The organism is Tardiphaga sp., assembly GCF_044340795.1.
GTDB lineage: Bacteria > Pseudomonadota > Alphaproteobacteria > Rhizobiales > Xanthobacteraceae > Tardiphaga.
This window is the reverse complement of record NZ_JBIISY010000017.1, coordinates 1-46,083: the sequence shown is the minus strand read 5'-3', so window position 1 is coordinate 46,083 and position 46,083 is coordinate 1. Positions and strand designations below refer to the sequence as shown.

The 46,083-nt window shown below is 63.8% G+C and carries 41 protein-coding genes, 1 tRNA gene and 2 pseudogenes; 19 read left to right on the top strand and 25 right to left on the bottom strand.

Going from position 1 to position 46,083, the window contains the following annotated elements; all coding sequences use genetic code 11:
• From ACIQ17_RS04915 to ACIQ17_RS04900, 4 genes and pseudogenes are all read right to left on the bottom strand, one after another.
• Positions 1–727 (bottom strand): ABC transporter permease subunit (locus tag ACIQ17_RS04915; protein ID WP_398465990.1); only part of this gene is annotated, 727 nt, incomplete at its 3' end.
• A gap of 144 nt (positions 728–871) precedes the next feature.
• Positions 872–2,185: a sn-glycerol-3-phosphate ABC transporter substrate-binding protein UgpB gene (gene ugpB / locus ACIQ17_RS04910; protein WP_398465988.1), complete on the bottom strand. Its 1,314-nt coding sequence runs from the start codon at positions 2,183–2,185 to the stop codon at positions 872–874.
• Positions 2,186–2,357: 172 nt separating this feature from the next.
• Positions 2,358–3,566 carry a CaiB/BaiF CoA transferase family protein gene (locus tag ACIQ17_RS04905; RefSeq protein ID WP_398465986.1) on the bottom strand — a complete coding sequence of 403 codons (1,209 nt, stop codon included), beginning with the start codon at positions 3,564–3,566 and terminating at the stop codon, positions 2,358–2,360.
• A 184-nt stretch (positions 3,567–3,750) separates the two neighbouring features.
• Positions 3,751–4,164, bottom strand: a pseudogene (locus ACIQ17_RS04900) (organic hydroperoxide resistance protein); the annotation flags it as partial.
• 82 nt (positions 4,165–4,246) lie between these two features.
• Between ACIQ17_RS04900 and ACIQ17_RS04895 the strand changes: the two are divergent.
• Positions 4,247–4,705, top strand: coding sequence for a MarR family winged helix-turn-helix transcriptional regulator (locus ACIQ17_RS04895; RefSeq protein ID WP_398465984.1), 459 nt, complete (start codon positions 4,247–4,249; stop codon positions 4,703–4,705).
• A 7-nt stretch (positions 4,706–4,712) separates the two neighbouring features.
• On the opposite strand, the gene ACIQ17_RS04890 is transcribed toward ACIQ17_RS04895, so the two are convergent.
• From ACIQ17_RS04890 to ACIQ17_RS04880, 3 genes are all read right to left on the bottom strand, one after another.
• A complete protein-coding gene (locus ACIQ17_RS04890; protein WP_398465982.1) occupies positions 4,713–4,952 on the bottom strand; it encodes a GIY-YIG nuclease family protein in 240 nt (79 codons plus the stop codon).
• Between the two features lie 165 nt (positions 4,953–5,117).
• Positions 5,118–5,193 (bottom strand) — tRNA-Ala (locus ACIQ17_RS04885).
• A gap of 91 nt (positions 5,194–5,284) precedes the next feature.
• Positions 5,285–5,686 carry a TIGR02300 family protein gene (locus tag ACIQ17_RS04880; protein WP_398465980.1) on the bottom strand — a complete coding sequence of 134 codons (402 nt, stop codon included), beginning with the start codon at positions 5,684–5,686 and terminating at the stop codon, positions 5,285–5,287.
• A gap of 149 nt (positions 5,687–5,835) precedes the next feature.
• Between ACIQ17_RS04880 and aroA the strand changes: the two genes are divergently transcribed.
• The 14 genes from aroA (at position 5,836) to ACIQ17_RS04810 (ending at position 18,951) form a co-directional block, all read left to right on the top strand.
• On the top strand, positions 5,836–7,185 hold the full coding sequence (aroA, locus tag ACIQ17_RS04875; protein ID WP_398465978.1) for a 3-phosphoshikimate 1-carboxyvinyltransferase: 1,350 nt from the start codon (positions 5,836–5,838) through the stop codon (positions 7,183–7,185).
• Between the two features lie 119 nt (positions 7,186–7,304).
• Positions 7,305–7,796, top strand: a complete 492-nt coding sequence (locus tag ACIQ17_RS04870) for a hypothetical protein (RefSeq protein WP_398465976.1) — start codon at positions 7,305–7,307, stop codon at positions 7,794–7,796.
• A 37-nt stretch (positions 7,797–7,833) separates the two neighbouring features.
• Positions 7,834–8,193 (top strand): hypothetical protein, encoded by a 360-nt coding sequence (locus tag ACIQ17_RS04865; protein WP_398465974.1) that lies wholly within the window; start codon positions 7,834–7,836, stop codon positions 8,191–8,193.
• The gene (gene cmk / locus ACIQ17_RS04860; RefSeq protein WP_398465972.1) at positions 8,190–8,828 is read left to right on the top strand and encodes a (d)CMP kinase; all 639 of its coding nucleotides are present in this window, start codon (positions 8,190–8,192) and stop codon (positions 8,826–8,828) included. Before ACIQ17_RS04865 ends, cmk begins: the two co-directional genes overlap by 4 nt.
• 265 nt (positions 8,829–9,093) lie before the next feature.
• Positions 9,094–10,794 (top strand): 30S ribosomal protein S1, encoded by a 1,701-nt coding sequence (gene rpsA, locus ACIQ17_RS04855; RefSeq protein WP_398465970.1) that lies wholly within the window; start codon positions 9,094–9,096, stop codon positions 10,792–10,794.
• A 270-nt stretch (positions 10,795–11,064) separates the two neighbouring features.
• Positions 11,065–12,039: a signal peptide peptidase SppA gene (gene sppA / locus ACIQ17_RS04850; RefSeq protein WP_398465968.1), complete on the top strand. Its 975-nt coding sequence runs from the start codon at positions 11,065–11,067 to the stop codon at positions 12,037–12,039.
• A gap of 185 nt (positions 12,040–12,224) precedes the next feature.
• Positions 12,225–12,551, top strand: a complete 327-nt coding sequence (locus ACIQ17_RS04845) for an integration host factor subunit beta (protein WP_398465966.1) — start codon at positions 12,225–12,227, stop codon at positions 12,549–12,551.
• An 80-nt stretch (positions 12,552–12,631) separates the two neighbouring features.
• Entirely contained in the window at positions 12,632–13,039 is a 408-nt protein-coding gene (locus ACIQ17_RS04840) for a lipopolysaccharide assembly LapA domain-containing protein (RefSeq protein ID WP_398465964.1), read from the top strand.
• 77 nt (positions 13,040–13,116) lie between these two features.
• On the top strand, positions 13,117–13,773 hold the full coding sequence (locus ACIQ17_RS04835; RefSeq protein WP_398465962.1) for a phosphoribosylanthranilate isomerase: 657 nt from the start codon (positions 13,117–13,119) through the stop codon (positions 13,771–13,773).
• Positions 13,770–14,987 (top strand): tryptophan synthase subunit beta, encoded by a 1,218-nt coding sequence (trpB, locus tag ACIQ17_RS04830; RefSeq protein WP_398465960.1) that lies wholly within the window; start codon positions 13,770–13,772, stop codon positions 14,985–14,987. The genes ACIQ17_RS04835 and trpB overlap by 4 nt, the downstream gene beginning before the upstream one ends.
• Positions 14,984–15,820 carry a tryptophan synthase subunit alpha gene (gene trpA / locus ACIQ17_RS04825; RefSeq protein WP_398465958.1) on the top strand — a complete coding sequence of 279 codons (837 nt, stop codon included), beginning with the start codon at positions 14,984–14,986 and terminating at the stop codon, positions 15,818–15,820. Before trpB ends, trpA begins: the two co-directional genes overlap by 4 nt.
• A 105-nt stretch (positions 15,821–15,925) precedes the next feature.
• Positions 15,926–16,849, top strand: a complete 924-nt coding sequence (gene accD / locus ACIQ17_RS04820) for an acetyl-CoA carboxylase, carboxyltransferase subunit beta (protein ID WP_398465956.1) — start codon at positions 15,926–15,928, stop codon at positions 16,847–16,849.
• Positions 16,846–18,174 (top strand): bifunctional folylpolyglutamate synthase/dihydrofolate synthase, encoded by a 1,329-nt coding sequence (locus ACIQ17_RS04815; RefSeq protein WP_398465954.1) that lies wholly within the window; start codon positions 16,846–16,848, stop codon positions 18,172–18,174. Before accD ends, ACIQ17_RS04815 begins: the two co-directional genes overlap by 4 nt.
• A 36-nt stretch (positions 18,175–18,210) precedes the next feature.
• On the top strand, positions 18,211–18,951 hold the full coding sequence (locus ACIQ17_RS04810) for a metallophosphoesterase family protein (protein ID WP_398465952.1): 741 nt from the start codon (positions 18,211–18,213) through the stop codon (positions 18,949–18,951).
• Positions 18,952–19,135: 184 nt separating this feature from the next.
• Here the strand turns inward: ACIQ17_RS04810 and trxA are convergent, their stop codons facing one another.
• From trxA to ubiE, 11 genes are all read right to left on the bottom strand, one after another.
• Complete coding sequence (trxA, locus tag ACIQ17_RS04805; RefSeq protein ID WP_233024076.1) at positions 19,136–19,456, bottom strand: thioredoxin; 321 nt, start codon at positions 19,454–19,456, stop codon at positions 19,136–19,138.
• 100 nt (positions 19,457–19,556) lie between these two features.
• Entirely contained in the window at positions 19,557–23,045 is a 3,489-nt protein-coding gene (gene addA, locus ACIQ17_RS04800) for a double-strand break repair helicase AddA (protein WP_398465949.1), read from the bottom strand.
• Complete coding sequence (gene addB, locus ACIQ17_RS04795; RefSeq protein WP_398465947.1) at positions 23,042–26,203, bottom strand: double-strand break repair protein AddB; 3,162 nt, start codon at positions 26,201–26,203, stop codon at positions 23,042–23,044. The genes addA and addB overlap by 4 nt, the downstream gene beginning before the upstream one ends.
• A gap of 62 nt (positions 26,204–26,265) precedes the next feature.
• Positions 26,266–26,988: a nucleotidyltransferase family protein gene (locus ACIQ17_RS04790; protein WP_398465945.1), complete on the bottom strand. Its 723-nt coding sequence runs from the start codon at positions 26,986–26,988 to the stop codon at positions 26,266–26,268.
• 123 nt (positions 26,989–27,111) lie between these two features.
• A complete protein-coding gene (locus ACIQ17_RS04785; RefSeq protein ID WP_398465943.1) occupies positions 27,112–27,438 on the bottom strand; it encodes a PilZ domain-containing protein in 327 nt (108 codons plus the stop codon).
• A gap of 251 nt (positions 27,439–27,689) precedes the next feature.
• Positions 27,690–29,210, bottom strand: a complete 1,521-nt coding sequence (gene tsaE, locus ACIQ17_RS04780; protein WP_398465940.1) for a tRNA (adenosine(37)-N6)-threonylcarbamoyltransferase complex ATPase subunit type 1 TsaE — start codon at positions 29,208–29,210, stop codon at positions 27,690–27,692.
• 103 nt (positions 29,211–29,313) lie between these two features.
• Positions 29,314–31,827 carry an ATP-binding protein gene (locus ACIQ17_RS04775; protein ID WP_398465938.1) on the bottom strand — a complete coding sequence of 838 codons (2,514 nt, stop codon included), beginning with the start codon at positions 31,825–31,827 and terminating at the stop codon, positions 29,314–29,316.
• Positions 31,828–32,126: 299 nt separating this feature from the next.
• Positions 32,127–32,585, bottom strand: coding sequence for a dUTP diphosphatase (gene dut, locus ACIQ17_RS04770; RefSeq protein WP_398465936.1), 459 nt, complete (start codon positions 32,583–32,585; stop codon positions 32,127–32,129).
• Positions 32,582–34,024, bottom strand: coding sequence for a bifunctional phosphopantothenoylcysteine decarboxylase/phosphopantothenate--cysteine ligase CoaBC (coaBC, locus tag ACIQ17_RS04765; protein WP_398465934.1), 1,443 nt, complete (start codon positions 34,022–34,024; stop codon positions 32,582–32,584). Before coaBC ends, dut begins: the two co-directional genes overlap by 4 nt.
• A 54-nt stretch (positions 34,025–34,078) precedes the next feature.
• Positions 34,079–35,647, bottom strand: coding sequence for a 2-polyprenylphenol 6-hydroxylase (gene ubiB, locus ACIQ17_RS04760; protein WP_398465932.1), 1,569 nt, complete (start codon positions 35,645–35,647; stop codon positions 34,079–34,081).
• Positions 35,644–36,405 (bottom strand): bifunctional demethylmenaquinone methyltransferase/2-methoxy-6-polyprenyl-1,4-benzoquinol methylase UbiE, encoded by a 762-nt coding sequence (gene ubiE, locus ACIQ17_RS04755; protein WP_398465992.1) that lies wholly within the window; start codon positions 36,403–36,405, stop codon positions 35,644–35,646. The genes ubiB and ubiE overlap by 4 nt, the downstream gene beginning before the upstream one ends.
• A gap of 96 nt (positions 36,406–36,501) precedes the next feature.
• On the opposite strand from ubiE, the gene mutM reads away from it, so the two are divergent.
• Positions 36,502–37,398 (top strand): bifunctional DNA-formamidopyrimidine glycosylase/DNA-(apurinic or apyrimidinic site) lyase, encoded by an 897-nt coding sequence (gene mutM, locus ACIQ17_RS04750; protein ID WP_398465930.1) that lies wholly within the window; start codon positions 36,502–36,504, stop codon positions 37,396–37,398.
• A gap of 276 nt (positions 37,399–37,674) precedes the next feature.
• Here mutM and ACIQ17_RS04745 read toward each other — a convergent pair whose 3' ends face one another.
• Positions 37,675–38,241, bottom strand: a complete 567-nt coding sequence (locus ACIQ17_RS04745) for an ADP-ribosyltransferase domain-containing protein (protein WP_398465927.1) — start codon at positions 38,239–38,241, stop codon at positions 37,675–37,677.
• 173 nt (positions 38,242–38,414) lie between these two features.
• Between ACIQ17_RS04745 and ACIQ17_RS04740 the strand changes: the two genes are divergently transcribed.
• Complete coding sequence (locus ACIQ17_RS04740) at positions 38,415–39,212, top strand: class I SAM-dependent methyltransferase (protein WP_398465925.1); 798 nt, start codon at positions 38,415–38,417, stop codon at positions 39,210–39,212.
• A gap of 140 nt (positions 39,213–39,352) precedes the next feature.
• Complete coding sequence (locus tag ACIQ17_RS04735) at positions 39,353–40,027, top strand: PilZ domain-containing protein (RefSeq protein WP_398465923.1); 675 nt, start codon at positions 39,353–39,355, stop codon at positions 40,025–40,027.
• A gap of 12 nt (positions 40,028–40,039) precedes the next feature.
• Here ACIQ17_RS04735 and ACIQ17_RS04730 read toward each other — a convergent pair whose 3' ends face one another.
• Positions 40,040–41,392 carry a serine protease gene (locus ACIQ17_RS04730; protein WP_398465921.1) on the bottom strand — a complete coding sequence of 451 codons (1,353 nt, stop codon included), beginning with the start codon at positions 41,390–41,392 and terminating at the stop codon, positions 40,040–40,042.
• Between the two features lie 195 nt (positions 41,393–41,587).
• Here ACIQ17_RS04730 and ACIQ17_RS04725 point away from each other — a divergent pair, with 195 nt between their 5' ends.
• Positions 41,588–42,388 (top strand): HesA/MoeB/ThiF family protein, encoded by an 801-nt coding sequence (locus ACIQ17_RS04725; protein WP_398465918.1) that lies wholly within the window; start codon positions 41,588–41,590, stop codon positions 42,386–42,388.
• Positions 42,389–42,393: 5 nt separating this feature from the next.
• Here ACIQ17_RS04725 and ACIQ17_RS04720 read toward each other — a convergent pair whose 3' ends face one another.
• The 5 genes and pseudogenes from ACIQ17_RS04720 to ACIQ17_RS04700 form a co-directional block, all read right to left on the bottom strand.
• On the bottom strand, positions 42,394–43,350 hold the full coding sequence (locus ACIQ17_RS04720) for a Bug family tripartite tricarboxylate transporter substrate binding protein (protein ID WP_398465916.1): 957 nt from the start codon (positions 43,348–43,350) through the stop codon (positions 42,394–42,396).
• A 34-nt stretch (positions 43,351–43,384) separates the two neighbouring features.
• Entirely contained in the window at positions 43,385–43,735 is a 351-nt protein-coding gene (locus ACIQ17_RS04715) for a cupin domain-containing protein (RefSeq protein ID WP_398465914.1), read from the bottom strand.
• Between the two features lie 4 nt (positions 43,736–43,739).
• Complete coding sequence (locus tag ACIQ17_RS04710) at positions 43,740–44,732, bottom strand: zinc-binding alcohol dehydrogenase family protein (protein ID WP_398465912.1); 993 nt, start codon at positions 44,730–44,732, stop codon at positions 43,740–43,742.
• A 7-nt stretch (positions 44,733–44,739) separates the two neighbouring features.
• Positions 44,740–45,486, bottom strand: coding sequence for an SDR family NAD(P)-dependent oxidoreductase (locus tag ACIQ17_RS04705; RefSeq protein ID WP_398465910.1), 747 nt, complete (start codon positions 45,484–45,486; stop codon positions 44,740–44,742).
• Positions 45,487–45,493: 7 nt separating this feature from the next.
• A pseudogene (locus ACIQ17_RS04700) lies at positions 45,494–46,083 on the bottom strand (catechol 1,2-dioxygenase); the annotation flags it as partial.

Here is a 46,083-nt window from a genome sequence, read left to right as displayed (position 1 = left end):
CCGCCGGGCCGCCACCGGTGACCGCATCGATGATGCCGAATGTGTCGAAGAACACATAGACGACATTGACGACCAGCAGGAAGAAGGTGGTCGGCGACAGCAGCGGGAAGGTGATGGTCCAGAACCGCCGCAGCGGCCCGGCGCCGTCGATGGCGCCGGCTTCCAGCACGCTGCGCGGAATCGATTGCAGGCCGGCGAGGAAGAACAGGAAATTATAGGCGATCTGTTTCCACACCGCAGCCATCACGATCAGCGCCATGGCGTGGTTGCCGTCGAGCAGCGGATTCCAGTTGAAGCCGAGCACGCGCATCGGCCGCGCCAAGGTCCCGAGGGTCGGGTGAAACATGAAGAGCCACAGCACGCCCGCCACGGCAGGCGCGACGGCATAGGGCCAGATCATCATCACCTTGAAGACGGGGGCGGCTTTGAGGTTCTTGTCGGCCTGGGTCGCGAACAGCAATGCGATGGCAAGGGACAGCGCCGCCACCAGCGACGAGAACACCAGCGTGGTGACCATCGACTTGTAATATTCCGGCTGCGCGAACAGCGCCTGATAGTTTTCGAGCCCGACAAAATCGGAATTCAGGCCGAACGCATCCTCGCGCAGAAACGATTGCCAGACGGCCTGGCTGGCCGGCCAATAAAAGAATACGAGCGTGATGACGAGTTGCGGCAGCAACAGCGCATAAGGCAGCGCCTTGTTGCCGAAGATCGCGGTTTTTTCCATGTGCTGTGCCGTGCCCCCAGCCGCCTCGATCACTCATGTCATCACCCGCGAATGCGGGTGATCCCGTAAACACGGACGCATGTGAAACACACCAGCGTCGCCGTTTACTGGGTCGCCCGGTCAAGCCGGGCGACGACAGATGTGTCACCTCACCGTCTTCTCGAACGTCCGCAGCATCGCATTGCCGCGCGTCACGGCAGCATCCAGTGCCTGTTGCGCCGTCTTTTGGCCACCCAGCGCCGCCTCGATCTCCTCGGACCAGATATCGCGCAGCTGCACCATGTTGCCGAAGCGCAGCCCGCGGGAATTCTCGGTCGGCTCCTTGTTGGTCAGCTCCTTCAGCGGCGTCTCCAGCGTCGGGTTCTTTTCGTAGAAGCCCGATGCCTTCGTCTTCTCGTAAGCGGCCTTGGTGATCGGCAGATAGCCGGATTCCTGATGCAGCTTGGCCTGCCGGTCGGTGTCCGAGAGGAAGGCAAAGAATTTTGCCACGCCCTTGTATTCGTCGGGCTTCTTGCCGCCCATCACCCACAGTGACGCGCCGCCGATGATCGAATTCTGCGGGGCGCCCTTGGCGTCCGGGTAGTACGGCATCGGCGCAGAGGTGAAGGCGAATTTCGCCGTGCTCTTGGCGGTGGCGTAGTAGCCCGACGATGTCAGGAACAGCGGGCACTCGCCGGAGCCGAAGCGCGCTTCGCTGGCATTGGCGCGGCCGGAATAGTCGTAGGTCTTGTCCTTCACCAGCTCCGTCAGCGTCTGCAAGTGTTTTACATGCAGCGGCGTGTTGAATTGGAGGACGGTGTCGAAACCGTCCAGCCCGTTCGCCTTGCTGCCGATCGGCACGTTATGCCAGGCGGAGAACTGCTCGATATTGGCCCATGTCGCCCAGGCATTGGAGAAGCCGCAGGTCGCGTAACCCGCACCTTTCAGCTTCTTCGCAGCATCGAACACCTCGGGCCATGTCTTCGGGATCTCCGCGATGTTTGCCTTCTTCAGCGCGTCGAGATTGACCCACATCACCATCGACGACGAGTTGAAGGGGAAGGACAGCATCTCGCCCTTCGATGTCGAATAGTAGCCGGTGATCGCCGGCAGATAGGCGTTCGGATCGAACGGCTCGCCCGCATCCTTCATCAGTTGGTAGACCGGCTTGATGGCGCCCTTGGCGCTCATCATGGTCGCGGTGCCGACTTCGAACACCTGCAGGATATGCGGCGCGGTGCCGGCGCGGAATGCGGCAATGCCGGCATTCATCGTATCGGGATAGGCGCCCTTGAAGGTCGGCACCACCTTGTAGTCGCTCTGCGAGGCGTTGAAGTCGGCGGCAAGCTTGTTGACGATGTCATTGTTGCCGCCGGACATCGCGTGCCACCACTGGATCTCGGTTACTGCCTGTGCAGGCGCAGCAAAGGCCAGCGTAGAGGCAAGCAGGGCAGCAAGTGCGAGATGTGGACGATTCATTCAGTGTCTCCCGTTAGCCGTCATCATCGAGAGGCAACCAGGGCGGCTGCAGATGACGTGCGCGCGATTTTGTCGCAGATGCTAGGCGGGAATGGGCAGGCTTGGGAAGCCGCAAAAAGTCTGAGACGGTATGGCGCGGGGCCGTGGATCTTTTGGCCCCGCACCAATGTTGTTACCGCTTGCGCTCGGCGCCGCTCACCGTGCCCTTGGCAACGAGGTCCTTGATCTCATCGGCCGAGTAGCCGAATTCGGTCAGGATCTCGTCGAAGTGCTCGTTGAATTTCGGCGGGACGCGACGCAGGCTTGCTTTGGTGCGGTCGAAACGGACCGGCGACGCAACGCCCTTGTACCAGTCCTTCTCGATGACATCGCCGCGATGCTTGGTGTGCGCATTGGCGAGCGCCTTATCGATCGACTGCACGGGACCGGCGGGAAGGCCGGCGCCAAGCAGGCGTTCGCACAGCGGTGCGGAGTCGTGCTGCGACAGGATCGCTTCCAGTTCGGCCCGCAACGCATCGCGATTCAACACACGGTCGCGATTGCGCGCGAAACGTTCATCCGTGCCGAGATCGGGCTTGCCGAGTTCGCGGCACAATTTTCGGAAGGTGCCGTCATTGCCGACGCCCATGAAAATGTTGCCGTCGCGCGCCTTGAACACAGCATAGGGCACCAGATTCGGGTGCTCGTTGCCGGTCAGGGCAGGCGGCTTGCCGCCATTGTAGAAATAGTTCGACGTATGCGGATGCATGATCGCGAGACCGGTCTCATACAGCGTCGCTTCCACGAACTGGCCGAGGCCGGATTTCGCACGCTCCTGCAGCGCCATCAGGATGCCGACGGCGGCATAGAGGCCGGTGCACATATCCACCAGCGCCACGCCGATACGCGTCGGGCCGCTTTCCGGCGAACCGGTGGAGGCCATCAGGCCGACCATCGACTGGATGATGGCGTCATAGCCGGGATGGCCGCCATGCGGACCATCGGCACCGAAGCCGGAGATGCGGCAATGGATCAGCTGCGGGAATTTTTCGCGCAGGAAGTCATTGCCGATGCCCCATTTGTCGAGCGTGCCCGGCTTGAAGTTCTCGATCATCACATCGGCATCTGCGAGCATGCGCATCAGCACGGTACGGCCGCCCTCGGACGCAAGGTCGAGACCGATGGAGCGCTTGTTGCGGTTGGCACCGACGAAATAGGCCGCATCCTCGTCGTGGAACGGGGGGCCCCAGTCGCGGGTCTCATCGCCGGCGGGCGGTTCGACCTTGACGATGTCAGCGCCGTGGTCGCCCAGGATCTGCGTGCAGTAGGGGCCGCCGAGCACACGCGACAGATCGATCACGCGCAGGCCGGCAATGGCGCCGGGGGCTACGGGTAAGCTCATTCAATCAGCCTTCTCTCTAGTGTCGTTGTTATTATGCCGGAGAGCATCGTGAAGGCTGTCAGAGCTAGCGGGCTTCGGCGCATGCGGCAATGGGCGTCTGCGCGCAGCCGTTATGACCGCAGGGCAAATGCAAAAGGCCCGGCGGGTGCCGGGCCTCGATGCATTCTACCAGAGTGGTTGCAGCTCACAGAATGACCGAGCGCACGTCGATATTCCCGCGCGTGGCATTTGAATACGGGCAGATCTGGTGCGTCTTCTCCACCAGAGCTTCCGCCTCGGCGCGATCGACACCGGGCAGCGAAATCGCCAGTTCGACATCGAGACCAAAGCCGCCTTCGGAGCGTGGGCCGATACCGACGGTAGCCGTGACGGATGTGTCGGCAGGCACCTTCGGGCCGCCCTGCGAACTGACGAACTTCATGGCGCCGATGAAGCAGGCGGCATAGCCGGCTGCGAACAGCTGCTCGGGATTATTGCCTTCACCGCCGGCGCCGCCGAGTTCCTTCGGGGTGACGAGCTTGACGTCGAGCGCGCCGTCGGTGGTGGTGGAGCGGCCGTCGCGGCCGCCGGTTGCCTTGGCGCTGGTCTTGTAGAGAACGCGCTATTAAATTGTGCTCAATAGATCGTGATGCGGCTTGGCGGGGCTGGCGACCCGTGGCCAGATGGGTCAGGAGATGATCATGGCGAAGAAACCGGCCCTCGCGAGCCTTCTGCAGCTCGATAACCAGATCTGCTTTGCGGTCTATTCCGCAGGCCATGCCTTCAATCGCGTCTACAAGCAGCTGCTGCAGAAGCTCGGGCTCACCTATCCGCAATATCTGGTGATGCTGGTCCTGTGGGAGCGCGACCACCTGCCGGTCAAGGAGATCGGCGAAAAGCTGTTCCTCGATTCGGGCACGTTGACGCCGCTGCTGAAGCGGCTGGAGACGGCGGGGCTGGTGAAGCGCACGCGCGGCGAAAAGGACGAGCGCACGGTGATCGTGACGCTCACTGCTCAGGGAGAGGCGATGCGGGACCAGGCGAAGTCCGTGCCGCAGGGCATTCTCGGCGCGTCGGATTGCACGGCGGAAGAACTGGTAGCGATGAAGGACGACATCATCGCGCTGAGGGACCGGCTGAACAAGGCGCTGGGGGAGTAGGCGGCGGCTACAGGCGCTTCTTTGCGAAGGCGCGGCCGGAATGCGATTTCAGATATTTCTCGAACGCCAGCGCGCGATGCTTGTCCGGGAAAGCGCAGTACCAGATGAGCTGCCACGGCATGAACTTCGCCGTGTGCGTGGATCGGCCGGCATTGTGCTCGGCGATTCGCTGTCTCAGATCAGAGGTCGCGCCGACATATTCCTGATCGGGAAAGGGAATGCTCCGGAGGATGTAGACGTACCACATGACGGCATTCGCCTGGGATCGTCGAAAGGAGTGGAAAGGGAAGTTCAGAAAAGAAAGAAGCAGAGCTCGACTTCAGTCCGTCTTCGCCCTGCGGGCTTCGCCGGACACCACGCTTCGCCAACTGGCTCTGCGCGGCTGCGCCACGCGTAGCCAGTTGGCGAAGCGTGGTGGAGCCAGGCGGGATCGAACCGCCGACCTCTTGCATGCCATGCAAGCGCTCTCCCAGCTGAGCTATGGCCCCGAAACCTGCGACGCACTGGGTGCGGCGTCGCGGGCAAACCCAAACCACATGTTCGGGCAGATCACAAGTCCTGTTGTCAGGTTCTTGTCACTTAACCTTCTTCATCGTTCGAATGATCGCCGATGATGTCGGTCACGTCGTCGTCGCCTTCGTCTTCGTCGGCGATGAAGGTCGAATCGTCGTCGTCATCATCGACCGAATCGTCGGCTTCGATGTCGTCCTCGGATTCGAGAACGGCGGCCTTCTTGCCGGTGTTCTCTTCGGCATCGGCCTCCTCGAGGGACACCAATTCCTCGTTCTCGTTGGTCTCGTTCTCATCCGTCGCATTCGCGGCCGAGGCGCGCTCTGCAGCGCGGCCGCGGGTCGGCGCAATCGGAGCGATCGGCACCACCTCACCGGTATAAGGCGAAATCACCGGCGTCTTGTTGAGGTCGTAGAACTTCTTGCCCGTGGTTGGGCAAATGCGTTTGGTTCCGAGGTCGGATTTGGCCACGTGCAGGTGTCCTGGGGATTTCTTGAAAAACGGTGCTTCACTTGGCTAGTTGAGACGCTCATGTCAATAGCGCTTTGCACGTGAATGACGGGCGCGTGACGCGTCGTGGCCTGTATGCTACGAGCCGCCCTGCGCAAGGGAACAGTATTTTGAGCCATCCAGACACATCCGCCGCCCAGCAGACGCCTCTCACAGCCCGCAAAAGCGGCGCTTTGCGCGGCTCGGCGCGCGTGCCCGGTGACAAATCGATCTCGCATCGCGCCCTTATTCTCGGCGCGCTGGCGGTGGGCGAAACCCGGATCACCGGCCTGCTGGAAGGCGAGGATGTCCTGAATACCGCCAAAGCCATGCAGGCGCTCGGCGCCAGGGTTGAGCGGACCGGCGATTTTGCGTGGAAGGTCAATGGCGTAGGCGTGGCAGGTTTCGTCGAGCCGAAGGCGCCGCTCGATTTCGGCAATGCCGGCACCGGCTCGCGGCTGGTGATGGGCGCCGTTGCCGGCTGCCCGATCACCGTGACGTTCGACGGCGATGCCTCGCTGCGCAGCCGCCCGATGCGCCGCATCGTCGATCCACTGGAACTGATGGGCGCCAAGGTCATCGCCAGCCAGGAGGGCGGCCGGCTGCCGCTGACCCTGCAGGGCGCCCGCGATCCGCTGCCGATCGTCTACAGGACGCCGGTGGCCTCCGCGCAGATCAAGTCCGCTGTGCTGCTGGCCGGCCTGTCGGCGCCCGGTACCACCACGGTGATCGAGACCGAGGCAAGCCGCGACCACACCGAGCTGATGCTCAAGCATTTCGGCGCCGAGATCGTCTCCGAGAAGGAAGGCGCCCATGGCCGCAAGATCACCCTCACCGGCCAGCCCGAGCTGAAGGGCGCCGATGTCGTGGTGCCGGCAGATCCATCCTCCGCGGCTTTTCCGATGGTGGCGGCGCTGATCACGCCCGGCTCGGAGATCGAGCTCACCGACGTCATGACCAATCCGCTCCGCACGGGTCTGTTCACGACCCTGCGCGAAATGGGGGCCTCGATCGAGGAAACCGACGTCCGCGGCGATGCCGGCGAGCCGATGGCCAAGTTCCGTATCAGGGCGTCGAAGCTCAAGGGTGTCGAAGTGCCGCCCGAGCGCGCACCGTCGATGATCGACGAATATCTGGTGCTGGCTGTGGCGGCGTCTTTCGCAGAAGGCACCACGATCATGCGCGGCCTGCAAGAGTTGCGCGTGAAGGAATCCGATCGCCTGGAGGCCACCGCCGCGATGATCCGCGTCAATGGCGTGAAGGTGGAGATCATCGGCGACGATCTCATCGTTCACGGCACCGGCCGCGTCCCCGGCGGCGGCACCGTCGCCACCCATATGGATCACCGCATCGCCATGTCGGCCCTCGTGATGGGATGTGCTTCGGATGCACCCGTCACCATCGACGACACGACTTTCATCGCCACCAGCTTTCCCGACTTCATCCCGATGATGCGCCGGCTGGGCGCGGATTTTGCGTAGTCACCATGGCAACAGGCTTCGACCGCGATGCCCTGCTGGACGCCTTCGACGAGATCGGGCGTGCAGCGGTTGCGGCCGGAACGAAGCTTCAGATCGCGGTGTATGGCGGCTCGGCACTGATGCTGGCGAGCAATTTTCGGTTTGCGACCGAAGACGTCGATATCGCGGAGATTGGTGGCGTGTGGCCCGACTGGTTGCGCGCGGTTACCGAGCAAATTGCGTCACGGCGCGGATGGTCCAGCGATTGGTTGAACGAAGGCGTTGCCTTTCATCTGAGCGCGCTGGCGACGCATGCCGCGGACCATCTCGAATTCGGGACTTTTCCACGTGGCGTCACGGCGGCCGGACTTGTTGTCTCGGTCCCGACGGCTGAATATCTGTTGGCACTGAAATTGAAGGCGATGCGGGTGACCGACGTTCTGCGCGGCGATACCGAACGCCTCGATATCCTGAATTTGATGGATGTTGTCGGCATCGAAACTGGCGATCAGGCGATCGCATTGCTGGGGAAGTATTTCCCGATCAGCGCTGCCTCGCCGGAGAAGCAAAAGTTTCTGCTGAAGAACATGAGCCGCGAAGGGAAGAGCGATGCGCCCAAATACCCTCGCTGAAGCGGTTGATCGCATTCGATCCGGAACGGCGCAGGACGTGGCATTGGCCGAATTCGTCGATAGTTTCGATATGGCGGCCACCAATGTAGATCGTTATGCCAGTCTCGCCGAGGAACCCGAGCTCAGCCGCGATCCGAAACTGGATGCGTTGGCCGGGGCGATTGCAGAATATCTTGCCAAGCAGTATCGGCTCGGTCAGGTACCGAGCTGGGCGTCTGGTCCTTCGCGGCGGCTGGATCAACCTTGGTTCACGGCGACATCGCCAACGGACGGCATGCGGGAATACCTGACCTATTCCAGCCCGGCCGAATTCGCCTCCCGCAACATCTTTACCGAGGAGCGGCCGCTGCGACGCGCGCGCTCCGAACTGACATACGAAAGTTCCACGCCAAAATGATCATCGCCATCGACGGACCCGCCGCCTCCGGTAAAGGCACGCTCGGCAAGCGCCTGGCGAAACATTATGGCTACCGTCATCTCGATACCGGCGTGCTTTATCGCGCGGTGGGCTTTGCGCTGCTGTCGCGCGGGATCGACCTGCACAACGAGATCGAGGCGGTGCATGCGGCCGAAAGCCTCGATCCCGAGCATTTCGGTAACCCGCTGCTCAAAACCCAGGAATCCGGCGATGCTGCCTCGATCGTCTCGGCTTTTCCGCGGGTCCGCGAGGTGCTGCTCAATTTCCAGCGCCATTTCGCGGAGGAACCGCCGGGCGCGGTGCTCGACGGCCGCGACATTGGAACCGTGATCTGTCCGAATGCGGACGTGAAGATCTTCGTGGTGGCGGACCCGGCGGTTCGCGCCCGCCGGCGCACGCTGGAGGCCAAGGGGCGCGGCGAGGCGGCCGACGAGGCGCTGGTGCTGGCCGATATCCTCAAGCGCGACGAGCGCGACCAGAACCGCCCGGTGGCGCCTTTAAAGCCTGCAGAAGATGCATACTTGCTGGATAATTCCAATTTGGATATAGAAGGCGGCGTCCGGGCCGCCATCGACATTGTCGAGGCCGTCCGAGCGGGCCGGCAGCGGGTCTGATCGATCCCTTCGCTTCGAAGGGGCATCAAGGCGAAACCGCAGCCGTCATTGGAGGAGCGCCCGCTCCCGGTCTCGAGCTGCGATACGCTCTTTTCTGGTTCCGGACATTCAAGCTGAACATACGCATCATTTGCGAAGGCATCCTGCCGGCCCGTTTATGCACCTCCATGCAGAGCGGTCGTCAGAGGTTGCGGACCTTTGACCCTTTGCAAGCGCTGCACCCCTTAACCCGAACGGCCGGCAAGATACCGCATCTGGAGAACAAATGGCTTCGATTGATTCCTACAATCCCTCGCGCGACGATTTCGCAGCGATGCTCGACGAGTCCTTCTCGGGCGGCAACCTTCAGGAAAGCTCTGTCATCAAGGGCAAAGTGGTTGCGATTGAAAAGGACATGGCCGTCATCGACGTCGGCCTGAAGACCGAAGGCCGCGTGGCGCTGCGTGAATTCGCAGGACCGGGCCGTGATAGCGAATTGAAGGTCGGCGACGAAGTCGAGGTGTTCCTCGACCGGATCGAAAACGCGCTCGGCGAAGCCGTTCTGTCGCGCGACAAGGCCCGCCGTGAAGAAAGCTGGGGCAAGCTCGAGAAGGCGTTCAACGCCAACGAGAAGGTCAACGGCGTTATCTTCAACCAGGTCAAGGGTGGCTTCACCGTCGATCTCGACGGCGCCGTGGCCTTCCTGCCGCGCTCGCAGGTCGACATCCGTCCGATCCGCGACGTTGCTCCGCTGATGAACAACTCGCAGCCGTTCCAGATCCTCAAGATGGACCGTCGCCGCGGCAATATCGTCGTGTCGCGTCGTACCGTTCTCGAAGAGACCCGCGCCGAACAGCGTCAGGAACTCGTCCAGAACCTCGAAGAGGGTCAGGTCATCGACGGCGTCGTCAAGAACATCACCGATTACGGTGCGTTCGTTGACCTCGGTGGCATCGACGGCCTGCTGCATGTCACCGACATCGCATGGCGTCGCGTCAACCACCCGACTGAAGTTCTCACCATCGGTCAGACCGTCAAGGTCAAGATCATCAAGATCAACCACGAGACCCACCGTATCTCGCTCGGCATGAAGCAGCTGCTCGACGATCCGTGGCAGGGCATCGAGGCCAAGTACCCGCTGAACGCTCGCTTCTCGGGTCGCGTCACCAACATCACCGACTACGGCGCATTCGTCGAACTGGAGCCGGGCATCGAAGGCCTGATCCACGTCTCGGAAATGTCGTGGACCAAGAAGAACATGCATCCCGGCAAGATCGTTTCGACCTCGCAGGAAGTCGAAGTGCAGGTGCTCGAGGTCGACAGCGTCAAGCGTCGTATTTCGCTCGGTCTCAAGCAGACCATGCGCAATCCGTGGGAAGTGTTCGTCGAGAAATTCCCGGTCGGTGCGACCGTGGAAGGCGAAGTCAAGAACAAGACCGAATTCGGTCTGTTCCTCGGCCTCGACGGCGACGTGGACGGCATGGTCCATCTCTCGGATCTCGACTGGAAGCAGCCGGGTGAACAGGTCATCGACAACTTCAAGAAGGGTGACATGGTCAAGGCCATCGTCCTCGATGTGGATGTCGAGAAGGAGCGCATCTCGCTCGGCGTCAAGCAGCTCGAAGGCGACCCCTTCGCCGAGCCGGGCGACGTCAAGAAGGGCGCTGTCGTGACCTGCGAAGTGATCGACGTGAAGGACTCGGGTATCGACGTCCAGATCGCCGGCACCGACTTCACGACCTTCATCAAGCGCTCGGAACTCGCGCGTGACCGCAATGACCAGCGCGCCGAGCGTTTCGCCGTCGGCGAGAAGGTCGATGCCCGCGTGATCCAGTTCGACAAGAAGGCCCGCAAGGTCCAGGTGTCGATCAAGGCGCTCGAAGTGGCCGAAGAGAAGGAAGCGATCGCACAGTACGGTTCGTCCGATTCGGGCGCGACCCTGGGCGACATCCTCGGCAAGGCGCTCAAGCAGAGCGGCGACAAGTAAGTTTCGACTTACCTGTGAAACAAATCGGGGCTCCGGCATTGCCGGGGCCCTTTTTGTTTGAAGCTCGGATTGTAGGGCGGATTAGCCGAAGGCGTAATCCGCCGGCCGAATTCATGGCGGGGACTCCGCGGCGGATTACGCTCCGCTCATCCGCCCTACGGTCTCCCACCTTGTTTTCTTCATATTACCTCGCAATTGAGGTAATCCAGAAACCTCAAAGCAAGGCTGCGCAGATCATGGATGCAGCCCCGCCGCCGTTAGGAGCTCCGCATGTCGCTTGATTCCGATGTGATCGTCGATCGCCGCAGGCTGCGTCGCAAGCTGACATTCTGGCGAACCATTGCGGTGCTCGTGGCGGTTGTCGCGATCGTCGGTGGCGGTCTCTACGCCACACGCTCGGGGACGCAGACCTCGTCCGGCGCCATTGCCCGCATCAAGATCGAGGGGCTGATCCAGAGCAACAATGAGCGCATCGAGGCGCTGGAGCGGCTGGAGAAGTCATCCGCTGCCGCGGTCATCGTGCAGATCAATTCACCCGGCGGCACCGTCGCCGGCTCGGAGCAGCTCTACGACGCGCTGGTCCGCCTGAAGGCGAAGAAGCCGATGGTCGTCATGGTCGAGGGCGTCGCCGCCTCCGGCGCCTATATCGCCGCACTCGCCTCTGATCAGATCGTTGCGCGGCAGACCTCGATGGTCGGCTCCATCGGCGTGCTGGTGCAGTTTCCCGTGCTCAGCGGCCTGATGAAGACCGTGGGCGTGAAGCTCGAGGAGGTGAAATCCTCGCCGCTGAAGGCTGCGCCGAACGGCGTCGATGAGCCGTCGCCCGAGGCGCGCGCCGCACTCGAAGTACTGGTGAAGGATAACTACACCTGGTTCCGCGGCCTCGTGCAGGACCGCCGCGCCATGGACGAAGCGCAGATCGAGAAAGTGGCCGACGGCCGCGTTTTCACGGGGCGTCAGGCGGTGGGCCTCAAATTGATCGATCAGATCGGCGACGAGAAAACTGCGGTGGCGTGGCTGGTGTCGGAAAAGAAGATCAAGAGCGATCTGCCCGTGCGGGACTACAAGCTGTCGCCGAAATTCGGCGATCTCACTTTCCTGCGTGCCGCCACGTCGATCACGCTTGACGCAGTCGGTTTGTCCTCCATTGCGCGTCAGGTGGAGCAGGGCGGTTTTGCGCAAGCCATCGATGGTATGGGCCTCGACGGGATGCTGGCGCTGTGGCGCCCGGTGTCGCTGAACTGACACTGAATCCAGAAGATGCCGTGCCGCTTGGTCGCAACCCGCTGTTCCGCCCGGCACATGAGCGGCCAAGCGTCTTTTAGAGCAATTGTCACGCACTTTCCGGGCAACTATCAGTCATTTAGCGTCTTGACAGCGCAAGGCTTTTTCACGGAAATGCACCCTCCACTTCAAAGCCCAACGTCTCGATGATCAAATCCGAACTCGTCCAACGCATCGCTGAACACAACCCGCATCTGTATCAGCGGGATGTGGAGAACATCGTGAATGCGATCCTCGACGAAATCGTCGCAGCCCTCGCGCGCGGTGATCGGGTCGAGCTGCGCGGTTTTGGTGCTTTCTCGGTGAAGCATCGTCCGGCACGTGCGGGCCGCAATCCGCGCACCGGCGAGCATGTCCCGGTCGATCAGAAGAGCGTGCCGTTCTTCAAGACCGGCAAGGAGATGCGTGAGCGTCTGAACCGCGATCCGTCTGCGCCGGAGCCGGCCCAGGCCTCGGAAGCCAACGCCTCGTAAGCGGGTTCCGCTCGCGGCATCGCCCGAGCCTTGTGTCTGCTCCGCCTCGTTGCTGCTTCACTGTTACGTGAGAGATGTCGATGCGCAAATTCCTCACGGCTCTGGTCGTCATTCCCCTCGCGATCCTTTTCATCGTGTTCGCCGTCGCCAACCGCCATCTGGTCACGGTCTCGTTCGATCCTTTCAACAGCGCTGATCCCTCGATCGGGGCGACCTTGCCCTTGTTCGTGGTGCTGATCGTGGTCGCTATTCTCGGCGTGATCGCCGGCGGTACCGCCACCTGGATCAGGCAGCGCCACTGGCGCCGCGCCGCGCGCCAGCATGAGGCCGATGCGCGCCGCGCGCGGGGCGAACTGGCCGATCTGCGGGCAGAGATGGCCACAGCGCGGGCGGCCTCCCAGAGGCCAGTGTCGGGCCTTCCGATGACAAGCCTGCCAGCGCCCGGCCATGCGGCCGGCGAGCGAGACAAGGCCGGCGCGACGTTGTAGAACCCGCCCGGCTGCGCGCCATTGCCGGCGCCTGCTTTACCGTTCACCCATTCTGTCCGCCTGCGGCTTTTGAGAGCATGCCCCTGACCGTCAAGATTTGCGGCCTGTCCACGTCCGAGACGCTCGATGCGGCTCTGGGCGCTGGCGCCGATATGGTCGGCTTCGTGTTCTTCCCGCCGTCGCCGCGCCATGTCTCGCTGGATGTCGCCGAGAAGCTCGGCCGTCAGGCGAAGAAGGCCGTGAAGGTGGCACTGTCGGTGGATGCGGACGATGCGCTGCTCGCCAACAGCATCGAGGCGCTGCGCCCGCAGATCCTGCAGCTGCATGGCAAGGAAACCGTGGCTCGCATCCGCGACATCAAGCAGAAGTTCGGACTGCCTGTCATGAAGGCCATTGCCGTCGAGACCGCCGCCGATCTCGCCGCGTTGCCCGGCTATGCTGCCGTCTGCGATCGCATCCTGTTCGATGCCAAGGCGCCGAAGGATGCGACGCGCCCAGGAGGCCTTGGTGCGGCCTTCGACTGGCATCTGCTCGAAGGGCTCGATCTCAAGCTGCCCTTCATGGTGTCGGGTGGATTGAACGCAGAGAACGTCGCCGAGGCGGTGCGGATCACGCGCGCCGGCGGCGTCGATATTTCGTCCGGCGTGGAAAGCGCGCCGGGCATCAAGGATCCCGACATGATCCGCAATTTCATCCGCGCCGCGCGCGCAACCGAAGAACTGGCGACCCGATGACCACTGCCATTCCCAATTCCTATCGAACCGGGCCCGACGAGACCGGCCATTTCGGCATCTTTGGCGGCCGCTTCGTCGCCGAAACGCTGATGCCGCTGATCCTCGACCTGCAGAAGGCCTATGAGGACGCGAAAGCTGATCCCGCCTTCCGCAAGGAGATGGACGGTTACCTCAAGGCCTATGTCGGTCGCCCGTCGCCGCTCTATCTGGCCGAGCGCCTCACCGAGCATCTCGGTGGCGCGAAGATCTACCTGAAGCGCGAAGAGCTCAACCACACCGGCTCGCACAAGGTGAACAACGTGCTCGGCCAGATCATGGTCGCGCGCCGCATGGGCAAGAAGCGCATCATCGCCGAGACCGGCGCCGGCCAGCATGGCGTGGCCACGGCGACGCTATGCGCGCGCTTCGGTCTCGAATGCATCGTCTATATGGGTGCCGTGGACGTCGAGCGTCAGCAGCCCAATGTGATCCGCATGGAAATGCTCGGCGCCAAGGTGGTGCCGGTGCAGGTCGGTGCGCGCACGCTGAAGGACGCCATGAACGAGGCGATGCGCGATTGGGTCACCAATGTGCACAATACGTTCTACTGCATCGGCACTGTCGCCGGCCCGCATCCCTATCCGATGATGGTGCGCGACTTCCAGTCGATCATCGGCGACGAGACCAAGACGCAGATGCAGGAGCTCGAAGGCCGCCTGCCGGACTCACTGATCGCCTGTATCGGCGGCGGCTCCAATGCGATGGGCCTGTTCCATCCGTTCCTCGATGATACGTCGGTCGATATCTACGGCGTCGAAGCTGCCGGCCATGGCCTCACCGGCCTGCATGCCGCCTCGATCGCGGGCGGTCGTCCGGGCGTGCTGCATGGCAACCGCACCTATCTCCTGATGGACGAGGACGGCCAGATCCAGGAAGGCCATTCGATCTCGGCCGGCCTCGATTATCCCGGCATCGGCCCTGAGCATTCCTGGCTGCATTCGATCGGCCGCGTGAAGTATCTGTCCGCGACGGACGAGGAAGCACTGGCGGCATTCCAGCTGTTGTCGAAACTCGAAGGCATCATCCCGGCGCTGGAGCCGGCGCATGCCTTGGCCAAGGTCTCCGAACTCGCGCCAACACTGCCGAAGGATCACCTGATGGTCGTCAACCTCTCCGGCCGCGGCGACAAGGATGTCCCGCAGGTCGGCGATATTCTGAAGGGCCGCCAGTCGTGACCACCCGTATCGATACCCGTTTCGCCGAACTTGAAACCGAAGGCCGCTCGGCTTTCGTCACCTTCGTGATGGCCGGCGATCCCGATCTCGCAACCTCGCTCGAAATCGTGAAGGCACTGCCGAAAGCAGGCGCTGATATCATCGAGCTCGGCATGCCCTTCACCGATCCGATGGCCGATGGCCCGTCGATCCAGGCGGCGGGCCTGCGCGCCCTGCAGGCAGGCATGACCTTGCGCAAGACGCTGCAGCTGGTGCGCGACTTCCGCGCCACCGACGACAAGACGCCGATCGTGCTGATGGGCTACTACAATCCGATCTATATCTACGGCGTCGATAAATTCCTGCCCGACGCCAAGGCTGCCGGTGTCGATGGCCTGATCATCGTCGATCTGCCGCCGGAGGAAGACAACGAGCTTTGCATCCCCGCGATGAAGGCCGGCATCAATTTCATCCGCCTCGCGACGCCGACGACGGACGACAAGCGCCTGCCGGCCGTGCTCGCGAATACGTCGGGTTTCGTCTATTACGTTTCCGTCACTGGCATCACCGGCGCGGCGGCGGCTGATGCATCAGTGGTCGGTACCGCAGTGGCGCGCATCAAGCGTCACACCAAGCTGCCGGTCTGCGTCGGCTTCGGCATCCGCACCCCGGAAGCGGCCCAGGCCATCGCCAGCCACGCCAATGGCGCGGTGGTCGGCACGGCACTGATCGATGCGCTGAAGGGCTCGCTGGATGCGGACGGCAAGGCGACCGCCAAAACCGTTTCAGCGGTTGCTGACCTCACAGCAGCACTCGCCGCGGGCGTCCGCGGTGCAAAACAGGCCGCAGAATAAGCCCAATTTGCCCCTAACCGGGCGGAACCGCGGTTGCCGGGCTCGGCCCCAGCCGCCATATGAATACGAACAGCGACGCCCGATCCATGCGACGCGGAGACTGAAATGAACTGGCTCACCAATGTCGTCCGTCCCAAGATCCGCAACATCCTGCGGCGCGAGACGCCGGAGAATCTCTGGATCAAATGTCCGGATACCGGCCAGCTGGTGTTCTACAAGGACGTCGAGAGCAACCAGTTCGTCATTCCCGGCTCGAACTATCACATGCGCATGGGCGCCACCGCGCGCCTGAAGTCGGTGTTCGACAACGAGACCTGGTACGACGTTGCATTGCCCGACGTTGTCGCCGATCCGCTGAAATTTCGCGACGAACGCAAATATGTGGATCGCATCAAGGATGCCCGCACCAAGACCGGCATGGTCGACTCGGTGAAGGTCGGCTACGGCAAGATGGAAGGCATGGGCACCGTGGTGGCCGTGCAGGATTTCGATTTCATGGGCGGTTCGCTCGGCATGGCCGCCGGTGAAGCGCTGGTCCGCGGCCTCGAACTCGCCGTTGAGAAGAAGTCGCCCTTCATCGTGTTTGCGGCCTCCGGCGGCGCGCGCATGCAGGAAGGCATCCTGTCGCTGATGCAGCTGCCGCGCACCACGGTCGGCGTGCAGATGCTGCGCGAGGCAAAACTGCCTTACATCGTCGTCCTCACCAATCCGACCACGGGCGGCGTCACTGCCTCCTATGCAATGCTCGGTGACGTGCAGATCGCCGAGCCCGGCGCGCTGATCGGCTTTGCCGGCGCCCGCGTGATCGAACAGACCATCCGCGAAAAGCTTCCCGAAGGTTTCCAGCGCGCCGAATATCTGCGCGATCACGGCATGGTGGACATGGTGGTGCATCGCCATGACCTGAAGCCGACGCTGGCGCGTCTGTGCCGCCTGCTGACGAAGGCGCCGGCGCAGGAAGCAGCACCGCGCGTGCTGCCCGAGCAGATCGCTGTGGCGCCCGACGCGGTCCCGGCCCCGCAAGCGTGAGCGAGACCGCGCCGACATCATCGCCGCTCGGCGAGATTCTGGCGCGACTTTCGTCGCTGCATCCGAACACCATCGATCTGTCGCTGGAGCGCATGCAGCGCCTGATGGCGCAGCTCGGTCATCCCGAGCGCCGCCTGCCGCCGACCATTCATGTGGCCGGCACCAATGGCAAGGGCTCGACGATTGCCTATCTACGCGCGATCCTCGAAGCCGCCGGCCTCGGTGTCCACGTCTACACGTCGCCGCATCTCGTCCGCATGAACGAAAGCATCCGCCTCGGCGGCATGCTGATCAGTGATGACGATCTCCGCGATGCCTTCGCCCATGTGGAGGCCATCAATGCCGGCGCGCCGATCACGCTGTTCGAGGCGGAGACGGCGGTGGCGTTTCATATCTTCGCCAGCCATCCCGCCGATGTGCTGTTGCTCGAAGTCGGCCTCGGCGGCCGGCTCGATGCGACCAATGTGATCGAGGCGCCGATCGCCTCCGTCATCACGCCCATCGCCATCGACCACACGGATTTTCTGGGCGACACCATCGCGAAGATCGCGACGGAGAAGGCCGGCATCATCAAGCGCCGCGCGCCGGTGATCATCGCCGAGCAATTGCCCGATGTCGCCGCCGTGCTCGAAGCCGAAGCGCGCAAACACCATGCGCCTACCCATAGCGCGGGGCAGGAATGGCACATCAGCGTCGAGCGCGGCCGCCTCGTCTATCAGGATGACCGCGGCCTGATGGATCTCGCCGCGCCGCGCCTGTTCGGACGGCATCAGTTCGGCAATGCGGGCCTCGCCATCGCGACGCGCCGTGCAATCCCGCAGTTCAGGTTCGATCCATCCGTCTATGAGCGCGGCGTTGCCGGTGCGGAATGGCCGGCACGGATGCAGCGGCTCACCTCCGGCAAGCTGCTGGCGCTGGCGCCCGACGAGTCCGAGCTGTGGCTCGATGGCGGCCACAATGCCGAAGGCGGTCGCGTGATCGCGGAGGCGCTCGGCGATCTCGAGGAGCGCGTCCCGCGACCCCTCGTCGTGATCGTCGGCATGATGGCCAACAAGGATGCGTCGGGCTTTCTCACGAATTTCGCCGGCCTCACGCGCCACATCATCGCCGTGCCGATTCCGGATCGCGTTGGCGCCATGCCGGTGCAGACCCTCGTCGATGCCGGCCGCGCGCTCGGCATGCGCGTGGAGACGGCCGACAGCGCCGGCGCCGCGCTGCAGTCGCTGCGGCGTCTGGCCTATGAAGTGCCGCCGCGCGTGCTGATCTGCGGCTCGCTCTATCTGGCCGGCCATGTGCTTGCGGAAAACGGCACGTTACCTGCATAATAATACCCTCCAGTTCAAAGAGCTCTCGGAGGATTTATGCGTTTCGCTGCTCTCGGCTGTGTCCACGGCAACTATCTCGCCCTCGAAGCCGTCCTCGCTGACATCAAGACGCAGGGCATCACCGAAATCGTGAATCTCGGCGATATGGTCTCCGGCCCGCTCGATGCGAACCGGACCGCCGGGATCATGATGGGCATCAACGCCACCTGCGTGCGCGGCAATCACGATCGCTACGTCACCGACTGGACACTGGACGAGATGTATCCGTCGGATCGTCTGGCCCACAGCCAGCTCACGGCGGCGCAGATGGAGTGGCTACGCGCGTTGCCGTTCAGCGCGATCTATCGTGACGAGGTCTATTGCGTGCACGCAACACCCGATGACGACAACACTTACTGGATGGAAGCGGTGACGCCTGAGGGCGTCGTGCATATGGCCGATATTGAGAGCATCGAGGCCAAGGCCGCTGGCATAGCGGAATCGCTGATCCTGTGCGCGCACACGCATATCGCGCGGTCCGTGCGGCTTCGCGACGGCCGCATGATCGTCAATCCCGGCAGCGTCGGCGGCCCCGGCTATCGCGATGTCGCGCCTTATCCTCATACGCTCGAAGTCGGCACGCCGAATGCGTGCTACGCGATCATCGAGAAACGCGAGGGCCGCTGGGACGTGACGTTTCGCCAGGTGCCGTATGATCACGAAGCCATGGCGGCGCTGGCGCGGAAGAACGAGAGTCTGGCCTGGGCCAGCGCCTTGGCGACGGGGTGGATCAGGTAAGTTTCGTCTCGCTCTCATTGTCGTTGCCCGGCTTGACCGGGCAATCCAGTACACACCGCCGCGGCTGAGTTTACTGGGTCACCCGGTCAAGCCGGGTGACGACAAGTGGTTGTTCGAATCGCGCAAACAAAAACGGCCGGTGATCCAATCACCGGCCGTTCCGCAAACTCACATCATCCGCGGCTTACACCGCCGACGAAATCCACTGCTGCAGCTTTGCCTTCGGCGCGGCGCCGACTTGGCGGGAGGCCATTTCGCCGCCCTTGAAGATCATCAGCGTCGGAATCGACATCACGCCATACTTCGACGCAGTCTTCGGGTTCTCGTCGACATTCAGCTTCACGATCGTGACCTTCTCGCCCATGGCAGCGGAGATCTCGTCGAGGGCCGGCGCGATCATGCGGCAGGGGCCGCACCATTCGGCCCAGAAATCGACGACCACCGGGCCCGGCGCGCCGAGCACCGCGGTTTCGAAATCGGCGTCTGAAACCTTGCCAACACCCATGGTTCTGTCCTCGTTCTTCCAATGAAAGGCGCGAGCGGGAATCGCGCGCCAAAATGATGCATCCAACCTATGAACGCCCCCTTGCCGGGTCAAGGCGTGGTCACGCAGCGATGATGGCGGCCAGCTCCGCGTCCAGCGCGGCGCTGGAAATTTCCATCATCTCAATGGTTTCCGTCCAGAGCAGGGCAGCCCGCACCGGCCGGTCGGGATACAGTTTGGCCAGCACCCCGCGATACAGCGCCAGCTGCCGGATATAGGCTTTTGGCGCTGCCACCAGCTTGCGCGGCGGGTTGTGGTTGGTCTTGTAGTCGACGATCCGGATCTCGGTGGGCGTTACCACCAGCCGGTCGATCTGGCCGGAGACGAGGAAGGTGGAGCCATCCAGCCGCGTCAGGCGGCCGGCTACGGCGACTTCCGCCCGGCTGCCCGGCGCAAACAGCATCGCCAGCCCCGGTTCGCCCAGCAGAGTCAGCACTTTTTTCGCCAGCGTACCGCGCTCGACTTCGGTCCATGTGCTCGCGTTGCGGTCGAGGAAACCCATCGCCGTATCGCGGCGCTTGTCGGCAGCGATCTCGGGCAGCGATTGCAGCAGCCGGTGCACGAGATTGCCGCGCTGCAGGGCCATCTTCCGCTGCCGCTCGGATTCGGCGGTCAGGCCGGTGAAGCGGTCATCGTCTTCGGCGTCCGATGGTCGCAATAAGCTCTCGCGTCGCGGCTGGTCGCCCACCTTCTTCTGCAGCCAGGACGGCAATTCGATCGGGACAGCCGCCGCGACAGTCGCCGCAGCGCTCAGCGCCGGCGTCGGTTCGCCCGGCTTGGTGTAGCGCTTCACCGTGCCGTCCGGCGGCGGCACCTGCTGCATATGCAGGCCGGAAGCTTCCAGCCCCTTCTGGATCAGGTCGTACCAGGAATGCTCGCGCACCGCGTTGCGATTGCCGGGCATGCAGCCGCCGACGATCAAGCGGTCCGCCGCGCGCGTCATCGCCACATAGAGCAGCCGGCGATATTCGTCCTCGGTGTCCTGGATCATGGCCGCGCGCGCCAATGCCACCGCTTCCGGGTCGTCGCTCTTCCTGCCGGCCCACACCACCACGCCCGACGGCCCCGGCGCCGCATTGCCCTGCGGCACATGGATCAGGTTCATGCGCTGCGAATCCGAGGGCGACGACGTGGTGTCGATCATGAACACCACAGGCGCCTCGAGGCCCTTGGCGCCATGCACGGTCATCACCCGCACCTCGTCGCGGGTGATCTCCATGTCGCGCTTCACCTCCGTATCCGCCGCACGCAGCCAGGCGACAAAGCCCTGCAACGAAGCCGGTGCCTTGCGCTCATAGCCGAGCGCGAGTTCGAGGAATTCGTCGAGCGCATCATTGGCCTCGAAGCCGAGCCGGCGCAGGATACGTGCCCGTCCGCCGTCGCCGCCGAGCAGCCACGCATAGAAGGCAAACGGCGTTTCGCTGGCAAAGCGCTTTTCGCAGGCAATCAGCCGCGCCAGCGCCGTGTTCAGCCTCGCATCGCCTGCGGCCTTCTCGCCGAGCGCTTCGCGCAGCGATCCATTCCGGTCCCACGCGATCCTGTACAGATCATCGTCATCCAGTCCGAACAGCGGGCTCTTCAGCACGGTCGCGAGTGCCAGATCGTCCTGCGGCAACAGCAGCGCGTCCGCGAGATTCATCAGGTCGATGATCGCGATATGCTCGGTCAGCTTCAGCCGGTCGGCGCCGGCCACGGGCACGCCCGCATGTTTCAGCGCCTGGATGATCGCATCGAAAGCCGAGCCGCGCCGCCGCACCAGGATCAGCATGTCGCCGTACGAGAGCCGCCGCCGCTTGCCGAGCGGCCCTGTCTCGGTCTTCGCGGCAATCAGCGTCTTGATCTCGGCCTGCACCCGCCGCGCCAGCTTCACTTCAGGGCTGGTCTCGGAGCGCCTGTCGAATGGCGCGTCCCAGCCTTCGATGCTCGGGCGCTCGTCGGGCTGCTCCAGCTCCCACAGGTCGATCAGGCTCGGGCCGGCATCGTCAAGGGATTCATGCTGCGGGTAGGCGCTCTCATTGTGAATGCTGCGATAGATCGCCTCGTCACGGAATACGTGATCGACCGATTGCAGGATCGCCGCACCGGTGCGGAACGAATAGGTGAAGGCCACCGGATCGAATTGCAGCCCGGCCTTCGTGAAGCGCGTCTGCAGCGCGCGCCGGCGCTCGTCGAATTCGCGCGGCGCAGCGCCCTGGAACGAGAAGATCGATTGTTTCTCGTCGCCCACCGCGAAGATGGTGCGCTTGACGCCGTCGCGTGCGCCTTCGCCTGAGGTGAATTCCGCGATCAGATGCGTGAGGATGTCCCACTGCCGCGGGCTGGTGTCCTGCGCCTCGTCGATCAGCACATGGTCGACGCCGCGGTCGAGCTTGTAGTGCACCCAGCTCGCCGCGCCGGATTCCAGCAGCGCCAGCGTCTGGTCGATCAGGTCGTCATAGTCCAGCAGCCCGCGCTCGATCTTCTCGCGGCGATAATTCTCCGCCACCTGGCTCGCGATCACCAGCAGCGATTCCGTGCGCTCGCGCATGGCGACGCCGCGGCGGCGATCCAGCAGCGGAATGATACGATCACCCTCGCGCTGCAAGGTTGCGACAATGCCGGGATGGCCATCGACGATCTTCTTGGTCGCCAGCGATTTGCGTAAGGACTGCTCCTTGGTCAGGAACAGTTCGAGATATTTTTCCACCTGCTCGGTGCCGGAGAGAACGAGCGCATCACGCAGCCGCGTGGCCTGATCGCCATCGGTCTTGCTGCCTGTCGCCAGAATCTCGGCGGTCGCGATCCATTCCTTGCGCGGCAGATGCGGTCCATCGACGATCTCGCCCTCGATCGCTTCGCGTGTATCGGTCGGTGAGACGCCAAGCGTCGCGCAAAGCTGCGCCATCGCGATATCGGTGGAGCCCGCCCGTGCGATCCAGGCCAAAAACTGGTCGCGGCTGAGGCTCGCCTCGCGCACCACATCGCGGAAGGTGACATCGGCCGCGGAGGTCATCGCAATGGTCAGCGCGCGGCCCTCGGCGCTGTCCGGCGCCGCCGCGGCCTGCAGTAGCACTGCGAGCGACGCGCGCTCCATCATCTCGTTCTGGTCGCGGTCATCCAGCACGCTGAAGCGGGCAGGGACATTGGCTTCGAACGGAAATTGCTGCAACAGCCGTGTGCACAGCGCGTGAATGGTCTGCACCTTCAGCCCGCCCGGCGTTTCCAATGCGCTGGCGAACAGTTCGCGCGCGCGTGCGCGCAGGTGGCGATCCGGATTGGCGACGCCGGCAAGCCTGATTTCGGCGTCGAGGGCATCATCGTCCAGCGTCACCCAGTGGCCGAGCCGGGTAAAGACACGCTCGGCCATATTCGCGGCGGCCGCCTTGGTGAAGGTGACGCAGAGGATCTTCTCCGGCGGCACATCATTGAGCAGCAGGCGGATGACGCGATTGACCAGCACATAGGTCTTGCCCGAGCCCGCATTGGCCGAGACGAACACCGAGGATGTCGGGTCGGATGCCAGCTTCTGCTTCGCCGTGGCGGCGTCGGGAATGTTGCGCGGGCCGCTCATGACTCGCCTCCCGCGCCGCCATTGGCGGACCATTCCTTGATGCGCGCGAGATCGTCATAGGCGCCGTAGCGGTTCGACCACATGGACAGCGCAAGTGACGTATAGCCGGTGGCCTCGTCCTCGAATTTGCGGATCAGTGCTTCCAGCTTGGCACGCGCCTCGATAGCGGCATCGTCGGGATGCTGCGCCTCGTCCTTGCGTTCGATGCGCAATTCCAGCGGTCGCTCCTCGCCGGGCGGATTGTTGCCGCTGAGCCGGACATAAGTGAGATCACTCACCGATGCGCCCGCTGCAATGCCGGGGAAGCCGCCCTCGCGCAGGATCGCGGCCTCCAGCGTCAGCTGCGGCGACAGGCCCATGCGCACCTGCTTGCCCGTTGGCGGGTTGCCGGTCTTGTAGTCGAGCAGGGCGAAAGTGCGGTCGGTGCGATGCTCGATGCGGTCGGCGCGCGCAGACAGGTGGAAGACGCGGCCATGGTCGAGCGGGATGGCGATCTCGCCGCGCACCTCCGCATCGATGCTCGCGACATTGAGGCGCCGATCGATTTCCCAATTGGCGAACCAGGATGCGATGCGCAGGAAGCGCGGCCACCACAGCGCCTGCGCTTCCGGCCGGTTCATCAGCGGCGCGAAGCGTTCCTTGCCGATGGCGCGCAAAGCGGCGGCAGGATCGTCGGGCAGCGTCTTGCTGAATGCCAGCGTGAAATCGCCGATGGCATTATGGATCGCCGAGCCGCGATCGGCTGCCGAGAGCGGCATGTCCACGGGATCGAGCGGCGTGAGCCGGAGGATGTATTTCGCATAGATCGAATAGGGATCGCGCAGCCAGTCCTCGATGGCCGTCACGGAGAGCCGCAGCGGGCGGGATTCGCGCGGGGGCTTCGGCTCCGGCTGCGAGATCGGCGTCACCTTGTCGGGCTGATCCAGCGTCTCGGCATAGGCGACATATTTTTCGCCGGCCCTGATCGCCGCTTTCCAGCGCGCCTCGCCGGCCACGGCTTCCATGCGATGCAGGAAGCGCGAAGCCACCGCCGGCGCGCCGCCGACCTTTGCCGCATGACTGAGGATCACCTCGTCATGGCCAAGCAACTGCACGAAGTCATGGGCGGTGAGGCCGATGCGGCGCTCGGGCAGATCGAGGCCGAGCTGGTTGCGCATCGGTCGGCTGAGCCAGGGATCGGTGCGCGGCGACGGCGGCCAGATGCCTTCGACAAGGCCGCCGAGAATGACGCGATCCGATTGCGTGAGCCGCGCTTCGAGCTGGCCATAGATGCGAAGCTTCGCGTCGGCGACTTCCGGCCGGCGCACGATGCGATCGGCGAATCCGGTCTGGAATACGTCGGGATAGTCGCGGAGCGGCAGCATCAGGCCGGAGAGAACAAGGCGATCCTCGCTGCCATCCTCCGGCGTCTCCATCACGAGCAGATCGTCGAATGCGCCGGTCAGCGCATTGCCGCCATGGCGTCCGGCCAGGGCGATCGCGCCGCCCTTGTCGTCCGTGGACAGCAGCTCGATCGCCTTGCGATGCTGTTGTGCGACGAGTGAAAAATCGATCGGCCGGTGCGGATGAATGCTTTCCAGCGGCGCCAGCGCCTTCTGCAGTTCCGAGATCAGGTCGTCGACACGATCCAGCTTCTCCCCCGAGAGCCTTGCGCGAGCATCGCCCCGATGCAGCTTGCCGAACTCCTCGCGAAAGCGCGCGAAATCCTGCTTGAGCCCCTTGGTCCCCGGCGTCGGCCGCGTGCCGCGCAGCAGCGCCAGCTCCAGCGTCTCGATGGCGTCGGTCCATCCATGCGCCGGAGCGCCGAGGTGGAACAGCGGATGCTTCAGCAATGCGAGCAACGTCGCCGGCTCCAGTTGCTCGGCGGCGGCTTCAGCGACGAGCCGTGCAAAGATGCCGGCGGATGTTTCGGTCAGTGCATCGCCGCCGGAATCGTCGAACAGCAGATTCCAGCGTCCCAGCGCTGCCATCACGCGCCGCGCCAGCGCGCGGTCTGGCGTCACCAGTGCGGCGGACTTCTTCTGCTCATGCGCCTCGCGCATCGCAATCGCGATGGCGAGCGCTTCCATTTCCGGATTGGCCGCAGCGATGACGGAGAGGTTTGTCATGCCGGCAGCGATCTTCGCTTCGACGTCAGGTTCGCTCAGCCGCTTGTGCCACTGCGCGGTCGCATTGGACGGCCGCATCGCTTCCGACGCCAGCAATTCACGGCCATGCGGGGACGGCGTGCCGAGAATGGTCACATCGCTGCGGTTGATCGCAAACCGTTCCAGCAGCGCATGCAGCGCGTATTGCGGATGGTTCGATGCGGAGGCCTCGACGAAGCCGAGCACGTCGCGGCTGCCGCCGATCAGCTTCCACGAGGCTTCATCGAGATCGGTATCGAGCCCCGGCAGCACCACGGCGCCTAGCGCAAGCTGCGCCACCGCATGCAGGAATTTTGCGGTGGTCGGCATCGAACCGGTCGAACCCGCAGCGATGATCGGGCCGCCGGTATGGGCCTTCAACCGCGCGGCTTCCGCATCGATCAGCAGATCGCGCCGGACAGCGGGTTCGATGCGCTGGTGGCTGGCCAGTTCGGCCGGCCAGTATTCGCGCGCGATCTTGAGGAAATCGAGCGTCAGCTGCCAGTATTTGTCATGCGCATCGGGCACCAGCGCGTCGAGATCGGACCACGGCACCTGCCGGGTCGCCATGTCGTCCATCAGCCGCGCGAGATCGTCGCCGAGTGCGAGCATGGAGGCGGGGCCGCCAGCCACCAGCGGCGCCTGGGCGGGGTTGTCAGGCTTGATGCGCTTGGCCCAGAAATCGATCAGCCGTGCCAGCAGCAGCCGACGCTGCAGTCCGTCGAGCGCAGGCGATACGTCGGGGAGATCGAGCGCATCGGGGGCGGCGGCATGGGCGAAAGCGAGTTCTTCCTCATCGACATCGCCGAGCGGCACGATGCGCGGCAGCAACACGGCGTCGCCGCCCAGCACGTCGAGAAACACCTCCTGCGCCATGCGCCCGGCGCGGCGTGTCGGCAGATACAGCGTGACGGTGGCGAGCTTTGCGCGATCCGTGCGCGCCTCGAAGCCGGGCACGAGATCGCCATCCACGAGCGCCGTGATCAGCGTGCGCAGGAATGGCGCCGAGGATGGAATGGTAAAGACGCGCATGACGGGCCCGATTCGGAGAACAGGCGCATCATGGCATGATGAGGGAGGCGACGGGAGTCGCGTTACGCCACGCTCGCCAGGAACGCGTCTTCCGCGGCGCGCACGGCATCCGGCGTGCCGACATGCATCCACACGCCGTCCATGCGCAGGCCGTACAGCCGCTCCGCCTCATTGGCGCGGTCGAACAGTTTGGTCAGCGCAAATTCGCCGTCCGGTGCATCCGCAAAGATCGCCGGCGAGATGATGGCGACGCCGGCATAGACGAAGGGGACCACCTGGTTTTCCTTGCGACGGCGCAGCGTGCCATCGGTGCGCATCTCGTAGTCGCCCTTGCCGCTGTAGCCGATGCTGTTCGCGGTCGGTGCCATCAGCAGCAGGATGTCCATTTTCGCCGGATCGAAATTTTCCGCGAGGCGATCGAGATTCGGGCGCACGCCGTCGATCCACATGGTGTCGGCATTGACATGATAGAACGGTGCATCGCCGAGCAGTGGCAGCGCCTTCACCACGCCGCCGCCGGTGCCGAGCACCAGGTCGCGCTCGTCCGAAATCGTGATCTTCGGCTGACTGCGCGACTTCACATGATTGATGATCTGGTCCGGCAGGTAATGCACATTGACCACCGCCTCATCAACATCCGCGGCAGCGAGTTTGTCCAGCACGTGGTCGAGCAGCGGCTGCCCGGCGACAGGTACCAGCGGTTTCGGCATGGTCTCCGTGAGCGGGCGCATGCGCAGCCCGAGGCCGGCAGCGAGAACCATGGCTTTGGTGGGTTTTACGGACATGACGATGCGTCTCGACGAACGATTCTGATGTGTTGCGAAAGTGTAGCACAGCGGGCGATGCCGCGCATAAATTGATCGAAAAATAAGGGGGCGATATGACGGCGATGCGACATCACATCGCGCTCACGCGTCGGCGTCTTCGGCATCCGGCCGCCGCGAAGCTTTTTTCCGCTTCTCGCCTTGTTTGAGAAAATTGACACCGATCTGGTCGCCATTCACCCAGGCGAGTTCGCAGCGGCGATAGGCGAGACCGGTGGAGGACAGCAGCAAGAAGAATTCCTTCAGGTTGAGACCTTCCACCGTCGTCGCGACGGTCAGCTTTGCACCAGTTTCGGAAACGTCCTCGAGCATGCAGCTGCGGCGCCAGGTCCCGTCGATGCCCATCATGACAGCGGGAAAGCCACGCTCGAAAACGACTCGATAATCTCCACGCCGTTCTGAAGGATGCATGATCGATTCTCGCGCAGGTCCAGGCGCTCGGCATGCGGGGCTGGCCGATCTCGAATTTAGAATCGCTGGGCTAAGAGAGCGTTAAGGATTGCTGCGGCCCAAAGCTCCGTCCCCCATGGTGAGGAGCGCGCCCTTCCGCGCGTCTCGAACCATGAATTGGCTTGGCTCCCGAGCGTGCGGCCATCCCTTGCGAATGGCTGCGCCATTCGCTGGGAGACGCCGCTGTGCGGCTCCTCAGGATGAGGGCGGAGTTACTGCGGCGCCGGTACATATCTCTCATACCAGTCGCGAAACGCCGCCAGCCGCGGATGTGCGAGCGAGCGAGTAAGATAGGTCCAGATCCGCGGCTGGTGCTTGAGATAATGCGGCTTGCCATCGCGGCGATTAAGGCGCGCGAACGTGCCGAGCAGTCGCGTGTTTCGCTGTGCGGACATGATGGCATAGATTTCCGCGAACGCCGCCGGATCGAAATCGGGCTCTGCGGCCAGCCGCGCCTTGATGTAGCGCGTGAGCATCGCAAGCTCGATCTGCTCGGGCACATCGATACGCGCATCCTGCAGCAGCGACACCACGTCATAGGCCGCAGAGCCGAGCACCGTGTCCTGGAAATCGATCACGCCGACCTGGTTGATGCCCTCGCGTGTGGGCAGCCAGATCATGTTCGGCGAATGGAAGTCGCGCAGCACCCAGGTGCGCGGCGCGGCCTCGATGGACTTCAGCAATTCGCGCCACATGGCGAAGAACTCCGCCTGCAGCACCTCGGCGGGCGCAGCATCGCGGTCCGGCAGATACCATTCCGGCATCAGGCCGACTTCGATCATCAAGGCCTCGGTATCGAAAACCGGGATCGCATAATCCTGATGCGGCAGCAGCGGCAGCGTGTCCGGCAGCGCCTTGCCGTGCAGCATGGCCAGCATGTCGGTGGCCGCCTGATAGCGCTCCACCATCGGCGCCGGGGGCGATCCCTCGATCACGCCTTCGGTGCCAAAATCCTCGGTGATCAGGAAGCCGGCATCGAGATCGGCATGATGGATCGCCGGTGCCGAAATGCCCTGCGCGCGAAGACCGTTGGCAATGGCGACGAAGGGTCTTACGTCCTCGGCCAGATGCACCGCGGCGCTGTAGGACTTGCCGCCATAGACAGGCGCGCCATCCGGGCGCTTCGGGGCGTTCATCAGGATGAAGATGCCGTCGTCGCGGATCAGCCGCGCATAGGAGCGGGTCGACGCATCGCCCGCCATGCGTTTCCGGCCGGCATCGAGATAGCCGGCTTCGTCGAGGAATTCGCGCAGGGTCTGCAGCCGCTGCACCACGGCGGCGGCCTTGCCATGCCCGGTGATCTCCGCTGCCCGCGCCAGCGAGCCGAGCGCCGGGCGATGGGTGAGCGTGATGTCGATGCGGTCTGCAGGCAGGTCACCCTCGGCGCGCTCCGGCCATTCGATCAGCGCCACGGTGCCTTCCGGGAGCGGCGAGAGACCAATCTCCTCCATCTCGCCGGGCTCGGTGATCCGGTAGAGATCCGCATGCACCAGCGGGAAGGATGGCAGGTCGTAGCTCTGCGCCAGCGTGAAGGTCGGGCTCGGCACTTCGAGGTCATCGTCGCCGGCGAGATAGCGGATCATCGCGCGGGCGGCGGAGGTCTTTCCGGCACCGAGATCACCGGAGAGCGTAATGACATCGCCGGCGCTGATCAGCAGCGCCAGGTCGGCCATCAGTGCGGCAGTGGCGTCCTCATTGGGCAGTGCAAGGGAGAAGGTTTTTTGCTCCGTCATGCGCGGGTTTGTCCCGCGTATCCACGTCTTTGGCAACAGTCGGCGAAGACGTGGATGGCCGGGTCGAGCTCGGCCATGATCAGAGAAAGGGCTGCTGCGGCGCTCATTCGGCCGCGTTACGATGGGCGGTTTGGTCCAAAGGGAAATCGCAGCTCACTGTGGTGCCCCTCCCGACGGTCGAATCGATGCGCACCTTGCCGCCATGCAGCTCGACGAAGGAGCGCACGAGGGACAGGCCAAGCCCGGCGCCGCGATGGCGCGAGCCATTGGCGTGGCTCTCGAACCAGTCAAAAATCTTGTCCTGCTTGTCGGCAGGAATGCCGGGGCCGCGATCAGTCACCGAGAAGGTGATCATGTGGTCCGTACGCGCCGCCCGCAGGGTCACCGCGGAATCATGCGGCGCGAAGCCGACCGCATTCGCAAGCAGGTTATACAGCACCTGTACCACGCGGCTTTCGTCGCCGATGAAGCTGCCGATATCGCTGGCCACATCGATCTGCAGCGCGATGCGGTCGCGCGCCAGGCGATCCTGTACGCCTTCGGCGGCGGCATCGATGATGGCGCGGATGTCGATCGGCCCGAGATTCAGCGACATGGCGCCGGCATCGATGGTGGCGAGATCCAGGATGTTGTTGATGATCGCCAGCAGCGCCGAGGTCGATGTGGTGATGTAGTCGAGATACTCGGCCTGCTTGGTCAGCAGCGGGCCGGTGGAGGAATCGCTCAGCAGATGCGCGAAGCCGATGATGGTGGTCAGCGGCGAGCGCAGCTCGTAGGAGACGTGGTGGACGAAATCCACCTTCATCTGGTCTGCCGCCTCGAGCGCCTCGTTGCGTTCGCGCAGCGCGCGCTCGACATTCTCGGCGTCCGAAATGTCCTGGAAGGTGAGCATGGTCGCGCCATCGGGCAGCGGCATGCTCATGCAGGCCAGCACGCTGCCGTCCTTGCGTTCCATCTTCAGCGGCACCGGCGCGCGGTTGTCGATGGAGGTGATGGCGCCGCGAATGGTCTGCCAGACGGCCGGCTCGTCGAACAGCGGCCGGCACCAGGTCTCGACCATCTCGATATGCGGCTGCTGCGCCAGCGCCTCGTCGGATAGCCGCCACATGCGCGCGAAGGCCGGATTGAACAGCTGCGCGCGGCCATTGCTGCCGAACACGGCGACGGCTTCGCCGAGCGCATCGAGCGTCTCGCGCTGGACGCGGATCAGGCCGTCGAAGCGGCGTTCGAGATCGAGGCGTTCGGTGACGTCGTCATAGAGATAGGTGACGCCACCCTCGGGGTTCGGCGTGGTGACGATGGAGAGCGCGCGGCCATCCGGCAGATACCAGACGTCCTTATGCGCTTCATTGGCGTGATAGGCCTCGTGCAGCTTGGTCTTCCAGGTGCGGAAGTTCGGCTGTTCCGGCAGTTTTCGCGCAGCACGGAGACGATCGAGCACGCTGGAATCGTCGGGATTGCCGTCGAGGAAATTGCGGTCGAGGTCCCAGAGCCGGCGATAGGCGTCGTTGTAGAAAGCGAGCCGGCGCTGGCCGTCGAACACGGCGACACCGGACGAAAGCTGGTCCAGCGTGCGGCGATGCGCTTCGACCATGCGCTGCAGCGCCGCCTTGAGCGCGGCCGCTTCCGAGGCGTCGATGGCCATGCCGGCGCTGCCTGCGCCGATGCGTGCGGCATGCACGTCGAAGATCCGCCGCTCGCCGGAGATCACGATCGGCACGCGTGCCGCGAAAGGCAGGTTGTCGTTCAGCGATTTCGCGAGATTCGCGCGATGGTCGCTGTCCAGCAGTTCGAGATTGCGGCCGATGGCGTCGGCAGTGTCGGTGGCGTCCGTCGCGTGGACATAAGCGGCATTGGCGAAAGCCAGCTTGCCATCCGCATGGCGCGCCCAGATCGGATAGGGCGCCGCATTGGCGAAGCCGCGTAGCGTGTCGCTCTCTTCGGTGAGTTCGCGATAGCGCAGCGTCATTTCCGCCAGTTCGCGGCGCAGGCCGGAGAGTTCGCGAATCCGCACGATGGCTTGCCCGCCAATGGCGCGCCCCATCGCCTCGATGGCGCGACCCGTGGTCGTCGTGAGATTGAGCACAAAACCTTCGCCGGCATCGAGCAGCGCATCGACGGCGTGATCCATGCGCAGCGCCGGTTCCGGCGGCAGCCAGGTGCCGAAAGCAAGGATGCGCTGCGGCTGATGCGCCTGCGGATCCTGCGACATCATGATGGCGGTGTCGCCGGAGATTTCGGGACGGGTTTCGCCCGCGGCCCAGGAGATCAGTACCTGCGGCTCGGTAAACAGCAGCGCGCGAAAGCGATCGGCTTCGGCCTGCACGGCATGGAGTTCGTTGCGCAGCTTGGTCTCGGTGCGCGCCGCGCGCAGCCGGTTGCGCATCAGCAGGATCGCGCAGAGCACGGAGAATCCGAGCACGGCGCCGCCGGTGGTGAGGGCTGCGATTTCCTGGCGGTCGAGATCGACGAGGCCGGCCAATGTGAGTGGCGAGTCTTCGGCGGCGAGCGCGCGGGAGGCGAGTGCAACAGACGCACCGACGCCGACAAGCCCGTCACGCACCATGGCGGTGCATGAGAGCAAGGTCCGACGCATCATCGCGACCACGCCTGGCATTCTTTGCCCCAAAACCGCACGACTCCCCAGGCGGTCCCCGCACCACCTCAAACGAATCGGTGGAGGATATCTGCTTCGGGAGTCGCCGGGTAAGAGTCCAGACCGTGAACGTGAATCAGGCGGTTAAGAAAATGGCCGGTGTTTGAATCGAATTGCCGTGAGTGTGGCGAAAAGACTCGGTCCCGTAGGATGGGTAGAGCGCAGGCGCGCAGCGCCGGAGCGAAACCCATCGGCGGAGTCTCCCGCATCGTTCGACCGATGGGTTTCGCTTCGCTCTACCCATCCTACAGCTCCGCGCCTTACCGCCCCGTCGATCCAAACCCGCCGCTGCCGCGCTCCGTCTTGCCGAGCGCCGTCACGACAACGAGTTCCGCCTGACTCACAGGCGCAATCACCATCTGCGCGATTCTCTCTCCGCGCTTGATCGTGAAAGCTGCGCTGCCGTGATTGATCAGCAGCACCGCGATCTCGCCGCGATAATCCGCGTCGATCGTGCCAGGCGAATTCAGCACCGTGATGCCATGCTTCGCCGCCAGCCCGGAACGCGGGCGCACCTGCGCCTCGTGGCCTGGCGGCAACGCGATGCTCAGCGCGGTCGGCACCATCGCAATCTTGCCTGGCTCCAGAACAACTGGTGCGGAATCCGCTACCGCCGCGAGCAGGTCCATCCCCGCGGCATGGGCGGTCTGGTAGGCCGGCAGCGGCAGTCTCTCGCCATGGGGCAACTGCTGGACTTCGACTTTCACGGTGCTGCTCATGGTATCTCTTTCGCGGTGGCAGAAGCGATGCGCGCGACAAGCGTCACCGCTACGTCCTCCTTGCTCATCGGCGCCCATGAATCAACGGCGATCTCGCCGGAGTCCCTGTCGCGCGTCAGGAGATTCACGGTGTTGCTGTCGCCGCCCATGATGCCGGTGGCGGGGGAGACGTCATTGGCCACGATCCAGTCGCAGCCCTTGCGCTTGATCTTGGCCGTGGCGTTCTCGATCAGATGCTCGGTCTCGGCGGCGAAACCGATCACCAGCGGCGGACGATTCGATTCGCGTTTCGAAATCGTCGCGAGGATGTCGGGATTTTCGGTGAGCTGCAGCGGCGGCATCGCCTCGCCCGCTTGCTTCTTGATCTTCTGTGCACCTTCGCTGACGACGCGCCAGTCGGCGACAGCCGCCGCGAAGATCGCGATATCGACCGGGAGTGCCGCTTCCACCGCGCTCAGCATGTCGCGCGCCGATTCCACATGCTTGACGTCCACGCCGCGCGGTTCATCGAGTTCGACCGGGCCTGAAACCAGAATCACGTCAGCGCCTGCAGCGCGCGCCGCATCGGCAATCGCATAGCCCTGCTTGCCCGACGAGCGATTGGCGATGTAGCGCACCGGATCGATCGGCTCATGCGTCGGCCCCGCGGTGATGAGGATGCGCTTGCCTTTCAGCGGCTGCGGAATGGTTGGCCGCAGCAACGCATTCGCCGCCTCGGCAATTTCGGTCGGCTCCGCCATGCGGCCGACACCCGCTTCGTTGCGCTCCGCCATCTCGCCGGCATTCGGCCCGATCACGCGGATGCCATCACGCTGCAACTGCGCGACATTGCGCTTCGTCGCGGGGTTGCCCCACATCAGCGGATTCATCGCCGGCGCGATCAGGATCGGCTTGTTCGATGCCAGGAGAATTGCAGACGCCAGATCATCCGCGTGCCCGTTCGCCATCTTGGCCATCAGGTCGGCGGTGGCGGGCGCGACGACGATCAGATCGCATTCGCGCGCGAGGCGGATATGCCCGGCATCGAATTCGCTCTGTGGATCGAACAGGTCGGTATAGGCGCGCTCGTTGGAAAGTGCGCTTGCGGCCAGGGCGGTGACGAATTTCTGCGCGCCCTGGGTCAGGACGACGCGGACATGGATGCCGCGCTCCTTCATCCGGCGGATCAGGTCGAGCGCTTTATAGGCCGCGATGCCGCCGCCGATGATCAGTGTGACTTTTGGCGGATTGCCTCCGTGTTGCCGCAAGATTTCGCGTGAAACGGGCGATCTGGGCGACGGGTCTTGCGGCAAACCAGTGGCCTCACGGTGGCCGCCTTGCGACGCCTCCCGCAGAATGACCCGGACTTCGTCCTCCACGGACCGCCCATTCCGGGCCGCCCGCAGCCGGATTTCGTCCCGGACCGCGTCGTCGAGATTACGAATGGAGAGATTGGCCATGGCCGCCCCGCACTACTTTGACGGCAATGCTAGCACAAAGTGCTAGCGATGCAATCAGCGGACGGTGAGCAGAATTCCGATGAAGGTCAGCGCAATCACCCAAATCCCGATGGTCCGCCAACGGGTCTGCCTGGCGCGGATTCTGCCAATGGCGGCAATGGTTTCGTCGTCGAGCCGGACACCGTTCCGGGTCATGGTCTCGAGCTGTTCCAGCACCGTCATCGCCCGCGTCGCCAGCATCGGCAGGCCGGACGCGGCCTTGCCGAGTTCCCCGGCGCCGGCCAATGCGCCCTGAATCTTGCCCAGCGGCCCCAGATTGCGCTCGATCCATTCGCGCACCACGGGATCGGCGACCTTCCAGATGTCCAGTTTCGGATCGAAAGTGCGCGCGACGCCCTCGACCACGACCATGGTTTTCTGCAGCAAAATCAATTCCGGCCGCGTCTGCATGTCGAACAGGCCGGTGACTTCCAGCAGCAAAGTCAACAACTTGGCCATGGAGATTTCTTCGGCGGTCCGATTATGAATCGGCTCGCCGATCGCCCGGATCGCCTGCGCGAAGTTCTCCACCGAGTGATGGCCGGGCACATAGCCAGCCTCGAAATGCACTTCGGCCACGCGGCGATAATTGCGGGTGATGAAGCCGAGCAGGATTTCCGCGAGGAAGCGACGTTCCTTCAAGCCGAGCCGGCCCATGATGCCGAAATCGACGGCGACGAGTCGCCCGTCACTGCCGAGAAACAGATTTCCCGGATGCATGTCGGCATGGAAGAAGCCGTCACGCAAAGCGTGGCGGAGAAAACTCTGGATCACCTTGCGGCCGAGATCGGGCAGATCGATATCCGCGGCAGCGAGCCGCGCATGATCGTTCAGCGCGATGCCGTCGATCCACTCCATCGTCAGCACATTGTGCGAGGTCCGATCCCAATCGACCTCGGGGACGCGAAAATCAGGATCGTCCTTCGTGTTCTCTGCCATTTCGGAGAGCGCGGCGGCCTCGAGCCGCAGGTCCATCTCCATCGCGACCGAACGCGACATCACGGTGATGATCTCGATCAGCCGGAGGCGACGTGCTTCGGCCGAATGCTCTTCGGCATTGCGCGCGACGAAGAAGAAATCACCGAGGTCGCGGCGGAATTGCGCGGACACGTTTGGACGCAGCACTTTCACGGCGACGGTCTTGCGGATGCCGTCCTTCACGATCTCCGCGCGGTGCACCTGTGCGATGGATGCAGCCGCCACCGGTGGCGAGAAGCTCGCATAGAGCTGCGACATCGGCCGTTCCAGCGACGCGGCGACGACGTGCTCGGCTTCGGTCAGCGAGAACGGTGGCAGGCGGTCCTGCAGATTCTCGAGATCGCGCGCCATCGCGACGCCGACGACGTCGGGGCGTGTCGCGAGAAACTGGCCGAGTTTCAGATAAGCTGGCCCCAAACGCGTCAGTGCGCGTGAGAGTTTTGGCCCGGTCTGCGCATTCTTGCGCTCGATCAGCCGCGCGATCTTCACCGCCAGCAGCGCCGGCGGCGGGATCAGTGCGGGGTCGACCGCGCCGAACACGCCCTCGCGCGCGAAAACGATGCCGGCGCGGGCCAGCCGCGTGATATGCGAAAGAGCAGAGATCACAAACGCCAGCCCGAATGCAGCGCGACGATGCCGCCGGAGAGCACTTCGTATTTTACCCTGTTAAAGCCGGCGTCGCGGATCATGTCGGCGAACGCATTCGGCTTCGGAAACCTGCGGATCGATTCGACGAGATACTGATAGGACTCGGAATCGCCGGTCACCGCCTTGCCCATGGGCGGGATCACCTTGAACGAGAACAGGTCATAGATCTTGTCGAGACCAGGCACGTCGACGGTCGAGAATTCGAGGCAGAGGAAGCGGCTGCCGGGCTTCAGCACGCGATACGCTTCCTTCAGTGCGCGGTCGATGCGCGGCACATTGCGGATGCCGAAGGCGATCGTATAGGCGTCAAAGCTCTTGTCCTCGAAAGGCAGCTCCTCGGCATTGCCTTCGATGAAGGACACCTGATGTTCGAGATGCTGCTTGATGGCGCGCTCGCGGCCGACTTCCAGCATGCCCGTATTGATGTCGCAGACGGTGGCGGCGAAGCCGAGGCCCGAGGCCTTCGCCGCGCGGAACGAGATGTCGCCGGTGCCGCCGGCCACGTCGAGCAACGCAAAGGGCGCGTCCGAGCGCGGCGGGTTCAGCGTGTTGATCATCACGTCCTTCCAGACGCGATGCATGCCGCCGGACATCAGGTCGTTCATCAGGTCGTAGCGCTGGGCCACGCTGTGGAACACCTCGTTCACCAGCGTCTGCTTGTCGCCGACGGGAACGTCCCGATAGCCGAAATGCGTGGTTTCGCCCGGCTGATCCATGCTGCTCATCTCAAAAAACCTCGATTGCGGCGGACCATAGCCTGCCGGCGGCAAAGGGGCTATCACGTCAGCCCCTCAAGGTGAATGACCCATCTCATGCCCGAGCTCCCCGAAGTCGAAACTGTCCGACGCGGCCTGCAGCCGGCCATGGAAGGCGCCCGGATCGATCGTCTGGAGCTCCGCCGTGGCGACCTGCGGTTTCCGTTCCAGCCGGATTTTGCGCAGCGGTTGCAGGGGCGGCTAATCACCAGCCTTGGGCGTCGGGCCAAATATCTGCTCGCGGACCTCGATTCCGGCGACGTCCTGCTGATGCATCTCGGCATGTCCGGCTCGTTCCGCGTCGTGTCCGACGGGACCAATGAGATGCCCGGCGCATTCCATCATCCGCGCAGCGACGAACGCGCGCATGACCATGTGGTGTTCCACATGTCGTCGGGGACGCAAGGTCAAGAGGTTGCGGTGATCTACAACGATCCCCGCCGCTTCGGCTTCATGAAGATCTTTGCGCGCAGCGAGGCGGAGCAGGAGCCGTTCATCAAGGATATCGGTCCGGAGCCGCTCGGCAACGAATTCGATGCCGCGATGCTGGCGGCGGCCTGCCGCAACAAGAAGACGAGTTTGAAAGCGGCGCTGCTCGATCAGACCGTGGTCGCCGGTCTCGGCAATATCTATGTCTGCGAAGCCCTGTTCCGCTCGCATCTGTCGCCGCGTCGCCTCGCCGCGACGCTGTCGACCAAGAAGGGCGAGCCGACCGAGCGCGCCGTGCATCTGGTCGATGCCATTCACGACGTGCTGAATCTAGCCATCAAAGCCGGCGGCTCATCACTGCGCGACCATCGCCAGACCTCGGGCGAACTCGGCTATTTCCAGCATTCGTTTCAGGTCTATGACCGCGAGGGCGAACCCTGCAAAACCGATGGCTGCTCGGGAATCGTGAAGCGCTTCGTGCAGAGCGGGCGATCGACCTTCTGGTGCCCGAAGTGTCAAAAGTGATAGCCGTCATTGCGAGGAGCGTAGCGACGAAGCAATCCAGAGCCTCAAAGAAAACTGGATTGCTTCGCTTCGCTCGCAATGACGGCAGAGGCCGGCGTCTAGCCGCCAGAGCTTTGCATCCGCTTCTGCATCTCGGTTGCCGGCCATTGGACGGCCGGCTTACTGGCGAAGAATGATCTGATCGTTTCGGCTTCGGTCGCAGTAATCCGCCCGGAAGAGATGCTATTCTCCAGGCTCTTGGCTTCCTGAGTGCCGTTCTTTCGCTGATCCGCCATCTCAAGCTCTCTGCGTGATTTCCTGAAGGACGATGACAAGCCGCGATGGGCCGCTGCCAATAGTCTCGGTCTGCTTATCTACGACGCGAAAGTGGCAGTCGGTCGGCAGAAGAGCTTCTTCTTCATGGAAGTTGGGCGACAGCCACCAGATTGCCCTCGCACTAGACGCCCGAATGATAAACAAGACGTTTCCGCCGAAAGCACCAGTCTGAGAGAATGATGCGCTTGTGAAGCCTGGGAAGCTGACGACTCCGTCGATTGCATAGCTGGCGTCAAAGAAGCTCAGATCATCCGTGAGGTAGCCGCGATACACGGTGGCCGCCGCCCGGCCGATGGGAGGTATCTTGTCTAAAGCCGTGTTCAGGACTTCGGCAAAGGCCGCGACATCGCTGCTCGGTCGGCCAGTCCAAAGCTCGGCATTGATGGCGCTGTGCCACCCATTGGCGGTGGCATAGACGTAGAAGGCCACAGCCTCAAAATTGACTATTCGGCCAAGAAATATCTCGTCCAGCTGTTCGACGAGGCAAATCTTTCGCGCGCAGCGGGTTGCTTCTGTCGCTCCGATCAATCTCTCGAGTACCTGGAGAAATTCAACTCCGTGCACTTGGACCACACCAGTTTGAGGTGGCAGGATCGTCGCGTATTCGCACCAATGTTAGATGCGCGATTAAAAGCGTTCAAGGTATCCCTTGCCTCTCCACGTCGAGCGATCCGCACTGCTTGCTGCCCAGGAATGAGCCCATGACCGATGCTTCCAATCCCTCCGTCCGCTTCAATGACGGTGCTGCCTATGAGCGCATGATGGGCGTGTGGAGCAGGCTTGCCGGCGAGGTGTTTCTCGACTGGCTTGCGCCGAAGCAGGATCTCGCCTGGGTCGATGTCGGCTGCGGCAATGGTGCGTTCACGGAGCTGATCGTGCAGCGCTGTGCACCGCGGGCGGTGGATGGCGTCGATCCGTCCGACGGCCAGCTCGCTTATGCGCGCAAGCGGCCGGGCACGCAGATCGCCACCTATCATCAGGGCGATGCGATGGCGCTGCCGTTTGGCGATGACGCCTTCGATGCGGCGGTCATGGCGCTGGTGATCTTCTTCGTGCCGGAGCCGTCACGCGGCGTTCCCGAGATGGCGCGGGTGGTGAAGCCCGGCGGTCTGGTCGCTGCCTATGCGTGGGATATGGACGGCGGCGGCTTTCCACTCGAACCCGTGATGCGCGAGCTGCGGGCCATGGGCTTTGTGCCGCAGCCGCCACCCCATCCCGATGCGTCCCGGACAGAGAACCTGGTCGCGCTGTGGCAGGGCGCCGGGCTCGTGGATATCGAGACGCGCCGGATCGACGTGGCGCGCCGCTTCGAGAGCTTTGAAGACTTCTGGGCGGCTTCCACCTCCGGCTCCACGGTGAAGCCGGCGGTGGCCGCGATGGCGCCGGATGTGCTGGCCGAGTTGCAGGAACGCGTGCGGGCGCATCTGACGGAGCAACCTGGCGGGGCAGTAAGTTACGACGCCTTTGCCAATGCCATCAAAGGGCGGATGCCGGGCTGATACCGGTCCATTCGTCAAATCGCCTGCAAAATTGTCTCAACTTGAACTGGTGTATAAATACCGGAGATAACCACGGCGCGCGCAAATGCTCGCCTGGCGGCCATTTCTATGATGGTTGCGAGGCACCGCAGGAGCCTCCCGTGTCCGTCGAAAAATTCCTCAGGCAACGCGCCGTCAATGTCGTGGTCGGTGGCCATTACACACTCTCGAACTGGCTCGATCCCGAGGGCAAGCCGCGCAGTTTTGCGTGCCGCACCAGCCGGGTGTCGCCCTTCCGGATGATCGTGGACGTGCCGGTGATTGGCCGGGTCGGCGATCGGATCGGCACTTATTTCGGCGATTTCGGCAGGATGGAGGGCGAGATCAGCGACACCGTGGCGGGCAGCTTCCTGCTCGAGCTGATGCTGACGCGCCCGCAGCGGCAAAGGATGTCGGACCAGCTCATCTGGCTGGAGAAGAAGCAGAAGGATCCGACCATCAAGGACGGCCGCAAGCAGGCGCGTATCGTGCCGGCCAGCCCGCATTCCATGCTGACTTTTGCCGATGGAGCGATGAAGAGCTGCTTTGTCATCGACATGTCGCCGTCCGGTGCGGCGGTGTCGGCGGATGTGCGACCGGAGATCGGCACGCCGCTGGCGGTCGGCGCGTGTGTCGGCCGGGTCGTCCGTCATCTCGATGGCGGTTTTGCCGTGAAATTCATCGATGAACAGGGCCGCGACGTGCTGGAACGTCGCGTCATTCGCCCGCTGCAGGCGCCTCGCATGCAGCGCATGGCGACGCTGGAGCAACGGATGGACAGGATGGAAGAGGCGTAAGCGATCGCAGGATCACTTGCGCACGCAGATCAGGCGCAGCATCGAGGCCTTGGCATCGCCGGCCTTGCCCGCCTCCGTTGAAACGCCATTCGCTTTAACGAAGTTGCGGACGACATCCGCGGGCGCCAGCACGGCCTGTGACGTCGCAGTTGCGGGGCCGGCGATCACGACCGGCTTCAATTGCGTGAGGCCTGCAAAAGTGCCCTCGGTGTCGATGGCAGCGGCTCCGGCGAAGCCGATGCCGGGTGAGGGCGACAATGTTGTCTCATTATTCGTTCCCTGCGTGGTGGCAGCCTTGACGCTGCTCACGGCACCGCCGCCACCCTGGTTCTGCGGATCGGCAATGCCGATCAGCGTGAGATCGGACTTGGCTGCGCCCGTGCCGAGCGGCAGTGGCCTGAGATCGCGTGCGCCATAGATGCGCAGCAAGGCGAGGTCGCGCGTCTTGTCCTCGGCGATCTTGTCGGCGTTGCCGTGGCCGGCCACGGTGATGGACAGGCAGCCATCCACGGCGGGGCGATCGGTGACGATGGCGCCATCGGCGCTCACCACGATGCCCGATGCATATTCGACCTTTTTGCGCGGGGGCGGCGCTGCAGCCTGCGCGCTGGCGGGAAAGGCATCGAAGGCCGAGGACATCGCGATCACCACCGGCTCCATCGTGCCTTCGGTGGCCTGATCGTAAAGGATGGTGAGGATGCGGACCTCGTCGCCCTTCAGCTGGCCGCGGACATAGAATTTCTTCTGGCTCTGCAGGCCGGACAGCACGAAGAAATCCGGCTTCACGGCGCTGTAATCGAGCTTGCGGCCGGGCTGCTTGCGTTCGGCTTCGGCGAGTTTCGCCGATGTCAGCGCCTCCTCCCTGCGGCGGGTCAGCAGCACCTGGATCGTGCCGGTGGAGGATTGCCACTTGCTGCCGCCGGAATCGGAGATCTGTTGCGGCACCAGTTTGCCGGGAATGCCGAGCCTCGCGCCCGTCACCAGGTCCGTGACGATCTTCCAGCCGACGGTGTCGCGCGGCTTCTTCGCGGCAGCGGCGAGCAGGCCGCGTTCCTGCGGATTCAGCACGCCGGTCGGCTTGCCGCCGTTGGTCTGCTGAAACGCCTTGATGCTGTTGACCATGCGGTCGGAGACCTCGCCATTGATCGCGCCGTTATAGTTCCCGGTCCAGGCGAGATCGGACTGGATCGACAGGCGCTCGGTCTGGGTCATGCTCTTGGCGGTGTCGGCAGGCGTCTGCACGGCCGGGCGCACCGGCACCGTGGCGACGGGTTTCGGCTTCACGGGCGTGCTCTGGGCGGGGGCCTGCGCATGAGCGGCGGAGGCCAGCATGATCATCGCGGTTGCCGACAGCATCGATCTCATGACATGTCCCGTGTGAAGCCTGTGATTGATTTTGCGGCAATTAAGCACATCTGCTGGGTCGGTGACAGCCACGACGAGGTTCAGGAATAAAACGTCATTGCGAGGAGCGCAGCGACGAAGCAATGCAGGGCTACACGAAGAAAGACTGGATTGCTTCGCTGCGCTCGCAATGACGGCGGAGAGGACGGAGAAACAATGCTGAGCGGCGATGAACTCGAGCGCTATGCGCGCCACATCGTGTTGCGCGAGGTCGGCGGCCCCGGCCAGACCAAGCTGCGCGCGGCGAAGGTGCTGGTGATCGGCGCTGGCGGGCTTGGCGCGCCGGCGTTGATGTATCTCGCCGCGGCGGGCATCGGCACGCTGGGTGTGGTGGATGATGACGAAGTGTCGCTGTCCAATCTGCAGCGCCAGATCATTCATGCGACGCCGGATATCGGCGCGTTGAAAGTGGATAGCGCGGCGGCGAAGATTTATGCGCTCAATCCGCATGTGAATTTCGCCAAGCATGGCGAGCGGCTGACGGCCGCCAATGCGATGGCGCTGATTGGTGCCTACGATCTCGTGCTCGATGGCTCCGACAATTTCGCCACGCGCTATCTGGTTTCAGATGCCTGCTATCTCGCCGGCAAGCCGCTGATCTCCGCGGCACTCGGCACATTCGATGCGTCGCTGACGACGCTGCGGCCGCATGAGTGCAACGACAAGGGCGCGCTCAATCCGACCTATCGCTGCCTGTTTCCCGAAGCGCCGCCGCCGGGCACCGTGCCGAGCTGCCAGGAGGCCGGCGTGATGGGCGCGCTGGCCGGGATGATCGGCTCGATGATGGCGCTGGAAGCGATCCGCGAGATCGTGGGTTTTGGCGAGGGGCTGGTCGGGCGCCTGTTGATGATCGACGCCCGTTCGATGCGGTTCGAGACGCTGCGCTATGCGCGCGATCCCGCCAATCCGCTGAACGGCGATGCGCCGTCCATTACGGATCTGAGCGGTTATCGCTGAAGCGTTCAGCCACTCGCCGCGGCGACGAGCTTGCCATAGCGCTCGCTGTCGCTGCGCAGCTCGGCCTCGAAGGCGTCGGGCGTCGAACTGGTGATGCTGACGCCCTGTGCCGCATATTGCTGGACGAGAGCGGGGTCGGTGAGCACCTCGGCAAGATCGCGGGCGATCTGGCTCACGATCGGCTTTGGCGTCGCGCCTGCGGCCAGCATGCCGAACCAGCTGTCATAGGCAAAATCGGGCAATCCGGCCTCCGCGAAGGTTGGCACATCGGGCAATTGCGGCAGGCGCGTCTTGCTTGTAACCGCCAGCGCGCGGAGCTTGCCGGATTGGATCAAGTCACCGCCGACATTGAAGAAGGTGAAGGCCATGCTGGTGTCGCCGCGCATGACGCTGACCTGGGACTCCGGTTGCCCCCGATGCGGCACAAGCACCATCTTCGTGCCGGTCAGGCTCTTGAACAGTTCGGCGGCGATGCCGGTGGAGCTGCCGACGCCGGCGGAGCTGTAACTGAGTCCGTCTGGTTTGGCCTTCGCGGCGGCGATGAATTCGGCCAGCGTCTTGAACGGCGCGTCGGGCGGAACGATCAGGATCACCGCAGTAGTGGCGACGCGGCTGATGGCGGCAAAATCCTTGATCGGATCGAAACCGAGATTCTTGTTCACCACACCGACCACGCTATGGCCGTTGGAGGTCAGCATGATCTGCGACCCGTCGGCGGGGCCCTTGGCGATGCTGCTGACGCCGGCGATGCCCGGCCGGTTCTCGACGATGACCTGCTGCTTCCACTTGGTGGCGAGCTTCTCCGCCACCGTGCGGGCGAGAATGTCGGTCATGCTGCCGCCCGAGAACGGCACCACGATGCGCACCATCTGGCTCGGATAGGTCTGTGCGGACGCGTTGCTGCCGACCAGCGCCGCGGACGCGGCGAGGCCGGAGCCGATCATGAACTGTCGGCGATCCATTGGTTTCCTCCGTGTGAACGCAAGTGCCGGGCTTTCAGTCTCTGGCGGTGTTGGGCAGTGGCATTGCGAGCAGCACCACGGCCGGCTTGTTCGTCTCGTTGCGCAGCGCGCGGATTTCATTCGGCGCGATGCGGCAGGAATCCCAGGAGTTCAAAGTGGCGGTGCCGTCCGGCGTCTCGAAGGTCACTTCGCCGTGCAGCACCACATAGAATTTCTCCTCCGGAGATGCGGATGGCGTGATGCCGCCGCCGGGCAGGATCTGGCTCATGCCGAGCCACATCACATCGCTCGGCCCGGCCTCGCGGCCCTGCAGGCGGAACATCCGCATGTCGGTGTGGCCGGGCGCCTCGTAGCGCGGTGCGTCGCTCAGGCGGACGACATGCATGGCTTCACCCTCCGGGCTGGAAGACGACGCGATCGCGCGACGAGCCGAGCACGGCAGCATAGGCTTCGGCCGCGCGGGTCAGCGGATAGATCGCGTTTGTTTCGATCGGGAACGGCTTGAGCGCACCGGACGCGAAGCCCGGCACGAGATCGCGCAGCACGTCGGCGCTCGCCGTGGAGGATAGCGCAAGCGTGTCGATGCCGACATAGGTGTGCCGGCCGCGATAGAAGGCGAAGATGTCGAAGGCGACCGGCTTTTTCACCGAGGCGATGAAGATCTGGCGGCCGAGCAGCGCGAGCGATCTTGTGCCGGCGTCGTAGTAGGGCTCGCCCACGGTGTTGTAGACGATATCGGCGCCCTTGCCGCCGGTGAGTTCGCGCACGGTGGCGGCGACATCGCTGCGGCTGGAATCGATCACGGTGATGTCGTCATGGGCATGGCCGACATAGGGCTCGTCCTTTCGCACCACGCCGATCACACGGGCGCCTTGCCATGATGCAATCTGCGTGGCGGCCTGGCCGACCTTGCCGTTGAGGCCGAGGATCAAAACGGTCTCGCCGGGTTTCGGCATGCCGGCGCGGCGAAAACCTTCTTGCGCGGTGACGAAGGGCACGCCGAGGCCGCCGGCCTCGAGAAGGCTGATATTGGCAGGCTTCTCTACCAGCGCATCGGCTTCGACCACCAGATGTGTCGCATGGGTACCGTCGCGGCGGATGCCGAGATCGCCGGAGGAGCCGAACACTTCCTTGCCGATGAGTGCGTCCGGGCCTTCGATAACGACGCCGGCGAAATCGCGGCCGGGTGTCCGCGGGAAGATCGCATAGGGCATCATCCCGATTGCCGCTTTCGCATCCGACGGATTGACGGCCGCCGCCTTGATCTCGATGAGCGCATCACCGTCCTTCACGCGCTTGAGCGCGTGCTGCTCGATCGCCGGCGCGATGCGCTCGATCTGTTCGACCTTGGCGTTGACGCGCAGGCAGGTGGCCGTGGTCATGATGTCCTCACAAAGCCCGTCCGCCATCGACGACGATCAGCGAACCGGTGGAATAGGTGAGATGCGTGGCGCAGGCGGCGATGGCACGGCCGACATCCTCGGCCGTGGCGACGCGCTTGAGCGGAATGGTCGGCGCCACTTTTTCGAGTGCGGCGGCATCGCGGCCGGGCACGAAATCGGTGGCGACCACGCCGGGGGACACCGACATCACGCGCACGCTCGGCGCCAGCGCGCGGGCGAGCGACTTTGTCATGGTGTCGATGCCGGCCTTGATCGCGGCATAAGCGAGATTCGAGCCGACGCCGCTGAGGCCGGCGATCGAGGAGACGCTGACGATCAGTCCGTCGCCGGACGCCTTGAGCATCGGCGCGAAGGCACGGATGGCGGCAAACTGTCCGCGCCAGTTTACCTTGAACATGTCGTCGATGAACTCGTCGGTGAGCGCATCAAGATCGCCGATCGGAATGGGCTTGGTGTAGCCGGCGGTGTTGACGAAGATGTCGCAACGGCCGAAGGCGTACTGCACGTCGCTGGCGAGTTCGGTGAGTGTTGCGGTGTTCTCAACGACAGCTCGACGGGCGATGTGGCCGTTGCCGGGAAGCTTCGCCAGCAGCGCATTCGCGGCGGCTTCGCCGGAGCGCCATGTCACGACGACGGTGGCGCCCTCTGCTGCGAGCATCTGTGCCGCCGCGGCGCCGATGCCGCCGGAGCCGCCGACGATCACAGCAATCTTGCCTGAGAGTGGCTGTGTCATCGATCGCTCACTTGATGGGAGGATGCGGGAGCGTGGCTTCGCCGGGCTCCATCACGAATGTGTAGTTGAGGCTGAACCAATCGCCGCTGACATCGGGCGCCGGTGGCGATCCATCGCCCTTGCGGAAGTCGCCGATCAGCGCGCGCGTTACGCCGAACACGACGTCGCTCTCCAGATGCTCGTCGTGATCGACGAAGACCTGGGTGATCAGCGTCTTGAAGCCGGGTTTGTAGGCGAGGACATGCAGATGCGCGGGCCGATAGGGATGGCGGCGCTGGGCGGCCAGCATTTCGCCGGTCGGGCCGTGGGTTGGCACCGGATAGCCGGCCGGTTTGACGGAGCGGAAACTGAAGCGGCCGTCCGCATCGGTCTCGAACACGCCGCGCAGGTTCATATCGGCCTGCCCGTCGTCCTGGTTTTCATACATGCCGGTCGGCGACGCCTGCCAGATATCGACGCGGGCACCTGCGATCGGCGCGCCGTGGGCGTCGCGGATGTTGCAATCGACAAAGAGCGGTGGCCCGGGCGTTGGCGAGCGGACGATGGACGCGCCGTTCTCCATGTCAGGGGCATTGGCGCGCCAGAACGGTCCGAGCA

Coding starts and splice junctions, on each gene's coding strand:
- ugpB (WP_398465988.1), bottom strand. CDS start 2,185: ATGAATCGTCCACATCTCGCACTTGCTGCCCTGCTTGCCTCTACGCTG.
- ACIQ17_RS04905 (WP_398465986.1), bottom strand. CDS start 3,566: ATGAGCTTACCCGTAGCCCCCGGCGCCATTGCCGGCCTGCGCGTGATC.
- ACIQ17_RS04895 (WP_398465984.1), top strand. CDS start 4,247: ATGGCGAAGAAACCGGCCCTCGCGAGCCTTCTGCAGCTCGATAACCAG.
- ACIQ17_RS04890 (WP_398465982.1), bottom strand. CDS start 4,952: ATGTGGTACGTCTACATCCTCCGGAGCATTCCCTTTCCCGATCAGGAA.
- ACIQ17_RS04870 (WP_398465976.1), top strand. CDS start 7,305: ATGCTGGCGAGCAATTTTCGGTTTGCGACCGAAGACGTCGATATCGCG.
- cmk (WP_398465972.1), top strand. CDS start 8,190: ATGATCATCGCCATCGACGGACCCGCCGCCTCCGGTAAAGGCACGCTC.
- rpsA (WP_398465970.1), top strand. CDS start 9,094: ATGGCTTCGATTGATTCCTACAATCCCTCGCGCGACGATTTCGCAGCG.
- sppA (WP_398465968.1), top strand. CDS start 11,065: ATGTCGCTTGATTCCGATGTGATCGTCGATCGCCGCAGGCTGCGTCGC.
- ACIQ17_RS04845 (WP_398465966.1), top strand. CDS start 12,225: ATGATCAAATCCGAACTCGTCCAACGCATCGCTGAACACAACCCGCAT.
- ACIQ17_RS04840 (WP_398465964.1), top strand. CDS start 12,632: ATGCGCAAATTCCTCACGGCTCTGGTCGTCATTCCCCTCGCGATCCTT.
- ACIQ17_RS04835 (WP_398465962.1), top strand. CDS start 13,117: ATGCCCCTGACCGTCAAGATTTGCGGCCTGTCCACGTCCGAGACGCTC.
- trpB (WP_398465960.1), top strand. CDS start 13,770: ATGACCACTGCCATTCCCAATTCCTATCGAACCGGGCCCGACGAGACC.
- accD (WP_398465956.1), top strand. CDS start 15,926: ATGAACTGGCTCACCAATGTCGTCCGTCCCAAGATCCGCAACATCCTG.
- ACIQ17_RS04810 (WP_398465952.1), top strand. CDS start 18,211: ATGCGTTTCGCTGCTCTCGGCTGTGTCCACGGCAACTATCTCGCCCTC.
- trxA (WP_233024076.1), bottom strand. CDS start 19,456: ATGGGTGTTGGCAAGGTTTCAGACGCCGATTTCGAAACCGCGGTGCTC.
- addA (WP_398465949.1), bottom strand. CDS start 23,045: ATGAGCGGCCCGCGCAACATTCCCGACGCCGCCACGGCGAAGCAGAAG.
- addB (WP_398465947.1), bottom strand. CDS start 26,203: ATGCGCGTCTTTACCATTCCATCCTCGGCGCCATTCCTGCGCACGCTG.
- ACIQ17_RS04790 (WP_398465945.1), bottom strand. CDS start 26,988: ATGTCCGTAAAACCCACCAAAGCCATGGTTCTCGCTGCCGGCCTCGGG.
- ACIQ17_RS04785 (WP_398465943.1), bottom strand. CDS start 27,438: ATGCATCCTTCAGAACGGCGTGGAGATTATCGAGTCGTTTTCGAGCGT.
- tsaE (WP_398465940.1), bottom strand. CDS start 29,210: ATGACGGAGCAAAAAACCTTCTCCCTTGCACTGCCCAATGAGGACGCC.
- ACIQ17_RS04775 (WP_398465938.1), bottom strand. CDS start 31,827: ATGCCAGGCGTGGTCGCGATGATGCGTCGGACCTTGCTCTCATGCACC.
- dut (WP_398465936.1), bottom strand. CDS start 32,585: ATGAGCAGCACCGTGAAAGTCGAAGTCCAGCAGTTGCCCCATGGCGAG.
- coaBC (WP_398465934.1), bottom strand. CDS start 34,024: ATGGCCAATCTCTCCATTCGTAATCTCGACGACGCGGTCCGGGACGAA.
- ubiE (WP_398465992.1), bottom strand. CDS start 36,405: ATGGATCAGCCGGGCGAAACCACGCATTTCGGCTATCGGGACGTTCCC.
- mutM (WP_398465930.1), top strand. CDS start 36,502: ATGCCCGAGCTCCCCGAAGTCGAAACTGTCCGACGCGGCCTGCAGCCG.
- ACIQ17_RS04740 (WP_398465925.1), top strand. CDS start 38,415: ATGACCGATGCTTCCAATCCCTCCGTCCGCTTCAATGACGGTGCTGCC.
- ACIQ17_RS04730 (WP_398465921.1), bottom strand. CDS start 41,392: ATGAGATCGATGCTGTCGGCAACCGCGATGATCATGCTGGCCTCCGCC.
- ACIQ17_RS04725 (WP_398465918.1), top strand. CDS start 41,588: ATGCTGAGCGGCGATGAACTCGAGCGCTATGCGCGCCACATCGTGTTG.
- ACIQ17_RS04720 (WP_398465916.1), bottom strand. CDS start 43,350: ATGGATCGCCGACAGTTCATGATCGGCTCCGGCCTCGCCGCGTCCGCG.
- ACIQ17_RS04715 (WP_398465914.1), bottom strand. CDS start 43,735: ATGCATGTCGTCCGCCTGAGCGACGCACCGCGCTACGAGGCGCCCGGC.
- ACIQ17_RS04710 (WP_398465912.1), bottom strand. CDS start 44,732: ATGACCACGGCCACCTGCCTGCGCGTCAACGCCAAGGTCGAACAGATC.
- ACIQ17_RS04705 (WP_398465910.1), bottom strand. CDS start 45,486: ATGACACAGCCACTCTCAGGCAAGATTGCTGTGATCGTCGGCGGCTCC.